A 40,837-nucleotide genomic window follows, 5' to 3' on the forward strand; every position below is an offset into this window, starting at 1 on the left:
CAGTTGCACTCGCGTCACGCATGAAGATTTACCTGATCAGACCCCGCCACGAAGCCGAATCCGGCAGATTGATCACAACCCGATACGCGCCCTAACGAGCTCGTAGTGGACAACCGCGGACGACTCCTCGCGTTCCACGACCCCAAGACGCTGCAGGAACAATGCAACAGCAACCGCTGGGAGCTCATCTGGGGGGAGGAAGACGCTCTCGACCTGGGCGCCGTACGGCGGTGGGTCGAGCACCCTCACCATGACTCAGCGTCGGCAGGGCTGCTGCTGGAAGCGTGGAACTTCTTCGAAGACCTCTCACACAGCCTGAAGGCCAGCCCACCCCTCCCCACGCAAGGAGCGATCCACGACAACGCCTACGAAAAGATCTTCGGCGGCAACGCTCTCGCAGCCGACGGCGGCGAGGAGACCTGGACGGACGAAGAGACGGCAGCTGCATGCGAACTCCTCCGCGCGGGACTGGACCTATGGGAACAGGCCACTTCTAGATCCGATCCCAGCTGACGAAACCCACAACTCTTCCACACACGTCCGCAACGGCAGACCGACGAGGGCCACCAGCCCGCCCACAGCCCACACGAATTCTTCGGAATCCACCGCCCCGGTTACACACGCGGGGCCGCGACCGCGCTTGGCCGATGGCTGCGAGACACAGACAGCTCAGAACACTTCGTCAAAGCCCTCGCCGGCCTGACTGCCGAACTCGGAGCAGACGAGCACTTGTCGTTTATCAGAGACGGCGAGCACGCATGCGCAACTAGCTGCTGAAAGACCCGGATTGGGAAGCAATCGCACGCTGCCTGCCACTACCCGGTCGCGGCGGCGGAACCTACATCGCCTGGGAACAGCCAGCCGCCTCGACGTTCGTCCGTTGCCGCGTGACCCAAGGAGAGCGGAAGTTCTCGCCCTGGAGCATTCAGGGCGGACAGCAAGACCAGATCCTTCCGATTCTCCAGAACTTCCGCTACGTCAAACCGCACCGGCTGCATCGCCCTCTGTTGGACATCCTCACGGCGCTGGCGAAATCGCCTCGCCAACGCAGTCGACGGGGACAAGTTCAAGTCCAGCAGCCTGAACATCCAGGACCTTCCGTCCCTCGGAGGCGGCCGACAAACCTACGCACATCTCGCCGCCGGGGACCTGCGGGCTCCTCAGACCGATTCGCCGGGCCTCAGATATCGGTAGCCGTTGTCGGTCTCCTCGGCGAGCCAGCCGTTAACGCTGCTGAGGCCGCGATCGTTGATCTGGGCGTCGTGAATCGCGAACGCCCGCTGCGGTTTGATCGCCTTGACGAAGTCGATCGCCTCCGCTGTCTTCATCCACGATCCTTGGGCCGGAACCAGGAGCGTCTCGATCGGCTGATCGGGCACGTGAAGCGAGTCACCGGGATGATAGATCGCCTCGTCGAGGATGTAGCCGAGGTTCGCACACTCCGGTTGGCCGCCGTAGATGATCGCATGACGCCCGCCAACCGCCCGTACCCGGAAGTCAGCGACGGTGAACTCCGCGCCGCAGGACACCCCGAGGAACTCCAGCCGTGGAATGTTCGCGTCGGCAGGGGCGTATACCGGCACGCCGAGCCCGGCCAGGCGAAGGACATCGATGTGATCGGCGTGTTCGTGAGTCACCAGTACAGCGTCCGCACCGGTCAAGGCAGCCGGCTCGCTCCACACACCGGGATCGATGACCAGCACCCGGCCCTCGTGTTCCAGCCGTACACAAGCGTGGGTGTATTTCGTGATCCGCATGGCGTCCAAACGTACTGCGGCTGCGCCACTCAGCGCCCGCTGATCCCAGGCTGCACACATACGGCGCCGCCGACCGCAGCGGGCGCACCGAGACTGCGCCGCCCCGGCCCGGTACCTGCAAGCCCTGGAACTCGATGTGTGAGAACTCGCCCCGGACGATCACGAGCCAACCGCCGAGAATGCCCCTCAGCTCGGGGGTTCTTCGCTCGTACGGGGAGTGCTCCGGCCGGGCGCGGCGTCGGCCTCGGGGGCGTCCTCGCCGCGTACGTCCCGGAGCCAGGCGCGTTCCGCGCGGCTGGTGGCACGGGCGGTGAGCATCATGCCCTGCCGGTAGCGCCGCGCGCGACGCGCGGCAGGCCTCTGCATCCTGGGTACAGGGATGGCGGCCCACCTTCGTTTTGAAGGTCGCGATGCCATAGGTGTCCTGGATCTTTTCCGCTTCCGCGACCATCTGGGCGGCGGGGGCGAAGCCGACCATGTGGCTGACGCGCATCCGGTCCGACCAGCCGCCGAGCAGTTCAAGGACCGCCATCCCGGCCGCTTGCCCGATCACGTCCCACACGGCCATGCCGATGGCGGCCTTGGCGGTGGGGTTGTGAACAGTCCGTTCCGGACGCGCATGAATGACTTCGCGTTCCAGCGCGGACAGCCCGGTGATCTGCGGGGCGAAATCTTGTCGATCACGGCGCCGGCCGACTCCTGCCTCTCGCTGTAGGTGCAGGGGCGCGGCGGCGCCTCGGCAGTCGCGACCGAGCACTCGTCGGTGTGCCCACGTACCAGCACGTGATCGGCCACGTGAACCTCTCCGCTGGCGAACCTCAGAAGCCGTTGTCATTCCGATCACGGCCGTTGAGTTTCCACTGGTGAGGAGTGAAGTGCCCTTCGGCAAGGGAGTGCTGGGGCGTCGTGTCGCTCCTTGATCGGGTGGAGGTGGCGGGTGCCGTCGGCGCCGGGTCTGCTGGAGGCGAAGGAGTCGGCCGCGAGGGAAGCGGTCGTGCGGGTGTGGGAGGAAGCGGCCCGGATCGCGGCCGTGCTCGACGAGGCCGAGCGGGCCCTTGAGCGGCTGGTCATCGCCCGTGAAGCGGTGGTGCAGGTGCTGGCCGAACCGTCCGTTCAGACCGTGGACGTGGCGAAGGACAGGGCCGGAACCGCCATGGTGACTGCTGCGGTGGCGGGGTCGCCGGTTCCCCGCGGCAGTGAGCACCTGACCAGTGGGGTCCTCGCGGCGGACTACCAGCGGATCATGTCGGCCCTGGAAGCCGGAGCAGTGGCGGGCAGGGGCGGAATGCGCGCCAAGGAGCCGGCAGCGGCCCTGGGCCTGGAGCAGGTGCCGGCGAAGATCGAAGGGGTGCGCTCGCGGGCGAGACGCCTGTCCGACCGAGGGTGGATCACCCGGCACCATTCCGGGGAGTTCAGCGCTCTGCCAGCGTGCGGCGGGGCTTTTAGGCAAGCCGTGCGGCGAGCTGCGGGAGGAGGGGAAGCGCGTTGTCGGCCTCGATGAGGCGGTGGACGCTGTCGGTGATGCCCGGATAGCCACGCAGACCGCGGGCGTTGGCGGTGATGAGGGGTTCGGGACTGAAGGGGTAGTCGGTGCCGAACAGCAGGTGACTGGGGTCGGCGGTTTCCAGCAGAGTGGAAAGGGAGTGCGGGTTTGCTCCGAGGGCGAGGTCGTAGTAGAGGCCGCGCAGCTGCGCCGAAACGGTGGCGGGGGCGAGATCCGCGCCGGGGGTGAGGGCGGGTTGTGCGGCGAAGGCGGAGATGCGCCAGGCGAGGGCCGGTACGGCTCCCCCGGCGTGCGGAAGGATGATCTTCAGATGGGGGTAACGGGTCAGCGTGCCGGTGTAGATGAGGTGGGTGACCGTACGGGCGACGTCGAAGACGAACTCGATGAGTGGTGCGGGACGCCCCAGACCGGTCTGCGCGAAGCAGACGGGGGCGGTGGGGTGGAGTAGCACGGTGGCGTGGCGTCGGTCGAGCTCCGCCAGGATCGGATCGAGAGCGGGCTCGCCGGGATAGCTGCCGCCGTAGTTGGTTGCCAGGATGACACCGTCGAGCGCCAGCACGTCCAGGGCGTGGGCGATCTCTGCCAGGGCCGCGTCCACGTCGGGCAGCGGCAGGTGCGCCAGAGCTCCGAAGCGGCTCGGGTGCTGCTCGATGACCTGGGCGGCCGCGTCATTGAGACGACGGGCCAGGGCCGGTGCTCCGGCGGTTCCGGCGAGGCGGTGGGCGGTGGGTGAAGGGACCGAGAGCACCTGCGCGGTGACGCCCTGACGGTCCATGAACTCCATTGCTGCGTCCGGGCTCCAGGGCGGGATGGGAATGCCGCCGTCGAAGCTGGTCAGTCCGGCGTCCGCGGCGGCCCTGAGGTAGGCATCGGGCAGGAAGTGGGCGTGCACGTCGATGCGGGTGGTGGCGGTCATGGTGGTCTGCTCCACTCTTCTGCAACATCTTCTGCCCGTAGGGCTGCTTCTTCTCCTCGGTAGGGTCGCTGCTCCGCCGAGGTCCGGCGGAGCAGCGGGTGTCCCGATGCCCGCGTCAATTCACTGGGCCCACGGCGGGGGGAACGTCGAGTCGCCGACCGTGGCCTTCATCCCGGCCGAGGTCACCGCGGTGAGTGTCGCGGGGTTTTCGGCGCAGGTGTTGCGGATCTGCAGCTCCGTGCCGGCGGGGACGATGATCGCGTCGCCGTCCCCCGCGTTGACCTCCAGTCCTGCAACGGTGGCCGAGACCTTGCCGCTGACGACGACGAAGACCTCTTCGCGGTCCATCGCGTGCGCCTCACTGGCCGCCCCCGGGGCGATCTCCAGCGCCCAGATCGCGAGTTCCACGCTCCCACGGGAAGGCACGGCCAGCGGGCGGAAAGTGAAGCCATCGCGGTCGAACACCTTGGCATCGGCAATGGTCGACAAAGGCATGAATTCCTCCAGAAGTGGTCAACTTGACTGACCAGTTTGACGATAGGCCAGGCTCCGAAAAAGGTCAATCAAACTGACTATGATGGTCGAGTACTCATCACCCGCCCAGGAGGGACGCCATGCAGACACACCCTGCCCCGGCCGTCGGCAGTGCGGACCGCAGACCCGGCGAAGTGCCGCTGATGCTCGCGATGGCCTTCCGCGCCATGAGCGACCATCTGCACGCCCGGCTGGCCGAGTTGGGGCGCGAGCCCCTTCGCCCCGCGCACGGCTATGCCTTCCGCTACCTCGCCGACCACCCGGGGGCCACGACGGTCGACCTGGCGTCCCACCTCGGCGTGACCAAACAGTCCGCATCCAAGACCGTCACCGAACTCGCCGACTGGGGCTACCTCCAACGCCACCCCCACCCCACCGACCGACGCGCGCAGGTCCTGCGACTGACCGACCGAGGGCAGGAATACCTGCGGCTCGCCGACCAGTTGTGGAGCGAGACCGAGCAGCAGTGGGCCGAACTCATCGGCGTCGACCGCCTCGACGCCATCCACCACGACCTGCGCACCTACCTGGACCAGCTGCCTGGCGGTCACCCGGCCAGCCTCCGGCCGGTCTGGTGAACCACCCGCCGGGGGCGGCCGTTCACCGTCACGGCCGCTCGGGAGCTACGCTGCCCGGTCCGCGAAGCACTGACCGAGCCCGGCCGGATCAGGTCCCATAGGAGGCAGGAGACACGGAATACCGCTCCTGGCTTGAGATCAAGGGTCAGTCAGGCCCCAGCTCGGACAATGATCATTTCTCCTGGTGGGAAATCCTTGGCCACCTTCCTCTATCGGCTCGGCCGACTGGCGTTCCGGCGACGACGCCTCGTCCTGCTGTCGTGAATTGCCGTGCGGGCCGCCGCCGGTATCGGCGCCATGAGTTCGTCCGGCAAGACCCCGGACAGCTTCACCCTGCCCGGCACCCAGTCCCATCGCCATCGGCGGCGTGTTCCGGCTGTGTGATGGTCGGCGGCTGACTGGTGGCCGCGTCGAGCATTTCGGGTTCGTTCAGGGTGCGCAGGAGAAACCAGCCGAGGGCAGGCAGCGCGATCAACGGTACGAGAGCGGTCTGCAGCGAGGCGGCGTCCGCGATGGCGCCGATGAACGGACTGGCGATGCCGCCGATACTGACGGCCAGGCCCAAGGTGACGCCGCTGGCGGTGCCCACCCTCTGGGGCAGGTAGTCCTGGCCCAGGGTGATGTGCAGGGAGAAAGGCACATACAGACCGGCCGAGGTGAGGGCGACGAATACATAGAGCAGCGGCCCAGGAACGAAGACCACGCCGGCCACGGCGGGGACGGTCAGGACATAGGACCACTGAACGACCGGGATACGGCCATGGCGGGTGGCGAGCTTTCCCCCGGTCACGGTGCCCACCGCGCCACCGAGGTAGAGCACGAACAGCGCCGCCGTACCCGAGACGGCCCCGCCGCCGGTGCGCTGGCGCACGTACAGCGAGATGAACGCACCGAGGCCGACGAAGACGATCGAACGGCACACGATGGCCCCCGACAACTTCAGGAAGGATGCCCAGTCGTCCCCACCGACGGCCCGGTCGGCACGAGCGCCGGCTGTCCCTGCTGCGGGGGACTTGATCCGCCGCAGCGCAGCCACGCACAACACCACGCCGGCGAGGGCGGGGACAACCAGCAGCGGTGAGGCGCGCAGGCCGCCCGCGGCAATGACGGCGGAGACCAGCAAGGGTGCGGCGGCGAAGCCGACGCTGCCGCCGAGGGAGAACCAGCCCATCGCGGTGTGGTTGCCGCTGCTGGCGTTGCGTGCCATGCGTGCGGCTTCCGGGTGATAGGCAGCGACACCGATCCCGGACACGGCGACGAGCGCCAGAGTGAGGGGGTAGGAGACGCTGACCCCGACGAGAGCGACTCCGGCGCCGCCCACCAGCGTGCTCGCCGGCAGCAGCCACAGCAGGGGCCGGTGAGCGCACCCTCAGCCGCCTCTTCCACCGCGAACTGGGCATGACCTTCCCCCAGTGGCGCACCCAGCTGCGGCTCTACCACGCCCTGCGCATGCTCGCCGACGACGTGCCGGTGACCAGGGTCGCCCACCACTGTGGCTGGTCCTCCGCCAGCGCCTTCATCGACGTCTTCCGCCGCGCCTTCGGCTATACGCCCGGCACCCACGGCCGCCGTCGCTGACCTGCTCCGCACCCATCGCGGGTGACCCCGGGCAAGAGACGAAGGGGCGATACGAGGACCTTGCCCCACGCACGACTGCCTTCCGGCGGCGAGCACCCCGTGACGGCTACGCCCGTCAGCGGATCTGAGCTATGCCGATGCGGAGCGGCTTACCATGTCCGTCCAAGGCATCTCAATCGCGAGGGCGACATGACACCGGGTGGCCAAGAGGCGGAGCTGCGGATTACGGCCGATCCCGATACGGCGTCGCCTGCGGACCTGATCCGGTGCATGAAGCACATCGCACTGGCTCAAGGCGTCGACTTGGGCGAGGTACGGACTGCTTCCGGATGGGACGCCGGTGCCGAGGTAGGCACCGAACGGGGAAGGATCATGCCTCTATAGTGGCGGCGGAGTCGACTTGAGATCGGCGATGCAGTCGAGCAGGTGGTCGGTGTGTCGTAGCTGTCAGGCTTCACCGGTGGTGAGATCGAGGAGGTTCCGGGCGGTCCCGACGGGGTCGACGATCTGGTGCAGATGCGCGCCGGGCAGGTGTGCGGTCCGCCAGCCGCGTTCGCGGGCGTCGGTGGACATGCCGTCGTATGGGGGGCCGAACAACAGGTAGGAACAGGGGTGGTCGTCCCAGTCATCGGGGACTGGGACGCGCTGCTCGTAGTAGGCGAGCGGAAGCGTGGGCTGCTCGACAATGACCTTCTGCCGCGTCGTCGGGTCGGAGAACATGGGCGCGATGTCAGCCTCGTCCCACCAGTCGGTCCAGCGCGGCAGCATGCCGTTCACCGCCATAGGACGGAGGAACTCCAGGAGTTCGGGTGGAGCAACGGGGGTCGGTCCGGTGCGGGCCGGTAGCGCGGCGTCGACGAAGACCGAGCCGGTCACCGGATGGTCGAGCCCCGAGCGGATAGACGGGAGGAACAGACCCGCGTTGCTGTGTGCCACCAGTATGACGGGGTGATCCGTCGGGATCTCCCCGAGGTCGTCTCGGACGGCTTTGGCGATCCGGGGCCAGAACGGTGGTTCGCCGGCGCCCACGTGCAGCAAGGACGGCACGCGCACCCGGTATCCCGCGGCAGTCAGCTGTTCGGCCACCGGGTTCCAAGTGGAGGGACCCACCGACGGACTGTGTACGAGAACGAAGATCGGTTGCATGTGAGCATCCTGTCGCTGCACCACCGCCGGTCGCGACCGTCTCGGCTGACGGCGAACACCACGCGGATGAAGCTCACGCGCCACCACCCCCAGAAGTGGATCAAGGCTGTGGGGTGATCACGGTCCGTGGGGCGAGGAGATTTGACAGGTTCAATGGGCCGTTTTGGAGATGCTCCTGCCTCGGGGCCGGAAGCCCGGTCGACCGCCGCAGCACTCCAAGCGCAAGCTGATCAACGGCATACGATTCCGCACGCGAACCGGCGTGCCCCGGCGGGATGTGCCCGAGCGGTATGGCCCGTGGGAGACGGTCTACGGACTGTTCCGCCGCCAGCAACGGAACGGGACATGGCAGCACATCCTCACCCAGCTCCAGACGCGGGCCGACGCCGATGGACTGATCACCTAATCCATTGTTAGGACTGTGTCCTATGTGGTGAGTCGGAGGAGTCGTTTGTAGCAGCAGAGGGTGGCGGCGAGGCCGGGGAATGCCAAGTAGTTGCGGGGGTGGCGTTCGTAGCGGTGGTTGAGTCTGCGGTAGCCGGTCAGCCACGACATGGTGCGTTCGATGACCCATCTTCGGCGGCCGAGCCGTTCGCTGGATTCGATGCCTTTGCGGGCGATGCGGACGCCGATACGTTTCCCGTGGAGCCATTTCCGCAGGTCAGGTATGTCATAAGCCTTGTCGGCGTGTAGCTTGCCGGGTTTATAGTTCCAGCCGCGGTGGGGGTCGTGTCTCGTTTGGAGGCCGGCCACCATGGGCTCATGCCTTGGCTGTCGTGGGTGTTGGCGGCGGAGACGCCGACGACCAGGGGCAGTCCGGCCGCGTCCGACGGGACGTACATTTTGGAACCGGGCCTGCCCCGGTCCACGGGGCTCGGGCCTGTGAGTTCGCCCCTTTTTTAGCCCTCACGTGGGCGGAGTCGAGGACCACGCGGGACAGGTCGAGCAGTCCGCACTCGTCGATACGGTCGAGCACCGCCTCGTGCAGCCGGCCCCAGACACCGGCTCTGGACCAGATGACGAAGCGCCGGTGGGCGGTGGACTTCGAGATCCCGAAGCACGGTGGCAGAGCCCGCCAGGCACACCCGCTCACCAGCACGTGGATGACGGCCGCGAACAGTGTCACATCAGGCGTGTCCTGCGTCCCGCCGCCCTGTGGACGCACCTTCGACGGCGGGATCAGCGGCTTCGCGATCTCCCACAGCCCGTCCGGAACAATCCAACTCCACGTATCCCGCCCCATGAACAGCCCAATGAGCGATCACCACATAGGACACGGTCTTAGGCTGGCCACCGACACGCACCCCGATCGTCCCGTGCCTCCGATCGGGGGATCAGCCTCTATCCCAGGAGTTTCGCTCTCCCCTGCTCAGACATCTCAGTGAGAATCACCCCGGCAACGAAGTGAGAGTCAGCAGCAGCTCGGCGTCCAGCCGCTGCCCGCCCCCAAAGAAACACCGGCGAGGGCCCGCAAGGGCGGCTCTGGGCCCTTCGAGCGGGGCTTGGCAGCCCTGCGACCCATACGGGCTCCCTGACCGTCCCCAGAGGGAACGTAGAAAACCCTCCCGGACGGGACCGAGGTCAAGCTCGGAGTGTTTCTGTCGAACACGAAGTCGAGGCGCGCCAAGTTCACCGCCGACAAGCTCAACAACTCGCCGACCCCGGACTCGACTGGGCGGCGTAGCTGGGCGGGCACCGTCACGTGCCCCGGCACCGGTCCCGATCCGGTCGGCGCCCCGCGGAACCACGTCATGCACGAGCCGCTCCTCATCCTGTCGGCCGCCGTGCGGCAGGATGAGGCCATGAGCGTAGTCAAAATCAACGTACTGACCGTCCCCGCCGAGCAGCGGGAGACACTGGAGAAGCGCTTCGCCTCCCGTGCCCATGCCGTGGAAAACTCCGACGGGTTCGAGTGGTTCGAACTCCTCCGCCCCGTTGAAGGCACCGACAACTACCTCGTCTACACGCGGTGGCGTGACGAAGAGTCCTTCCAAGCCTGGATGGAGGGCCCCATGAAGACAGCCCACCAGAGCGATGACACGGAAGGCAGCGACCGCCCCAAGCCGGCGGCGAGCGGGTCCACACTGTGGTCCTTCGAGGTCGTGCAGCAAGCGGCGCCGACATGCGCGTAGACAAGACGTCGCGCGAACAGTTTCGGCAGCGCCTTCGGATCGCGGTACCAGCGGATGGAGGACTTGAGCGACCTGGTCCGGTGTCGGGCCTGTCGTCGGTGAGGCATCGCGGCCCGCAGTACCCCTACCAACTGGACCAGCCGGGTAGGGATCCGGTCCAGCACAAACGACGAAAAGGCCCATAGGGTTTTAGAGCCACACTCGGCGCCCCTGGGTGGGTGAACCATACTTCGACCCCTGCGAGCCGCGCGCTGCTGCGGGAGCAGCACGCGCCGGCCGAGGGTTTGATCGTTGTCTCCTACTTCCTCTGCCACCGTGACGCCTACTGCTTCGTGCTGACCTCCGATGGCAAGCCGCTGCGGATGCATCGCGTCTCGCCGTCACACCGGCGAATACGCCACGACCACATCCGTGTCCGGCCCACTTCGCTGTACCGCGTGCTGCGGTCCGGAGCGGCGGAGCGCTTTCGAGCCCGGGGGCGGGGCCACGGATCAGCGGGGCAGGACGGGGGCGAGCAGGCGCAGGTCCTCCAATTGCCGGTCGAGTGTCTGCGCGATGGGCTGCACGGCGACGTGGTCGGCACCGGCCCGGTAGTGCGCCCCAATGTGCTCAGCCAGCGTCTCCGGGTCGCCCCACGGGACGACCGCGTCGATGAGCGCATCGCTGCCTCCGTCTTCGAAGTCGGAGTCGGAGAAGCCCAGCTCGCGCAGGTTGTTCAGATAGTTGGGCAGCGACAGGTACACGGCTGCGTACCCGCGGGCGGCGGCTCGCGCCCGCTCGGGGTCGGTGTCGACCACCACTGCTTGCTCGGGGGCGAGGAGGGGATCGGGGCCGAGGGTCTCCCGAGCCCTGCGGGTGTGTTCGGGCGTGACAAAGTAGGAGTGGGCCCCCTGGCCCCGCGTCGCGGCGAGCTCCAGCATCTTCGGGCGCAGCGCGGCGAGCACGCGCGGCACCGGCTCGGGCAACGGCGCGTCGACGGGCGTCGCGTCCATGGCATCGAGGTACGCCCGCATGGTGGACACCGGTTTGCTGTAGTCGTGCCCTCGGCCGCTCACCATCGGCAGGTGGCTGACGCCTAGGCCCAGCACGAAACGGCTTTGCCACGCTTCGGAGAGCGTCCTGGCGCCGTTGGCCGCGGCGGTCGCGTCGCGTCGTAGATGTTGGCGATGCCGGTCGCGATCATCAGGCGCCGGCTTGCGGACAACAGGACGGCAGCATGGGTCAATGCTTCCTTTCCAGTGGGGCCCTCGGCGAACCACAGCGTCCCGTAACCAAGTTCTTCGATGACGGCGACGGCACGCCGCTCCTCGTCCGCCGCCACCGCGGACAACGACGAGAGCCACACGCCCGTGCGGCCCAGGCGCTGTTTGAAGGCGGGCAGGTCCACGGGAGTGGGAGGGTTTTCTTCAGTCATGCGTGTGCTCCTAGCTGTCCTTAGAGGTGCTCACGAAATGGGAGTCCGATCAGCTCGCCGTCTGGTGCGTGCGATCGCAAGGCGCCGGAAGGCCCTCGCAGGGGAACTACGAGCGGTATTTCGGCAACCCGGCGCGCAGGCACCCCCAGCGCTAGCGGGGGAAGTGTGTAACAGACGTTGCGAGCCGGGCGTCCATTGTGTGAGCACCTCTTACTGATCGTTTCAGAATGAGGTTCGGAGTCGTCTCAAGCAGATGATGCTGCAGGAGAGTTGGGGTAGGGCGAGGTGGAGTTCTGTGCGTGTCTCGTAGCGGATGCGGAGTCGTTTGAACTGGTGGAGCCAGGCGAAGGTGTGCTCGACGACCCACCGTGTCTTGCCCAGGCCGGAGCCGTGCGGTGTGCCGTGGTGGGCGATCTTGGGTGTGATCCCACGGGCCCGGATCAGACGGCGGTACTTGTCGAAGTCGTAGCCGCGGTCGGCGAACAGCCGCCGAGGGCGGCGGCGTGGCCGGCCACGCAGGCTGCGGATACGGGGCAGGGCGTCCAGCAGCAGCATGAGCTGAGTGACTTCGTGACGGTTTCCGCCGGTCAGAGAGACAACGGGCGGAGTGCCGTGCCGGTCGACGATCAAGTCGTGCTGGCTGCCGGGCCGGGCCCGGTCGACCGGCGAAGGTCCGGTGTGAGCCCCCCTTTGAGTACCCTGACGTGTGAGGCGTCGATCGCCGCGTCGTCCATCTCCAGCAGGCCTTTTCTGCGTAGTTCCGCCAGAAGTACCTCGTACAGACGGGGCCATACCCCGGCCTCGGTCCAGTCCCGCAGACGCCGCCAGGCCGTCACCCCACTGCAACCCACCCGCTCTGCGGGAACATCCCGCCAGCTCACGCTCGTGCACAGCACGTAAACAATGCCCCGCAGAGCGGCCCGGTCATCCACCGGCAACCGACCGGGATACCGACGCCGCCTGGGCGGCCGGTCCGGCAGCAGCGGGGCTATACGCTCCCACAGGTCATCAGGCACAAGATCAGCAGACACCCGGCAGATCATGCCGACACAACACCCAACTGCCAAGCCAACACACCGAACTCATTCTGAAACGATCAGTAAGTCTGTCCTGGCGGTCTTGGTGCTGTCATGCGAAGTGGGCCCTGTGGTTCTGGCGTCTCATTGCGCGGCGCGCCCTTACCTGTGCGTGCGTCGGCGACGTGCCGACGCCGAGCTGGTGACGCCGGTGGCTGCTTCGCGTCCTGCACCCGGTGGATTGCCGCGGCGCAGGGGGCAGCGCCGCCGAGGCAGAGGCGTGAACGCGTGGCGGCCAAGGGGCGAAGACGTCGGGCGCCGGAGTGGACAGTGCGTCGAGACCTGCGGCGGCTGGCGGATCTCATGGGCGCCCGAACCCCCGGTCCGGCAGCGGCAGGCCTCCGTCTCCTCGAACATTTCGCGCCGTTCTCGCCGTCCGAATCCCCGGTCAGGTCCGCAACCACTCCCTGTGCGGCGGCCCCGGCAACCGGTCCTCGCGGCGCATCGGCGTGCTGCGCGTACCGGCAGCCGAGGCGGCTCGGCGTACGTGCACGGCAAGCTGCACACCGGCACTCCGGTGCGGGTCCGGGGGCCGCGCAACACGGGGCTTCCGCCTTGACCGTGAACACCGGTTGTCATGCGGCGATGGTCAGCGTAGTTGATCTCTGTTCGAAGGTGACGGGCGCGAGGCAGCCGATCGTGGAGTGCTTGCGCTTGTGGTTGTAGAAGCCGAGCCGACGGAAGGCGGTGAGCCGGGCGGCCCGCTCGCTGGGCCAACCGCATCGTCCGGGCAGGATCTCCCGCTTCAGCGAGGCGAAGAACGACTCGGCGGCGGCATTGTCGGCTGAGGTGCCGACCGCCCCATGGACCGGTGGATCCGGCTTTGCGACAGACGTCGGCGAACGCCTTCGAGCCGTATTGGACGCCGTGATCGCCGTGGCAAGGCCGCGATCTCTGCGTCCTTCCCCGAGTCCCCAACGGCCTCGGGCCGCACGGCCCTGTCCGCGGCCTTCACCCACTGCCGCAGCGTCTCGTGGTTCACCCCGAGCTCGTCAGCGATGCGCGAGACAGGACGGCCCGACGAACGCACCAACGCCACCGCGTCGGCCCGGAACTCCTCCGGGCACTTGTAGGTCCCCACCTGGGCCTCCTCTCCCTAAACTCAAGATTCAGTGTCGAGGTGTCCACGATCAAGGTGGAGGGCCCCTCCCGGCCCCGGACAAGGCACTGGCCGCCGAGCTCCGACGCCAGCTGCAGGATCTCGACCTCGTCGCGAACCACGCCAAGGAACTGCGCCACTCGAACTTGGGGGGTCCGATCGGCACCTCGGTCCGGCTCCGTGTGGAGTTACGCACTCCCCTCTCCAGCCGCGACTGACCGGCCGGGGCATGGCACCTGCCAGCGCGTGCGCCGTTCGGCATCGGCGGCCCGGAACCGGTAGGACTCCTTTCCCGTCTGGATGAGCGTGCAGCGGAAGGTGATGCGGTCCGCGATGACGCGCAGCGCGTGGGGTCGCCGAACGTGTCGTCCCACTCAGCGAACGGGGAATCGGTGGCCACCACGGTCGCCTTGCACACCTCCCACTCGGTGAAGATCTGGAACAGCAGCTTGGCGCCCTTCTTGTCCAGGTTCAGGTAGCCGTCCGCACCCCCGCCACGCCCTACTCGCGCACCGCCCCCGAGAGCATCCCGCGGATGAACTCGCGCTGGAAGAAGAGGTAGAGCAGCAACACGGGCAGTGCGATCAGTACGGCGGCCTCGGCCAGGAGGTTGGCCTGGACCCCATAGCGGGTGGAGAACACACCCGGGCCGAGGGGCAGCGGCTGGTGAGCGGGGTCGGAGACCAGGATCAGGGAGAGGAAGTAGTCGTTCCAGGTCCACATGACGCGTAGGAGCACGAAGGTGATCACGGCCGGGCGGATCATCGGGAGGTGGACGCGCCACAGTTGGGCCCAGGGGCCCGCGCCGTCCAGCTCCGCCGCCTCGGCGACCGCCGACGGCACCGTACGGAACGCCGCGCGCATCCAGAAGACGCCGAAGCTGACGCCGCGTCCGACGTGGGCGAGCACGATGCCGCGGTATTTGTCGGTGAGCCCGTTGGCCAGGAAGTCGTAGTAGAGGGGCACGATGACGGTCTCCGTCGGGACCATCAGACCGAGCAGCAGCAACGGGAACAGCCACCGTTCGCCCACTACCCGCAGCACGCCAGAGGCGTAACCGCTGCCGACGGCGAGCAGGGTCGACAGCACAACGGCACTGCCGGTGGTGATCACGCTGTTGAGCAGGTACCGGCCCAGACCTGCCTGTCGCCAGGCGGTGGCGAAGTTCCCCAGCCCAGCTGTCCGAGATCGATCGTGCCACTGGAATGTGGACTGGGCTGGCACGGCCCGTACGAGCCGATCGTGCAGGGATATTCGGGGACAGCATCGCCGTACTGGGCGAGCAAGGGGTTCGTCGGACTGCTGCTGCCGCCGGACCACCCGGAGTGGACGCAGCCGGAACGGCCGGCCCCGTACGAGACCGCCGATGCCGTCACTACCCTGCCCGGGCCCGGCTGGCTGGTGCAGTCCACGGCTGCCGACGGTCTCGTACGGCTGCACAGCCACGGCAGTCATGGTCAGGCCCTGCCGCCCGACCAGGCCGATCCGCTCTACGCACGCCTCGCCCACTCCAGGGGCACCGGTCCGACCACGCCCGGCGCCGAGCCCGACAACCACTTCGGACCGCTGGTCCAAGTTGCCGAGGAATAGGGGCAGTTGACGCGGCGCGGCCCCCACAGTCCCCTCGGCTCAGGCCCCGGCTGGGCGGCCTCCGTTCACCGGCCGCTCCTCGGCAACACGGAGCTGCCCGGTGTCCGCGTGACCTCGGTGACGCTCGCCCGCGGCGCCATCGAGGTCCGGATCCACCGTGTCGTCGGGGCCCCGCCCGGACAGCGCCGTACGGCAGTCCGGCTGGGCCACGGACTCGCACCTGGTCTCCGAACTCCATCCCCTGCACTGCTTTGACGGGGAAGTGACGTCCGTTGCCTCGGGCAGCACGGCGTACACCGAGAGGAGCTGGATGCCCGTCGTCACGGGCACGGTCGATGCCGGGGAGGGCGACGGGGTCTTCGTATGCCTCGCCCGCCTGTCGGGCGAGGCGACGGCGCAACCCCTAGATGCCGACGTGCTGGTGATGTGTGGGGCAAGGATCCGGATCGCATGGCCCGAGGGCGATGTGCAGCACGTCGTCCTCGGCAAGGACAACGTCACGGTCACGGGCACCGCCACCACGGAGGCGGGGACTGGCCGCTGACCGCCATGGCCGTCCCCGACCCTGCGCCCCTACTGCACACTCCCGTCGAAGAGCACCGAGTTGCGCAGGGTGTCGGAGATCGCGCCGATATCCGTGCCCGGCATCCATCCGAGGTCCGCGACCTGGTGGTCGTTGAGCGAATGGTCGTACAGGGCGACGTCATCACCACCGAGAAGCGGGAGCGCGGTGCCGGCGGCGAAGATGCCAACGCCGCAGTAGAGGACAACGGGCGACTCATCGTCCTTGAGGACCGTGCCGACACGCTCAGAGAGTTCAGTGCGCGCAGGAATCAGTCGGCGGCGTCTAGCCTCGCCGTTTCGGTTGGGCTGAGGCGGCTGCGTTGATCATCAACTGTTGGGTGGTCGAGGCGATTGTGTTGCCTGGGCGTGGTGGAGTCCCGGCGCAATGGTCGGGTTCTCCAAGTCCTTCGGATCGTGGGTGGGCGGGGGGCCGCAGGTCAGTCAACCGGTCGGGACAGTGCGGCAAGGCGGTGGAAAGCCGTGGTCAGTTCGTGTCTCCAGGGCCAGGTCGCCGAGATCCGCAGGCGGAGGCGGCGTCCACCGCGGGTGAGGCGGGCGGCAGCGTGTAGCAGCCGGTAGCGAAGTCTCTTGGGTTCGGCGGCGGCGAGTTCGCCATCCAGCAGGAGGACGCGGGCCCAGGCGAGGAGATCGATCGCCGTGAGGCTGAGTTCGAGCCAGGTGGCGTTGACGTCGAAATGGCGGGAGGGGAAGCGGCCGAAGCCAGTGTTCTTGCCGCACCGGATGTGGTCCTCGACGGTGGCGTGTCCTCGGTGGCGGACCTCAAGGAACTGTGCGGAGCTGCCGCCGGAGTAAGGGGTATCGGTAAGGAATACCTGGTGCCGCAGGCCCTCGTCGTGGTCGAACAGGGACAGTTGGGCGCCGGGGTGCGGTCGTTCGCGCCGCACGGTGATGCGGGTGCCGACCGGGTAACCGGCGAGGTCGACCATGCCGGTCAGTTCGGCGACCTCGGCGCCGTCTCGCAGTGTCCCGTTCTGGTGCAAGGAGGGATGCCAGAGAGCTTCGGGCAGTGAGCGGGTCTGCTGCAGGGTTGGGTGACAGGTTTGGTCACGCGGCCAGGAGGGCCGGTGTGGTCATGACGGTTTCGTATTCGACGGGGGTCAGCCGACCGAGTGAGGCCTGTCTGCGGCGTCGGTGGTAGGTCCGCTCGATCCAGGTCACGATCGCGATCCGTAGTTCCTGGCGGTTGGCCCACTTCCGTCGGTCGAGGACATTCTTTCACCGCCGTCGGCGAGCATCACCGCGAGATCGGTGGCGGTCCGACCTGGATCGTGCCCGGCGCCACGCGGTCGCAGCGGCCTGAGCGCAGTGGAGTAGGCGGTGGTCGGACCGGCGGCATCGGCAAGATCCGCCAGCAAACGTGCGCCCGCGTGCCCGACCGCCCCCGAACCGTCAGTGGAGACGTGGAGCTTGGGACGAGAACCGATACCCTGCGCGCAGAAAGTGCCTTCCGCTTGGACCGACAGAACCCCTCGACAACGTTCATCGTCCCAGCTCAGAAGGCACTGTCGTATTTCCTCCCCGCTTCCGGCCTCATCTCAACCGAAAACGGCGAGGCTAGTCGCCGAGGACCCGCTCCCACAGCAGCCCGTCCCGCCAGCTCCCGTCGAGAAAGATCGAGGAGTGCGCGACGCCGTACGGGCTGAACCCGTTGCGGCGCAGCACCCGCTGCGACGGCAGATTCTCCAGATTGGTGGACGCCTCGGCGCGGTGCAACCCGAGTTCGTCCGTCATCACCCGTAGTACAAGCCCGACGGCGTGCCCGGCGTGCCCTTGATTCTGGGCGACGCTGGCGATCCAGTATCCGACGGAGCCGCGGCGCAGGTGCGGCTGCGGCAGGATGCCTCCGACGGTGACCTGCCCGATCACCTGGTCGTCGGCGAGCACCACGCCCGGCCAGACCGCACCGGCCCGGTATCCGGCCAGCAGGCTGTCTATCCGCTCCGCCTGGCCGTCCGGGGTGAAGAAGTCGGCCGGCTGGGCCGGTTCCCACGGCCGGAAAGCCTCGAAGTCCCGCACCCGATGCGCGGCGATCGAGGCGGCGTCGGTGGGCTCGATCAGGCGGATCCTGGTGCTGCTGCGCATGGGTTGACCCTCGTCGCGGTGCGTCGGATGAGACGGCCAGCCTATGCGAGGGTGCCCGCGCCGCCGCGACCCTGCGCCCGCCGGAGGATCGAGTCGATCGCGCAGCTCGTGTTCTCGATACCCTGCACGCAGAAAGTGCCCTCCGCTTGGACCGACAGAACCCCTCGACAACGTTCATCGTCCCAGCTCAGAAGGCACTGTCGTATTTCCTCCCCGCTTCCGGCCTCATCTCAACCGAAAACGGCGAGGCTAGGAGACCACGTCCTGCCGAACCTTCCGCACCAGGAACGGCGATGACCTACGGTCGGCCGGAGCGCGAAGTCAGGAGGTGGTGACCGGTGCGGGGGTGGGCTGTTCGGCCTCCAACTTGCGTACGAGCGGCAGCACGCGCTTGCCGAAATGCTCCACTCCTTCCAGGTAGCCCGTGGCACGACCCGGACGGAATCGAGATCCTCCCCGGCTTCAGCGCCCTCATCGGCTCGACCGAAGCCGAAGCGCGGGCCCTGCAGGACGAGTTCAACGATCCGACCCAGCCCGCGTACTCGCTTCATCTTCGCCGTAGCCTCAGCTGCGTGGAGCTTTCCACGGAGGACCTCGACAAGGAGTCCCCACCGCCCTCCTCCCCACCGGGGGCGAACGGGTCGAGAGCAGCCGCTATCAGGTGGTGGCGGACATCGTCCCCCGTGAGCGTCCCACGGTGCGTCGGCTCCTGCACCGCCTGGCCGGGGCACGCAGCCACAAGGTCGCCGCCGGAACGCCCGAGCAGGTCGCGAACCACACTCAGAAATGGTTCGAGAGCGGGGTGGCCGACGGCTTGGGCATCATGCCGCCCCACCTCCCCCAGTGGCTTCGAGATCTTCGCCGATCACGTCGTCCCGATCCTCCATAAACGCGGTCTCTTCCGCACCGAGTGCACCGCGACCACCTTGCGCGAGCACCATGGCCTCGCCCGGCAGGGGTGCGGATTCGGCACCGTGGCCGTCGCTGCCGAACAGTCCGACGCCACTCCTCCCCCGGACGACGTGTCACATCCGCCCCGCCTGGCAGAGCCGCTTGGCCCGGCCTCGGGATGACCGCGCCAAACCGCTTCCTCGGTGGAGCTGGGAACGAGGCGGCCGGCCGTGGGATCGGACGCTCCCGGAGGGGGCCGAGCATGCTGAGCATCAAGATGCGCCCCGTCGGGCGCACCCACGCAATCGCCGGCAAGACGTGAGCTGTCCTGTCGCCTCGGCGGTCGTGGGGGCGCCGCTTCAGGGGCCGTCAATTTGGCGAACATCACACGTCGATGAAATTCCCATATCGGACATTTCACCCCCAATATTCGAAATACCCGTCTCCGGGCCACGTATGGTCGCCGTTGGCATATGAATTCCTGGGATCCGATCCGGTACGGCTGAGCCCCGATTCCCATTCATCGATTCTCCGCCGCCCGAACAGATGCCAGGGCGGCAACCTGCTGCAGCCCACTTCTCTGAGCGGTTGTAAGCACTCACAGCGGGAGCCGACTCCCAGCCGGCCACACGAGGTCCGGCAGAGACCTCCGACACACAGCGGGACAGGACGCAGCCTTCATGTATGGATCACGCATATTGACCTGCTCGCGGCGCGGTCTGGCCACTGCCCTGGCCGCAAGCTCATTGCTCACCGTATTGACCATGGCTGCCCCAGCATCGGCCGGCACCGCCAGTGCCACGGCGGGTGGTTCGAAGGTCGTCTGCACCTCAAATAAGCCGGGCCTGGCCTCCGAGCTGTCCCACGACATAGCCGGTGCTCTCAACGGACGACAGGGCACATCGTCTCTGGCCCTGTACGACCGGATCACCAAAACCACCTGCGAACTCAAGGCCGACACGCATTTCGACTCCGCCAGCGTGGTAAAGGTTTCGGTGCTCGGAGCACTGCTGCGGCAGGCCGAGGAGGCCCACCGGAAGCTGACTCCGCGGGAGGTGAAACTGACCACCGCCATGATCACCAAGTCGGACAACGACTCGACCTCCTCCCTCTGGCACCAGATCGGTGCCGCCGGCTTCAAGAAGTTCCTCGCTCTGGCACAGATGCGGCACACCGTTCCCGGTCCCGGTGGAAGCTGGGGCCTCACCCAGATCACCGCTGGAGACCAGCTTCGGCTGATGCAGCTGCTGACGGCGCAGAATGCGGTGCTTACCCCCGCCTCGCGCAGCTACGCTCTCGATCTGATGAATCACGTCACGCCCGACCAGAGGTGGGGGGTGCCCGCCGGATCGCCCGCTACGGCAACGGTGCACGTCAAGAATGGCTGGCTGCCGCGCACCACCAACGGATGGCGGGTGCACAGCGTGGGCGCCTTCACCGGCGGTGGTCACGACTACGGCATGGCTGTCCTCTCGACCGGCAACCGCACCATGGACTACGGCGTCGTCACAGTCGAAAGAGCGGCCCGCGTCGTCCATCGCGACCTGACCGCTGCGGGTTCGACGGCAAGCCGTTGACCGGAAAGCCCCGGGTCCAGCTGATGCTCCAGGCATCGACTACGACACCTTTCTGATGCATCGCGTCCACGGGGAGAGCGAGCGGCTCGGCCACGCCCGCGGCATCCTCGATCTCCAGGGCCCTCCCCCAGCGCGTAAATGACTGCGCTCTCGGGGGTAAAGCACGCCGTCGTCCTCAACGATGGCGAAACAGCGAGGGCTGCGATGTTCGTCTGCGGCAAAGCCCGGGCTGAGCACGAACCAGACCCACTTCCGAACCACTCCCGCCGTCGACGACGTCAAGGACGGACGCGTACAAGCAGCCCTCTCCGGCCGTTCCCTGATCGCCCCGCTCATCGCTCTCCGGGAAACCCGCCCGGCGCCCCGGGGCCGCTTCGCTCCGGCCGCCCGCACCCAGTCCCGCAGCTGGAGAAGCGGGATGAGCTGGATGACGTCGTTGCGGTTGCCGCCCGGTCAGCGACACCGCAAGCGGGATGCCCTGGCCGTCGGTGAGGACGTGGTGCTTGCTGCCGGCCGTGCGAGGTCGACCGGGCCGGGGCCGCTTTGGGGCCGCGCCGAGCGGCCCGGACGTGGGAGGAGTCGATCACCGCCCGAGACCAATCCAGCTGCTTGGCCGTACGCAGCTTCGTCAGCAGCACCGCATGCAGCCGGTCCCACACGCCGGCCTCGTTCCAGCCGGCCAGGCGCCGCCCGGTTTCGGACGCGACCGGCGGCAACTGTCCACGCGTCTACGGGAAGAACCGGCCCGCGCTCGGGTGGTCCTGGGCGCCGTCCACGCAGATGTTGGTGCCGTTGACCCCGCCGGCGCGGGCCGACAGGAGGAAGCACGCCACGTCCGCCACTTCCTGCAACTCGACCAACCGCCCACGGGGGAAGTCGTCGCGGGCGAAAGCCTCGTACTGCTCCGGTCGGTTGTCCCGGAACCAAGCCCAACCCCCGCCCTCGAACATCACCGAACCCGGACTGAGCGCATTCACCCGGATGTTGCGCGGGCCCAGCTCCTGGCCGAGTGTGGCGGCGAGGTGGATCTCCGCCGCCTTCGCCGAGGCGTACGACGACTTGGGGCCCGGCTTCCACCCCGTGATCGACGCCACTATGAGCGCGCTGCCGCCGCCGCGCCGCTCGAAGTGCGGCACCGCGGTGCGGATGGCGTGGGCGGCATGCAGCACGTTCAACTCGTACGTCCGCAGCCAGTCCTCGGGCGTGGAATCCAGCAGCCCACCCCCGTACGCACCGCCGGCATTGGCCACCAGCAGGTCGAGCCCGCCCATCTGCTCGGCCGCCTCGTCGACGGCCCGGGCGAGCGCGTCCGGATCGGTGACGTCCGCCTGGATGCCGGGCAGTCCCGACTCCTTCAGCCTTTCCGGATCCCGTCCGCAGACGGTGACCGACGCCCCCTCTTCCTGCAGCACCCGGCCGATGGCCAGCCCGATGCCGCTGCTCCCCCCGGTGATGAAGGCTGTCTTCCCCGCAAGTCCTAGATCCATGGCGGCAGCCTGTCAGCAGACGCCGACACGATCAACCCACTTGATCCCGCGGCCAAATGCCCGCATCTCGTCCCCGACTCCGACCAGGAAGGCAGCGAGCGCCGCGACATCGCGGTGCCGGATCCCGCCCAGCGGGTCCTGCTAATAGGTCCTGACAAAGGCGTTGGACGTGGCGGTGAGTGGTGAGGCAGGTGGCGAGGCCGAGGAAGGTTTCGTGGATGTCGTCGCGTCGTTCCCATCGGATACGGAGTCGGCGGAAGCCGTGGAGCCGGGCGATGGTCCGCTCGACGACCCAGCGGTGGACTCCGAGTCCGGATCCGTGCGGGACGCCGCGGCGGGCGATCACCGGTTTGACACCCATGGCCCAGACCGGACGGCGGTACTTGTCGTGGTCGTAGCCGCGGTCGCCCAGCAGGGTGTCGGGCCTCTTCGCGGGCCCGTTGCGGATGGCGGACATCGGGCCGCAGGTGGCGCTGTCGCTGCGCGAGGACTTCGTGGCCTTGGCCGACTTCCGGCCGCAGGAGCTGCACGTGACGGAGGTGCACGGGCTGGTCGACGAGGATGCCGGTGCGGGCGGCAGGCGCTCGGCCCGCTGCGCGCAGGTCCACCAGCAGCCATGTGCGGGCGCTCTCAAGCCCGTTCCATAAAACTTGTGCCAGAACCCGAGAAATGTCGTCACTCGCCCGTCGGTCGAGTCAGGAGGTCGCGCTCACCGCCTTGGAAGATGCGGTCCAGGTGGTGGTCCAAGACGGCGGCGGCCGACTCGGGGCTGCGCTGGCCGACGAGGATGCCGGTGCCGAGTCCTGCGGACATGGCGAGCAGACCGGCCGCCTCAAGTCGCGGGTCCACGCCGGGCCGGAGCAGATCAGCCTCCTGTGCCTGCCGGAGGAGTTCGGTCACGGTGTCCTCGGCGACGTCGGGGTCCTTGATGAAGGGCTGGGCGGCGAGTGCGGGGTCGTTGACGGCCAGCATGGCGTATGAGGTGTACACGAAGTGGAAGGTGCGGCTCTGCTCGTCCGTGGGCAGGGCCGCCATCAACAGCGCCTCGATCGTGGCGCGCGGTCCGGGGCTGCCCCCAGCGTTCGCGATCCGGGTGGCGACCCGCTCCCCGAACCTCTCCGTCAGGTGCTGCAGCCCGAAGAGCAGCAGCTTCTCCTTGGTCTCGAAGTAGTACTGCACCAGCCGCAGTGACACGCCTGCCTCGGCCGCCACATCGCGCATTCCCAGGGCATGCAGCCCGTGCCGCCCGGCAACCCGGACGAGCGCCTCGGCGATCTCGGTACGGCGCTCCGCATGATCCACGCGCTTGGGCATCGGCCTTTTCTCCGCTCGTCGTTTCGCTGGTATGCCCCTGCCGGGACCCGTTGATGGTACAGCGGTACCACCATGGTGGTACGTTCGTATCGCAAAGGATCTGAACCCGGAGGTGCCTGTGCCCGAAACCGCTGCCCGTCCTCAGACTGACGTCGGCCGCTACGTGAGCAACGCCTGGCGTGACCGCTACTTCGCGGCCTGCAACGCGGTCTACGCCCTGGGGGCGCCGACACTCGCGGAACAGGACTTGGAGACCTCCTTCGGCACCACGCACGTCTACCGCTACGGCCCCGCGGACTCCACCGCCCGGTCCCGCACCCCCGTCGTCCTGGTGCATGGGGCGGGCTCCTGCTCCGCCATGTGGTATCCGAACACACCCGCCCTCAGCGCCGACCGCCCCGTCTACGCCATCGACACCCCGGGTGACCCCGGCCGCAGCGTGCAGCGCGAACCCATCCACCAGCCTGAACGGGCCGCGCAGTGGCTGGACGAGACGCTCGCCGGGCTCGGGCTCGACCGCGTACACCTCGTCGGCACCTCGTACGGCGGCTGGCTCGCCCTGAACCAAGCGCACCGCATACCCAGCCGCCTCGCCTCGGTCACCCTGCTCGACCCCGGCGGCCTGGAGAAGGTGGGACTGCGCTTCTTCGCCTGGATTTTCGCCAGTCTCTTCGCCACCTTCGCCCCCAAAGCGCTCCGTCCACGACTGGCGGCCTGGCTGGAGCAGCCGGTCCTCATCGTGCCGGAGCTGCGCACGATGATCAGGACAGCCGTCCGCGCCTACCGCGTACGCCGCCCGGCTCCTGCGCCCCTGGCCGACGACGAGCTGGCCACCATCCGCACGCCGCTCTACCTGGCGCTCGGCAAGCGCAGCCTGCTCGTGCACCCGCAGCGGCAAGTGGAGCGCGTGCCCCGCCTGATACCGGGAACCCGGGCAGAGATCGTCTCCGGCACAGGTCACGGGCCACAGATCGACCACGCGGACGAGGTCAACCGCCGGATGCTGGACTTCATGGACTCCGTCGACTGACAATCACCGCCGATGAGCCAGGGCGCCGGCCTCAGCCCCAGTTCAGGCTGGCCCCTACCGGTATCCGATGCGAGAGATCGTGAACGTGATCCTCTACCAGTCGAAGACCGGCTGCCGGTGGGACCGCCTCCCGCACGACCTGCCCCCGCAGAGCGCGGCGTACTGCTACTTCGCCACCTGGCGCGACGACGGCACCGACAAGACCATCCACGAGCTGCCGCGCTGCCAACTGCGGGAGAATTGGCGCCGATTAGAGGACCCGAGCCTGGTAGTGCTCGACACGCAGAGCGTGCACGCTGCGGCCCATGTGCCGGCGGCCACGACCGGGAAGGATGCGGCGAAAAGAGTGCCGGGCAGGAAGCGGGGCCTGGCCGTGTACGTTCTGGGCCTGGTCATCGCGGTGGTGGTGCTCGCCGCAAGCGCGCACGACAACGCCGCGGGCACCGCCCTTCTCGACCGGGTCACCGAGGCGACCGCGACCGGTTCAGTCACCAAGGCACTGGTGGACCAGGGCTTCAAGACTTCGGTCGTCGACCACGGGCGAAGACACGGCATCGACGTCGGGATCGTCGAACGCAACCCCGCCGGCCAGGGCAAAGGCTTCGTCCCGCAGGCCAAGCGGTGGGTCGTGGAACAGACCTACGGGATCTTGATGTTCCACCGGCTCCTGGTCCGCGACTACGAGATCCGCCCGGCCGGCTCCGAGTCACGCGTCTACTGGGCGATGACCGACGTGATGACCCGCCGCCTGACCGACACCCACACCTTGCCTGGCGCGATGCCGCATGAACCGAAGGAGCCGGAGCCCGTGACCGTCGTGCAGCAGCTTCTCGACATGATCGCCGGGAAGGAACGGGACGCCACCGCCCGGGCCGAGCAACTGCGCGAACAGATCGACCACCTCACTGCCCGGCTACGGGAAACCGAGAAGGAACTCGACGAACTGCGCATCACGCACAAGAACGTCCTCGCTCTCACCGACCACCTTGACGTCGCGGCCGAGACCGCTGCCACCGGGCCGGTCCTGCCGGACGACCTGCCCGACAATCCCGCCCACCCGCAGATCCTCGCCGTCTTCACCGACACCGGCCGCCCACTGCGGGCCCGGACGTCTGCGAGGCCCTCGACCTCGGCATCGAGCCGAAGAACATCGAGGCCACCCGGGCCAAACTCAAGCGACTGGTCAAGCACGTAGTCATCGCCGACATCAAGCCCGGTCAGTTCGCCCGGCCCCGGCAGTGAACCGACGTCAACCCCTCTGACTTCACGGCCTGACCCGAACCACATCACTCAACGGACCTCACTTCGCACTGCTGCTCGCTCGTGGGGAGGGCCTTGGCAGCATCAGGGCCCCTTTCACGTGGTGTCTGGTGAGGGTGCGGGGGTGTAGGTGACGGTGTCACCGCCGCAGCCGGCCGCGATGTCCAGCAGCCGGTTCGTCGACGGCCAGGGCCCAGCGCAGCTTGGTCGCGGTCCATTCCGAGGCGTAGGGGCACAGTGCTCCGGCGGCCGGGGGAGCCATTCGGTAGGGTCCTGGTCGGCTTTGGAGCGGTTCGACCGGGCGGTGACCGCGACCAGGCTGGATGCTTGGCCGAGGTCGTTGGCGCAGGCCTCGCGGCGGGCCGCGGTCCAGGCTGAGACGCCAGCTGGCGGGGAGCGTCATTCGTACTGTGCCGAATTCCTCGGAACCCAGAGGGGGCACCTGCTTGAGTGCGGTCCACGGTGCATACATCTCGCGAGCACCGATACCGGCTTGGGCTGGGGGACTTACCCGGGCCAGCTCGGTCCAGCGTGCGATCTCCTGCTCGTGCGATCCGGTCATCGTCGCGGCGACAACGGCGGCCGCTGCGTCGTCCATGCCGCCCCGCCGCGTCAGAAGGCGAGCGGCCAAACCGGTTCATGAGGCTCACCCCCGTCGAAGGGGTGCCAGTCCCAAGGACCGTTGAAGCGCCACTGATGGCGATTCTTGAAAACGACCACCCGTACTCCTCAGGTCACTTGATCCGGCTCTCAAGCGTGTGGGGAGATGCCGGTTGTGTTCGTTTCCGAGGGGCCCCGGGCTCAGCGGCGCAGGGCGGTCTCCCGCTGCATGTGCGACAGTTTCTCGGGATTGCGCACGGCGTAGAGCCCGGTGATGAGGCCGTCGTCGATGCGCACCGCCACGACGGTGTCGATCGCGCCGTTGAGCCGGAGAATCAGCGCCGGGTAGGCATTGACCTGTGCCGGCCGCAGCGATGCTGCGGTGATCCTGCCCAGCCCTGCGGCCAGCAGGCGGGCCACCTTGTCGGCCCCCACGACGGGCCGCAGGACGGCCTGCTTGACTCCGCCACCGTCCCCCAGGAAGACGACGTCCGGTGCGAGGATGTCGAGCAGGCTCTGCAGATCGCCTGTTTCGGCCGCCCGTCGGAACGCATCGAGCGCGTCTCGGGTCTCGGTCGGGGAAACGATCCCGCGCGGCCGGCGCGCCGCGACGTGTGCCCGTGCCCGGTGCGCGATCTGGCGGACCGCGGCCGGGCTCTTGTCGACGGCGTCGGCGATCTCGTCGTACCCGAGGTCGAACACCTCGCGCAGCACGAACACCGCCCGCTCGGTCGGCGTGAGCGTCTCCATCACCAGCAGCATCGCCATCGAGACGCTGTCGGCCAGCTCGACGTCCTCGGCCACGTCGGGCGCGGTGAGCAGTGGCTCGGGCAGCCAGGGGCCGACGTAGGACTCCCTACGGCGGCCGAGCGTACGCAGCCGGCTCAGCGCCTGGCGCGTGGTGATCCGGACCAGGTACGCACGCTGATCCCGCACCGTGCCGAGATCGACACCCGCCCACCGCAGCCAGGTCTCCTGCAGGACGTCCTCCGCGTCGGCGGCCGAGCCGAGCATCTCGTAGGCGACGGTGAACAGCAGGTTGCGATGGGCGACGAACGCCTCGGTGGCGGGGTCAGCGCGTCCGCCGCCCGCGAGCTGCCCGACCGTGTCCTCTGTGTGCTCGCTGTGCTCGCTCTTCACCGGCTGCTCCTGCCTGTTCGCTCTCGACGGTGCCACGCGCACAAGACGCCGGTCCCCGCAGCTTTGTGACACCCATGAGCGGTGGCGCACGTCACACGACCGCCCCGTCACAAGGAGCGGGTCGCCGGCATCTCGTGTTCATCCAGTGCAACACCACGAGTGAGGACGAAGTCATGGACGCCCGATTCAACCTGTTCGACAACGAGATCGCCGCCAAGTTCGCCAAACGGTTCGCCAACGCCAGCCTGGTGATCCACCAGTCGCCGCTGCCGAAGTCCACGCAGGAGCTGGTGTCGCTGCGCGCCAGCCAGATCAACGGCTGCGGTTGGTGCATCGACATGCACACCAAGGAGGCCGCAGCCGCCGGTGAAACCGCGGTCCGGCTCAACCTGGTCGCCGCCTGGCGCGAGTCCACTGTGTTCACCGAGGCCGAGCGGGCCGCTCTGGCGCTCGCCGAAGAGGGCACCCGGCTCGCCGACGCCCACCATGGCGTGTCCGACGAGACCTGGGCCCAGGTACGAAAGAACTACGACGACGACCAGATCGCCGCGCTGGTCTCCCTGGTCGCCCTGATCAACGCGGCCAACCGGCTCGCCGTGATCGTGCACCAGCAGGGAGGTTCCTACGAGCCCGGCATGTTCGCCGCCGCGTTGAACTGATCGGCAGACGAATCCGGCCCGGCCCAGGATCATTCGATCCAGGCCGGGCCCGCGCGTGTCCGGGCGCGGCTACGGCGACCCTGAACACATGGCTGAAACCGGCGACCTGGCTGGCCAAGCAATAACCCGCGTCAGGGCTTCAAGATCAATCCACGGCATCGCGGCCCCGCGGATCGGCATCGCACGAGCCGCCGCCGTCGTCCAGCCGCCCGGCGGCGGCACCCCCGCCATCGTCCTGCTCAACCCGCGGATCACCACCCGCTCCGAGGAGATGGACGAGCAGTACGAGGGCTGCCTGAGGTTCGTCGACGTCCGCGGCCTCGTACCCCGCCCGCTGAAGATCACGGTAGAGACCACAGCCCTGACCGGCAAGATCGTGACCACCGGGTACGAACGCGGCCTCGCCCGCCTCATCCACCACGAAATCGACCCCACCTCGACGGGCTGCTGTACACCGCCCGCTTGAGGACCCGGCGTCGACCCGATCCCGGTGGAGGAGTACCGGCAGACCGGCCGGGCCTGGCTGCACGAAGGCGCCAGACAGCCCTGTCGCCCGCTGCCGTGACCGACGAAATGTCCTCGAGCCGCCGCAGCAGCACTTTCCGGACGTCGGCGTCCCGCGCCACGGGTCCAGCTCGGCGACATGCGTAACGCCGTCGGAGCTTCACGCCCGCTTCATCAGTCGGTCCATGTGCCAGTCCCACTTGATCCGGGTCCGGGTAGTGTCGGCGTTGTCGTTCGGGTCCGGATCGGGGGTTCCGGAGGTGGCTTCGGCAGTCACGGTCGCCTTGTCCGACGACCAGGCCTTGACTCGTACCGTGAAGGTGCGTGACTCTCCGGCGGCCAGGGAGCCTGCCTGCCAGCGCAGTTGGGCACGGGTTGTGGCCTCGGGTGCGGGAACAGCATCCAGTACGCGCAGGCGCTTGAGCCCGTCGAGGGTGACGACCACGTCGGTGGCGGTGTCGGGGCCCTTGTTGGTCACGGTGAGGGTGTAGTCGTACGGCTGCTTCAGCCGTACGGTGGACGGGGCTTTGAGGCTGACGGCCACGTCAGCAAAGACCATCGGGGCAACGGCTTCGATCTTCCCGATCCGGTTGCCGCTGCGCTCGGTGAACCAGAGGCTGCCGTCCGGGCCCGCCGTAATGCCCTGCGGCTCGCTGCCCGGGTTGGGCAGTGGGTATTCGGTGACGGCCTCGGTTCCCGGGACGATCCTCCCGAGCCGGTTGCCGGAGTTCTCCGTGAACCAGAGGTTGCCGTCCGGTCCTGCGGCGATGCCGAGGGGACTGCTGCCCGCGCCGGGAAGAGGGTATTCGGTGACGGCCCCCGTGCCGGGGACGATCCTCCCGAGCCGGTCGTCGAAGTATTCGGTGAACCACACATTGCCGTCCGGGCCCGCCGTGATGCCGTACGGATAGCTTCCGAAGGCGGGGAGGGGGTACTCAGTGACGGCCCCCGTGCCGGGGACGATCCTCCCGATCCGGTCGCCGAAGCTCTCGGCGAACCAGAGGTTGCCGTCCGGGCCCGCAGCGATGCCGTACGGCTGGCTGCCCGGGGTCACGGGGTATTCGGTGACGGCCCCCGTGCCGGGGACGATCCTCCCGATCCGGTCGCCGAATGCCTCGGTGAACCAGAGATCGCCGTCCGGGCCCGTGGTGATGCCGAACGGGCTGCTGCCCGGGTTGGGCAGTGGGTATTCGGTGATGGCCCCCGTGCCGGGGACGATCTTCCCGAGCCGGTTGCCGTCGCGTTCGGTGAACCAGAGGTTGCCGTCCGGGCCCGCCGTGATGCCGGCGGGTGAGCTGCCCGGGTTGGGCAGTGGGTATTCGGTGACGGCCCCGGTTCCCAGGACGATGCTCCCGAGCCGGTTGCCGTCGTACTCGGTGAACCAGAGGTTGCCGTCCGGGCCCGCCGTGATGCCTTCCGGGGTGCTGTTCGCGTTCGGCAGGGGGTATTCGGTGATGTCCCCGACGTCGGCGATCGCCACATCGGCCGGACCGATCAGAATTCCTAGGAGGACAGCGGTCACAGCCGCAATCGCCGATGTCCTTTTGACGAACCACATGGGTTTCTCCAGCGCCCGAAGGGGAAGTAAAACATGTCTGGACGTAACGTCTAACGCATCGCCACAAGCCTTTGGGTAAGCCTCACTGGACCGGGCAGAAACTTCACCCATGATCTGCTGCCGGTGTAACTCACCCTGTCATCGCCACGCTCGGCCTGCTGCTCGGGCTGGGGGTGGCCATCATCGCCACTGTCGCGATGCGGCTGCTCGGTCGCCCGCCTCGGCATCGAGGCGGGAGGAGGGTTTCAGTCTGCAGGCCGACTCCAAGACCGTCGAGGGCAAGCAGCACCCGGACCGGGACGCCCAGTTCCGCTACATCAACGAGCAGGCCAAGGACCACATCGGCGCCGGGGACCCGGTAGTCAGCGTGGACAGCAAGAAGTAAGGAACTGGTCGGCCAGTACAAGAACGCGGGGCGTGAATGGCAGCCCACGGGTGATCCGGTACAGGTCAAGACGCATGACTTCCTGGACCGGGAGGGGCCCGGCAAGGCGATCCCGTACGGCATCTACGACATCGCCGCGAACGCCGGCTGGGTCAGTGTCGGCACCGACCACGACACCGCCGCTTTCGCGGTCGCCTCGATCCGCCGCCGGTGGCACGGGGCCGGACAGGGCGACCACCCCCGCGCCCGTCGGCTGCCGATCACCGCCGACGCCGGGGGCTCCAACGGCTACCGCACCCGGGCATGGAAGACCGAACTCGCCACTCCGGCCGCCGAGACAGGCCTTGAGATCACGGTGAGTCACCTACCGCCGGGCACATCGAAATGGAACCGGATTGAGCACCGGCTGTTCTCCCACATCTCCATGAACTGGCGCGGCAGGCCCCTGACCAGCCATGAAGTCATCGTGCAGTCCATCGCGGCGACCACCACCCGCACCGGACCGAGGGTCCGCGCCGAACTCGACACCGGCGCCTACCCCACCGGCGTGAAAGTCGACGACGCCCAGGGTCGACGCGCTGACGATGACCCGCCACCGCTTCCACGGCGACTGGAACTACACCCTCCACGCACACCATGCCCAGCGCGCGCCCACAGCCACCAGCACTCCACACGGCGCGGAACCACGGCGGTGGGACGCCCGGCAGCACACCCGCCTCACCGACCCGGAACTCACCGGTATCACCCGCTCACAACTGGACACCCTGATCAGCGAGTTGGCGGCCCTCCAGGGTGCCCGACGGGAGGACCAGCGCCGCCACCGACGCGGTCGCGAACGACAGCGAGCCCCCGGCACCGGCCCCCGACAGGCGTTCACCGACCCCGACCGGATCCTGGCCACGATCCTCTACCAGCGCGGCTGCTTCACCCACGCCCTCCTCGGCGAACTCTTCGGGACCAGCTCGCAGACCATCACCCGCACGATGCAGGACACCCAGCCCCTCCTGGACCAGCACGGCTGCACCGTCCCCCGCTCCACCGCACGATTCACCACCCCCACCGACCTGGCCGCCTACCTCGACGCCTACGGCACCGAGCCCCCGGACGACATCAAACACGCATGTTGATTTTCTGTGAGCCCTTAGCGGCTTTGTGCACAGTTAGAGCCGGTAGGCCGGGGGCTGTGATCGTGGATCATGGTTAGGTGGTGACGAATCGGACTCGCGCAGTGATCACCGGTAATCAGCGGATCACGGGGCCGACTCCCGTGGTCATCGCTGAACTCGTCGCTGAGATTGGCTGGTTGTGGCACGAGCGGCACCAGGAACGGCTTGCCTCCCGCCCTCGGAAGCGAGCCGTAGGAGCCGGAGCGAAGCACCAGCTGGTGTTCGTCGACCGGCTGTTGGCCACCCTCGTCCACCTCCGTCACGGCGCCACCCACGGCGTACTGGCCTGCTGGTTCAGCGTGGACCGCTCCACCATCACACGCACGATCGGTGAAGTACGGCCCCTCTTGGCGATGCGCGGCTGCACCGTCGCACCCGACGTCCGTCTCCGCACACTCGCCGAGGTCATCGACCATCTCGGTGCGAGCAGGCAGAGCGGGATCATCGACGGCACCGAAATCCGGGTGCGGCGCCCGGCCGCGGGACACACGGGCCGGGGAAAGTTCCTCTCTGGCAAGAACAAGCAGAACGCCGTCAAGTCCATGGTCGTCACGGACGCCGACGGCAGATTGCTGTTCTGCAGCCCAGCCGAACCCGCCAGCTGCGCGGACATCACTCATGCCCGAAAGTTAGGCCTGGTGTGGCTCCTTGCGGATGGGCCACGCGTGGAGCCTTGGCCGATGCCTGCTACCAGGGGCTGGGAGCCCAGACGGGCGGGCGGGTGGTGACACCACCGCACCGCAAGTCAAGAAGAACGTTCCCGACTGGTACGAGGAAGTGCACGAAAGCCGGCACAAGGCCCACTCCTCGCGCCGCATCCGCGTCGAGCACGGCATCGCCCACCTCAAGAACTGGCGAGCCCTCGCTCGCCACCACGGCCGCCGCGAGCACATGACCGACACCATCCAAGCCGTCGCCGGACTGCTCTCCCACCAGCAGTCCGCCACCCTGACGACCAATTGCCAATGTGAACACCGGACGGAACGAAGACCCTCGACGTCCCGCCGCCAACCGTTCACGAGGTCGTCAGTCGAGGCGGGAGACCTGGTAATGGCTGATGTACCAGCCCTCCTCCGTACGCTTCACCAGGACGCCGAGGTTGACGCTGAAGGTGGGGCGGTCGGTGAACGAGAAGTCAACGCCAAGGTAACCGAGTACGACGTCGTCGGCGGGGCGTCTGGTTTCGAGAATTCGGTACGTGACCGTCATCCCAATGGGCTGGGAGCCGTAGTAATCGGCAATGCCTGGCCTTCCGACACTGTAAGGGTGCAGTCCCTGGAAAATCGCGTCTTCGGTGAACTGGGAGGCAGCCTGCCGCGGTTCGTCGCTGTCGACGGCGGCCTTCCACCGGTCGAGGACACCGCGCAGGATCGCTTCGCTGTCTATCGTGCTGTTCATCAGGGTTCTCCTGCTGATGGAATCGGAGCTCAGAACTGCTGGGTCCGGTGAGTCACGGTGGGAGCGAGGCCAACTGCTCGATGTGTCCGGAAGTGATGTCGAGGGTCGTGCTGATGCCGCAGTCGGCTTGCTCCCTGCTGGTCAGCGAGACCTCCCAGTCTCGTGTCGCGAGCGGTGTCCTGCGCGTCAGCGGCCAGCACTCACGCCGCCGTCGACGTGGAGGATCTCACCGGTGACGAACGGAGCGTTCTCCAGGTAGATCACGGCGTCGGTGATGTCGCTCTGCTCGCCCATCCGGCCGACCGGCTGCAGGGCCGCGAGGGCGTCATAGGTCTCCTCGGGGTGCATAGAGGTCTTGATAGTGCCCGGTGAGACAGCGTTGACACGAATGCCGCGCGTGGCGTACTCGATGGCGAGGGACTTGGTGGCGGACTGCAGGCCGCCCTTGGTCAACGAGGCCAGCACGGAGGGGACTCGGGAGTCCGCGTTGTCGACCAGGCTGGTGGTGACGTTGACGATGTGGCCGCCGCCCTGGGCCAGCATCTGCGCGACGGCCAGCTGGGTGATGCGGAAGAAGCCGGTGAGGTTCACACCGGTCCCGGCGGCGTAGTCGTCCTGGGTGTAGTCGGTGAACGGCTTGGCGACGAAGACGCCCGCGTTGTTGACCAGGGTGTCGACACGGCCGAACCGCTCGACGCCAGCGGCGATGACACGTTCGGCGGTGGCGGGGTCGGCGATGTCGCCCTGGACGGTCAGGACGCCCGCGCCGTTGGACGGGGCGATGGTACGCGAGGTGGCGACGACGGCGTAGCCGAGCTTGCGATAGGCGTCGACGAGGCCGGCGCCGATGCCCTGCGAGGCACCGGTGATGACTGCGACCTTCTGGCCCTGAGTGCTCATGATGACCTTCCGAGATGGGGTGGGCGCGATCTCTCGCGCCCATGACAGTAGGTTCACCTGCTCGGTAATGCCTTTATGACAGTCGCCCCGAGCCGGATCTCTCACTCCATGTCAGCAACACGGCCACCATGACCAGCTCAGCGACCAGGTCAAACAGCCCGAGACTGGCTGGCCTCACCGCTGATATCACCGCCACTGACACGGAACCGAGAGAGCCCAGACAGGATCCGGGCCCGTGGCATGTCCGGATGGGTCAGGACAGACCGGTGGTGCCGACGGCGGCGCGGGACCGGTTGCGTGCCCACCTTTTGAGGTCGCCGAAGTAGAGGGAACAGCGTTCAGGGCGCACGGGTGCTCAGGCCCCGCCTCGGTGAGGTGGACGCCGAACTGATGCCGGTCCTGCCGCGGGCCGGGACTGCAAGCCCTATTCACCGTGCTCAGCCAACCCTGCGCCGTACGTCGGGCGGCCGAACTGCTACCACCACTGAGCCGGCTCCCTGGAGGCCGCCGCGGTTGGAGACTCCAGGCCCTCGGGGACGAGACTGCGGGCGACCCGCAACGGGATCGAGGCACTGGTGTTCGACCGTAGATCAACAGCCGCTAACATCCCCATATGTCCCAGACTGCCGCGCAGCGCCTCCTGCGGAACGACTCGCGCACCGCGAAGGTGGCGGCCCATACGTCCGTCGCGCTCCCGACCGGCGGGGCAGAGGCTCTGCTCCGTACCCTCCGAGCCGGGGAGACGGTGCTGGCTCTCTACCGCCAGGAGCTGGGGTACGCCGCGCTCACCGAGGACGCCCTCATCCTCCTGGGCGGGGGGTCTACGCCGCAGGCTACGCGGGTTCCGAGGCCCCTGACGATCCTGCGCCCCGCGGACGGCAGCCGGGGGCGCGCAGACGTGTCGGTAGAAGGGCGACGCATCCGCCTCCAGGGCACGCAGTTCGACCAGTCCGGCGAACTCATCCCGCAGACCGGGGAACCGGTGCCCGATCCTCCGGCCGACCCGCGCATCGCCACGGCCGCCGCCGGCGAGAGCATCTCCCTCTCCGACGGCGACAAGAAAGTGCTGCTGGAAGAGCTCGAGCCCGATGAAGCCGTCCGGTCCATGTACCACAACGGTTGGGGCTATGCCGTGCTCACCGGGAACGGCCTCGTCCTTATCCGGAATCTCCTGACACCCAAGGCAACCCGCGTGCCCAAGCCCCTGCAGATCCTCCGCCGCGGGTACGGCATCTTCGGCTCCGTCGAGATCCTCGTCGACGGGAAACCACACAAACTGCACGGCTCGAAACTCGACCCGAAGGGAGAACTCCTCGAAACTGTGGGGGAACTCCTGCCTCCCGGCTCCCCTTTGCGCCCCAGCCGCGGGACGCGGTTCTCGACATGGGTACGCCGACACCCCGTGTTCATGTCCACAGTCGCGGCCGGGGTGTTCTTCGCCGGCCTGAATTCGGGCTCCAGCCGGGAAGAGGCCGTGGCGCAGAATCGCGCAGACCAGACCTTGGCAGTCCCCGATTTCAACGGGACCTCTCTCACCACAGCCGCTGCGGAGGCTCGCCTCCATCCGTGGCAGGCGGTGTCGGCAGCCGACGCCTCCTCCGCCTACCGGCCGGTGAAAATCACCGAGCCCAACTGGCGGGTCTGCTTCCAACACCCGTCCCGCGACGAGACGGTCCGCCCTTCCGGCACGACGCTGACGCTGTACACGGTCCCGGTGCAGGAGGAGTGCCCGACACGGCTGCACGGCCCCCGCCTGGTCATGATGCCGGGCCTCGTCGGCGAGCGGCTCGACGACGCCTCACGCACCCTCGGCGACCTCGGCCTCGACCACGTAGACCACTTCCACGCGCATACCGGCAAGCATCTGGACGACGAGCCGCAGGACCTGGCCGACCGGCAGGTGTGCCGACAGCACCCTGAACCGGACGCCAAGGTCTCCACCGCGACGCAGGTCGACCTGTGGCTGATCGGTCCCAGCGCCCCCTGCGCCGAGCCCAGCCCGACCCCGGCCCCGACCCCGAAGCCGAAACCGAAGCCGAAGCCGCGCCCCCAGCCCTCGTACGGCAGCACCACGGGCGGCGGCGCCACAGGAGGCAGTACCAGTGGCGGCTCATCCAGCACCGCAGGCAATACCAGTGGCGGCTCATCCAGCACCGCAGGCTCCACCAGCGGCGGCTCCTCCGGCAGTTCGGGCGGCAGCCCCCGCAGCCGGACCGGCGCCCAGTTCGGGCAGTACTGCTCCCCCGTGGGCGCCACCGCGACGACCGCCGACGGGCGGCCCGCGAAGTGCTTCAAGGGCAAGGACGGCCGGGCTCGGTGGGGGTACAACTCCGGGTAGCGAAATCTGCCGGTGTCGTCGCGGAGGGGTGAGCAGATTCGTCTCACGGAGCCTGGGCCGCCACCTTCTGCACGTCCGGCGCGCCACCCTTGGCCAAGCGGCGGCTGTTACCGCCGCTTTGGCCGCTGTGATGCGGACTGCTCGTAACGCACCGGAGAGTCCGGCCGGAGGCGGCACCCTGAAGTGGAACGTGGGCATGGCGTGCAGCTCCTGCGTGACGTCGTCCACCAAGTGGGCGGACAACCAGAACAACACGTCTGTCGCGCACTGGATCACCTCGGAAGCGGACCCGTACAGCGAGCGCTGGGGCACCGTGCAGACGACCTGGTCCGGTACGGGCAAGGAGATCACCGATCTGGGCTGGTCGATCACCGAAGGCGCGGTGGTGGTGTCGGTGGACGAGAATTCGCAGATCCAGGCGCTGGACCGGTCTCAGCCGGTGCTGCCGATGATGCCGGGCATGCCCGAGCGCCGCACCCATGACTACATCCGCAATGGTCTGACCACCCTCTTCGCGGCCTTCGACGTCGCGACCGGCGAAGAAGTCGTCACCTCGTTGCATCGTCGGTACGGGCAGCGGAGTTCAAGAAGTTCCTCATTGAGATCGACAAGAAGTTCCTGGTCACCTCCGATTTCGGAAGGGTGCTCGGGCTGAACCCACCGACATGTGCGGGAAGTTGGCCCGTGTAAGCATGCCGGTCCAACGGGTGCGCGAGGCGTCTGCGGCGGCCGGGAGGGCGACGGCGGTCGTGTAGCGGAGGCTGGTCTTGGCGCGGCTGTGTCGGCCGGTGACCAGTAGGCTCGCCGATCATCATTGCTCGGTCGGGAGGCCAGGTGGATATGGAAGCGCTGGGAACGCTGCTGCGAGCGCGTTTGCCCGCGATGCACGGGCAGGTCCGATTGGAACTTGTCGAGCCAGGCCTTGACCTCGCGTCGGATGGGCGCCTCACCGTGAGGCTGTGCATGCACAACGACCGCACCGGCGAATACGGAGAGTAGACAGTCCAACTGGCCCCGGCAGCGCAGGACCCCGAGCGTGCCCACGCCTACGCCCGGGCGTGGGTGCAGTCGCTGCCGTCCCTGCTGGCATGTGTCGTCGACCGGATGGGCGAACGGTCTGTGGCCCCCAGCCTGCTGGAGTTTCCTCAAGTAGTACTCGAACAGAGCCAGGCGCAGACCACAGCGCAGTTCGTCGAACAGTTCACTGACCCCCGCACAGTGCGGGCATGGGCCGCAGCAGCGGATGCCGCCAACACCGCGGAGTGGGTACGGGATGTCTGCCAGGACCTGCGGCTGGGCAAGCACGCTGACGCGCTGGTCGCATTGTGCCGCACCGGGTTCGACCTGACCCCCCGCTCCGACGGCATGGCCGCTGGGCGCACCCGCCTAGGCGGGTGTCCCGACCTGCCGTCCGGTGCGGCGTGGCCGCACCGCCGAGATCGCGCGATGACCTTCCTGGCGCAGATCGATCTGGCCGAGATGAGCCGGTGCGGCGATGACCGATTGCTGCCCTCGGCCGGATTGCTGCAGATCTTCGCCGATCTCACCAGCGGCACTGCGTGGGACGACACGGCACACGGACCAGGGGTGCTGGTCATGACCCAACCACCCGACACCCGCGAATTCGTCGCCACGGCGGCTCCTGCGGGAGCCGAGACGTTCCCGCAGCGCGCGGTGATCCCCTCGGTGAACCTGACGCTGCCCCCGCTGGACAGCCCCTTTTGCCGCGACTTCACCGACTTGGACCTCACTAACCGTGACCCTGCCTACCCAGGTGAGGAGTTCGCGGCGTTCATCGAGTTCCTCAACGAGTTCCATCCCCCGTTGGATGACGATAACCGACCTCAGCACCGCCTGCTCGGCTACGCCGATCCCCTGCAGAACGACCCCTGGGAGCAATGCGCGACCGCTGAACCGGACGTGCCGCCCACGCAATGGCAACTGCTCGCCCAGATCGACTCCGAACCGGATGCTCTGCTTGGCGACAACGGCCTGATCTACGTCTTCATCCCACGCGATGCGCTGGCGGCGGGCGACTTCACCAGGGCCCGCGGCGTATGGCAAACGCATTGACCACATCGTCAGTTCTGCCACGACTTGGGACAAGGTGAGTGCGGCGGGGCCGGCCGGGCCCCCGGCAGCGGTTGTCTGTGTGGCCTGTTCACGGCGGGTGTGTTCGCAGTCTGGGCACAGGCCGCCCTCAGCGGGGCGGTACCCGTCCGGGCCCACGGTGTTGGGCGCGACATCCGACTGACAGCGCGGACACTCCCAGGCAGCTTCCCACCGGGTCCGCTACTCGCGCCGCCGCTGGTCCTCCACGGCCCGGGCCGCTTCCTGCTCCTGGCGGCGCCGGTCCTCGCGAGCGTCGTTGCTCCCCGGCCAAGATCCACAAGGCCGGCAACCGACGGCTGGTCACGTTGATACGGCCGAAGGCACCGCGGATGGCCGAGCGGCTGGTCGACGAGATCTTCACCGCCCTGGACGAGCAGACCGTCACCGGCACCGAAGCCGCGGCCCGGATCGTCCCCAGCCTGGCCGAATCCCTGACTGCCGTCCTTGACCAGCGCAAACTGCTGGCCGGGCGCATCGAGGAACTGCTGGAGGCCCACCCTCTTTCGAAGGTCCTGACCTCGATGCCCGGTGTCGGCGTCGGGACTGGAGCCAGGATCCTCATCGAGGTCGGCGACGGCAGCACCTTCACCACCGCCGGCCACCTCGCCGCCTACGCCGGCCCCGCCCGGCAACCCGCAACTCGGGTTCCTCGAACCGCGGCAAACAGCCCTCCCGGAAAGGAAACAAGCAGCTCAAACGGGCCTTCTTCCTTTCCACGTTCGCCGCCCTCGCCGACCCCGCATCCCCCGCCTACTACGACAAGAAGATCGCCCAGGGCAAGCACCACACCCAGGACCTGCTCTGCCTCGCCAGATGCCGGGCAGACGTCCTCTTCACGATGCTCCGCGACGGCACCTGCTATGAACCTCGACCGGCTCAAGCAGCGTGACCGGGCAGGACGTCAGAACCGCTCAAGAGCCCGCTGGCCTGCCGCTCTCTGCAACACCCGCAGGGGTGGAAGACCTCCGGAACTCGTCCAGCAGCCGAAAGAACGCATCCAGAGAGGGCTCCCCGGGCAAGTTCTCTGCGATCGCGCCGTCGGCAACCCGTCGCCATCGACCATCCGCGGGTCCAGCTGAGCCATGAGGCGAACCCACCGCTCGTCGGATGGAACTCGAATGTCTCATCAGCATCGTGGACCTGAAGGGCAAGGTGCTACCCGAACACCATCAGCGCGAGCTCCTTCAACGAGCCGTCACGCACCCATACCCCCGGCCGCTGCCGGACCGCATCCAACCGCTCGTAGACGTCCCGCCACTTTCCGACCGGCCGCAGCTTCAGCCGCCTGTCTGACGCTTCCGTCGCACCCCCGCATCGCCTGGCCAGTCACGCCAGAAAGCTAACCCGCCACCTTGACGAACCACATAGGGGCACCCCCGACGAGCCCGGCAAGCGTGGTGCGGCGGGTGGGGCCGGATACGCGATCACCCGATGCGCACGTCATGCCGACCCAACGTACGCGCCGCGCCTTTGGGCCTCTCTCCGCAACACCCGCCGTTCGGCGCTTCCCACCGTCGGATCGACATATAGCAATCGACGCGGTAAGCAGCGCCTCTGCGGTGAGGTCGCGCTGCTCAGGGGTGCATCCGCGCACCCTTGAGGACTTTGTCCACCGCGTTGCGCGGCCCGTAGATGGCCATCCCTACCAGATCGAGCTGGTCCTTTCCCACAGCCCGTACAGCGGCCCGATTGTCCCGGTCGTTGCCCGTGGTGAACAGATCCGAGGTGAACACGGCTCTCGGCAGCGAGCGGGACAGCGCACGAGCGTGCGCAGCGGTCAGCGTCTCCTTCGTCCCCTGGAAGATCAGCACGGGCTGGCGGAACATCGGCAGATACGTGGTGTCGTCGGCATCCGCGTACGGCTCGCCGATAACCTCCTGCGACGCCGTGCCGAGCCCGCTGACCACGAAGGCGGTCACATTCAGCCGCTGCCAGGGCTCCAGGTCGTCGCGCAGCAGTACGGCGATCTTCGTGTCGAAGCGGACAGGCACGTCCTCGTCGCCCGCACCGGTCTCGACCCGGATCCCAGCCTTGGTCTCATTCATGGTTCTCATGCTCTGAGACTGCAGGGTTCGCGTCTTCTCCGTCTTGTACGTTCTTTGCATGGTGCCCCGGCAGGAAGTCTCCGCTTGGCGCCCGCCGGTCGCGGGTGTCGTGGAGGTCTTCCACGCCCACTTCACCGAGCACGCGTACCCCATGCATGTCCACGACGCCTGGACCCTGCTGATTGTCGACGACGGGGCGGTCCGCTACGACCTGGACCGCCACGAGCGCGCCACCCCGAACGACACCGTGAGCCTGCTCCCGCCGCAGGTCCCGCACAACGGCTCACCTGCCACCCCTCACGGCTTCCGCAAGCGCGTGCTCTATCTCGACATGTCGCAGCTGGACGAGAGCTTCATCGGTCCGGCGGTGGACGGCCCCGACCTCATCGATTGCGTCCTGCGCAGACGCGTCGGGCAACTGCACACAGCCCTCGCCAACCGGGGCGACGAGTTCGAGGCGGAGAGCCGCCTGGCCCTCATCG

General features: G+C 67.9%; 34 protein-coding genes and 16 pseudogenes. 22 read left to right on the plus strand and 28 right to left on the minus strand.

Features of this window, described 5'->3' with window-relative positions:
* The first annotated feature begins 105 nt into the window (after positions 1 to 105).
* Positions 106 to 513 carry a hypothetical protein gene (locus ACGFU7_RS40860; RefSeq protein WP_393703135.1) on the plus strand — a complete coding sequence of 136 codons (408 nt, stop codon included), beginning with the start codon at positions 106 to 108 and terminating at the stop codon, positions 511 to 513.
* Between the two features lie 647 nt (positions 514 to 1,160).
* On the opposite strand, the gene ACGFU7_RS40865 is transcribed toward ACGFU7_RS40860, so the two are convergent.
* The 3 genes and pseudogenes from ACGFU7_RS40865 to ACGFU7_RS40875 all read right to left on the minus strand — a co-directional run.
* Entirely contained in the window at positions 1,161 to 1,757 is a 597-nt protein-coding gene (locus ACGFU7_RS40865) for an MBL fold metallo-hydrolase (RefSeq protein WP_393703137.1), read from the minus strand.
* Between the two features lie 186 nt (positions 1,758 to 1,943).
* The gene (locus ACGFU7_RS40870) at positions 1,944 to 2,123 is read right to left on the minus strand and encodes a hypothetical protein (RefSeq protein WP_393703139.1); all 180 of its coding nucleotides are present in this window, start codon (positions 2,121 to 2,123) and stop codon (positions 1,944 to 1,946) included.
* Between the two features lie 202 nt (positions 2,124 to 2,325).
* Positions 2,326 to 2,592 (minus strand): annotated as a pseudogene (locus tag ACGFU7_RS40875) (hypothetical protein); the annotation flags it as partial.
* Between the two features lie 102 nt (positions 2,593 to 2,694).
* Here ACGFU7_RS40875 and ACGFU7_RS40880 point away from each other — a divergent pair.
* Complete coding sequence (locus tag ACGFU7_RS40880) at positions 2,695 to 3,258, plus strand: hypothetical protein (RefSeq protein WP_393703140.1); 564 nt, start codon at positions 2,695 to 2,697, stop codon at positions 3,256 to 3,258.
* Here the strand turns inward: ACGFU7_RS40880 and ACGFU7_RS40885 are convergent.
* Together ACGFU7_RS40885 and ACGFU7_RS40890 are read right to left on the minus strand one after the other, a co-directional pair.
* A complete protein-coding gene (locus ACGFU7_RS40885; RefSeq protein WP_393703141.1) occupies positions 3,200 to 4,177 on the minus strand; it encodes an amidohydrolase family protein in 978 nt (325 codons plus the stop codon). The genes ACGFU7_RS40880 and ACGFU7_RS40885 overlap by 59 nt on opposite strands.
* A 120-nt stretch (positions 4,178 to 4,297) precedes the next feature.
* Entirely contained in the window at positions 4,298 to 4,672 is a 375-nt protein-coding gene (locus tag ACGFU7_RS40890; RefSeq protein WP_393703143.1) for a cupin domain-containing protein, read from the minus strand.
* Positions 4,673 to 4,791: 119 nt separating this feature from the next.
* Between ACGFU7_RS40890 and ACGFU7_RS40895 the strand changes: the two genes are divergently transcribed.
* Positions 4,792 to 5,289: a MarR family winged helix-turn-helix transcriptional regulator gene (locus tag ACGFU7_RS40895; RefSeq protein ID WP_393703144.1), complete on the plus strand. Its 498-nt coding sequence runs from the start codon at positions 4,792 to 4,794 to the stop codon at positions 5,287 to 5,289.
* A gap of 328 nt (positions 5,290 to 5,617) precedes the next feature.
* Here ACGFU7_RS40895 and ACGFU7_RS40900 read toward each other — a convergent pair.
* A pseudogene (locus ACGFU7_RS40900) lies at positions 5,618 to 6,643 on the minus strand (MFS transporter); the annotation flags it as partial.
* Here ACGFU7_RS40900 and ACGFU7_RS40905 point away from each other — a divergent pair.
* Positions 6,631 to 6,867, plus strand: a pseudogene (locus ACGFU7_RS40905) (helix-turn-helix transcriptional regulator); the annotation flags it as partial. The pseudogenes ACGFU7_RS40900 and ACGFU7_RS40905 overlap by 13 nt on opposite strands.
* Before the next feature lie 447 nt (positions 6,868 to 7,314).
* Here the strand turns inward: ACGFU7_RS40905 and ACGFU7_RS40910 are convergent.
* Positions 7,315 to 7,977 (minus strand): alpha/beta hydrolase, encoded by a 663-nt coding sequence (locus ACGFU7_RS40910; RefSeq protein WP_393703145.1) that lies wholly within the window; start codon positions 7,975 to 7,977, stop codon positions 7,315 to 7,317.
* 205 nt (positions 7,978 to 8,182) lie between these two features.
* Between ACGFU7_RS40910 and ACGFU7_RS40915 the strand changes: the two genes are divergently transcribed.
* Positions 8,183 to 8,419: a transposase gene (locus ACGFU7_RS40915; RefSeq protein ID WP_393703146.1), complete on the plus strand. Its 237-nt coding sequence runs from the start codon at positions 8,183 to 8,185 to the stop codon at positions 8,417 to 8,419.
* Between the two features lie 20 nt (positions 8,420 to 8,439).
* Here ACGFU7_RS40915 and ACGFU7_RS40920 read toward each other — a convergent pair.
* A pseudogene (locus ACGFU7_RS40920) lies at positions 8,440 to 9,256 on the minus strand (IS5 family transposase).
* A gap of 559 nt (positions 9,257 to 9,815) precedes the next feature.
* Here ACGFU7_RS40920 and ACGFU7_RS40925 point away from each other — a divergent pair.
* Complete coding sequence (locus ACGFU7_RS40925) at positions 9,816 to 10,145, plus strand: antibiotic biosynthesis monooxygenase family protein (RefSeq protein WP_393703148.1); 330 nt, start codon at positions 9,816 to 9,818, stop codon at positions 10,143 to 10,145.
* 491 nt (positions 10,146 to 10,636) lie between these two features.
* Here ACGFU7_RS40925 and ACGFU7_RS40930 read toward each other — a convergent pair.
* The 6 genes and pseudogenes from ACGFU7_RS40930 to ACGFU7_RS40955 form a co-directional block, all read right to left on the minus strand.
* Positions 10,637 to 11,559: pseudogene (locus ACGFU7_RS40930) on the minus strand (TIGR03620 family F420-dependent LLM class oxidoreductase).
* Between the two features lie 222 nt (positions 11,560 to 11,781).
* Positions 11,782 to 12,590 (minus strand): IS5 family transposase gene (locus ACGFU7_RS40935; protein WP_393703149.1). Its coding sequence is split into 2 segments (ribosomal slippage): positions 11,782 to 12,251 and positions 12,251 to 12,590, totalling 810 coding nucleotides; the frame shifts between segments, so codons are not numbered across the junction.
* A 620-nt stretch (positions 12,591 to 13,210) separates the two neighbouring features.
* Positions 13,211 to 13,594 carry an integrase core domain-containing protein gene (locus ACGFU7_RS40940; protein ID WP_393703151.1) on the minus strand — a complete coding sequence of 128 codons (384 nt, stop codon included), beginning with the start codon at positions 13,592 to 13,594 and terminating at the stop codon, positions 13,211 to 13,213.
* A 23-nt stretch (positions 13,595 to 13,617) separates the two neighbouring features.
* Positions 13,618 to 13,716, minus strand: a pseudogene (locus tag ACGFU7_RS40945) (hypothetical protein); the annotation flags it as partial.
* A gap of 49 nt (positions 13,717 to 13,765) precedes the next feature.
* Positions 13,766 to 14,209 (minus strand): hypothetical protein, encoded by a 444-nt coding sequence (locus ACGFU7_RS40950; RefSeq protein WP_393703193.1) that lies wholly within the window; start codon positions 14,207 to 14,209, stop codon positions 13,766 to 13,768.
* Between the two features lie 26 nt (positions 14,210 to 14,235).
* On the minus strand, positions 14,236 to 14,847 hold the full coding sequence (locus ACGFU7_RS40955) for a carbohydrate ABC transporter permease (protein ID WP_393703153.1): 612 nt from the start codon (positions 14,845 to 14,847) through the stop codon (positions 14,236 to 14,238).
* A gap of 81 nt (positions 14,848 to 14,928) precedes the next feature.
* On the opposite strand from ACGFU7_RS40955, the gene ACGFU7_RS40960 reads away from it, so the two are divergent.
* From ACGFU7_RS40960 to ACGFU7_RS40970, 3 genes are all read left to right on the plus strand, one after another.
* Complete coding sequence (locus ACGFU7_RS40960) at positions 14,929 to 15,324, plus strand: DUF2264 domain-containing protein (protein WP_393703155.1); 396 nt, start codon at positions 14,929 to 14,931, stop codon at positions 15,322 to 15,324.
* A 157-nt stretch (positions 15,325 to 15,481) separates the two neighbouring features.
* The gene (locus tag ACGFU7_RS40965) at positions 15,482 to 15,868 is read left to right on the plus strand and encodes a hypothetical protein (protein ID WP_393703157.1); all 387 of its coding nucleotides are present in this window, start codon (positions 15,482 to 15,484) and stop codon (positions 15,866 to 15,868) included.
* 5 nt (positions 15,869 to 15,873) lie between these two features.
* Positions 15,874 to 16,212: a hypothetical protein gene (locus ACGFU7_RS40970; RefSeq protein WP_393703159.1), complete on the plus strand. Its 339-nt coding sequence runs from the start codon at positions 15,874 to 15,876 to the stop codon at positions 16,210 to 16,212.
* 113 nt (positions 16,213 to 16,325) lie between these two features.
* Here the strand turns inward: ACGFU7_RS40970 and ACGFU7_RS40975 are convergent.
* The 4 genes and pseudogenes from ACGFU7_RS40975 to ACGFU7_RS40990 all read right to left on the minus strand — a co-directional run.
* Positions 16,326 to 16,880, minus strand: a pseudogene (locus ACGFU7_RS40975) (transposase); the annotation flags it as partial.
* Positions 16,881 to 16,953: 73 nt separating this feature from the next.
* Positions 16,954 to 17,124: pseudogene (locus ACGFU7_RS40980) on the minus strand (IS3 family transposase); the annotation flags it as partial.
* Positions 17,125 to 17,129: 5 nt separating this feature from the next.
* Positions 17,130 to 17,333: pseudogene (locus ACGFU7_RS40985) on the minus strand (IS1380 family transposase); the annotation flags it as partial.
* A gap of 130 nt (positions 17,334 to 17,463) precedes the next feature.
* On the minus strand, positions 17,464 to 17,991 hold the full coding sequence (locus ACGFU7_RS40990) for a GNAT family N-acetyltransferase (protein WP_393703161.1): 528 nt from the start codon (positions 17,989 to 17,991) through the stop codon (positions 17,464 to 17,466).
* A gap of 1,655 nt (positions 17,992 to 19,646) precedes the next feature.
* On the opposite strand from ACGFU7_RS40990, the gene ACGFU7_RS40995 reads away from it, so the two are divergent.
* Positions 19,647 to 20,459: a serine hydrolase gene (locus ACGFU7_RS40995; protein ID WP_393703163.1), complete on the plus strand. Its 813-nt coding sequence runs from the start codon at positions 19,647 to 19,649 to the stop codon at positions 20,457 to 20,459.
* A gap of 363 nt (positions 20,460 to 20,822) precedes the next feature.
* On the opposite strand, the pseudogene ACGFU7_RS41000 reads toward ACGFU7_RS40995, so the two are convergent.
* The 3 genes and pseudogenes from ACGFU7_RS41000 to ACGFU7_RS41010 all read right to left on the minus strand — a co-directional run.
* Positions 20,823 to 21,148 (minus strand): annotated as a pseudogene (locus ACGFU7_RS41000) (transposase); the annotation flags it as partial.
* Positions 21,149 to 21,187: 39 nt separating this feature from the next.
* Positions 21,188 to 21,946, minus strand: coding sequence for an SDR family NAD(P)-dependent oxidoreductase (locus tag ACGFU7_RS41005; protein ID WP_393703165.1), 759 nt, complete (start codon positions 21,944 to 21,946; stop codon positions 21,188 to 21,190).
* Positions 21,947 to 22,103: 157 nt separating this feature from the next.
* Positions 22,104 to 22,382: pseudogene (locus ACGFU7_RS41010) on the minus strand (transposase); the annotation flags it as partial.
* Between ACGFU7_RS41010 and ACGFU7_RS41015 the strand changes: the two are divergent.
* Complete coding sequence (locus ACGFU7_RS41015; protein WP_393703195.1) at positions 22,363 to 22,593, plus strand: hypothetical protein; 231 nt, start codon at positions 22,363 to 22,365, stop codon at positions 22,591 to 22,593. The pseudogene ACGFU7_RS41010 and the gene ACGFU7_RS41015 overlap by 20 nt on opposite strands.
* A gap of 28 nt (positions 22,594 to 22,621) precedes the next feature.
* Here ACGFU7_RS41015 and ACGFU7_RS41020 read toward each other — a convergent pair whose 3' ends face one another.
* Positions 22,622 to 23,260, minus strand: coding sequence for a TetR/AcrR family transcriptional regulator (locus ACGFU7_RS41020; protein ID WP_393703167.1), 639 nt, complete (start codon positions 23,258 to 23,260; stop codon positions 22,622 to 22,624).
* A gap of 112 nt (positions 23,261 to 23,372) precedes the next feature.
* On the opposite strand from ACGFU7_RS41020, the gene ACGFU7_RS41025 reads away from it, so the two are divergent.
* Together ACGFU7_RS41025 and ACGFU7_RS41030 are read left to right on the plus strand one after the other, a co-directional pair.
* Positions 23,373 to 24,290 (plus strand): alpha/beta fold hydrolase, encoded by a 918-nt coding sequence (locus ACGFU7_RS41025; protein WP_393703169.1) that lies wholly within the window; start codon positions 23,373 to 23,375, stop codon positions 24,288 to 24,290.
* Between the two features lie 61 nt (positions 24,291 to 24,351).
* A pseudogene (locus tag ACGFU7_RS41030) lies at positions 24,352 to 25,044 on the plus strand (IS5 family transposase); the annotation flags it as partial.
* A gap of 602 nt (positions 25,045 to 25,646) precedes the next feature.
* Here the strand turns inward: ACGFU7_RS41030 and ACGFU7_RS41035 are convergent.
* Together ACGFU7_RS41035 and ACGFU7_RS41040 are read right to left on the minus strand one after the other, a co-directional pair.
* Positions 25,647 to 25,937 (minus strand): annotated as a pseudogene (locus ACGFU7_RS41035) (HNH endonuclease); the annotation flags it as partial.
* Positions 25,938 to 26,351: 414 nt separating this feature from the next.
* Complete coding sequence (locus ACGFU7_RS41040) at positions 26,352 to 27,290, minus strand: RNA polymerase sigma-70 factor (protein WP_393703171.1); 939 nt, start codon at positions 27,288 to 27,290, stop codon at positions 26,352 to 26,354.
* A 173-nt stretch (positions 27,291 to 27,463) separates the two neighbouring features.
* Here ACGFU7_RS41040 and ACGFU7_RS41045 point away from each other — a divergent pair, with 173 nt between their 5' ends.
* Both ACGFU7_RS41045 and ACGFU7_RS41050 read left to right on the plus strand, forming a co-directional pair.
* Positions 27,464 to 27,949 carry a carboxymuconolactone decarboxylase family protein gene (locus ACGFU7_RS41045; protein WP_393703173.1) on the plus strand — a complete coding sequence of 162 codons (486 nt, stop codon included), beginning with the start codon at positions 27,464 to 27,466 and terminating at the stop codon, positions 27,947 to 27,949.
* A gap of 88 nt (positions 27,950 to 28,037) precedes the next feature.
* Positions 28,038 to 28,415 carry a peptide deformylase gene (locus ACGFU7_RS41050; protein WP_393703175.1) on the plus strand — a complete coding sequence of 126 codons (378 nt, stop codon included), beginning with the start codon at positions 28,038 to 28,040 and terminating at the stop codon, positions 28,413 to 28,415.
* 198 nt (positions 28,416 to 28,613) lie between these two features.
* Here the strand turns inward: ACGFU7_RS41050 and ACGFU7_RS41055 are convergent, their stop codons facing one another.
* Positions 28,614 to 29,975: a hypothetical protein gene (locus ACGFU7_RS41055; RefSeq protein WP_393703177.1), complete on the minus strand. Its 1,362-nt coding sequence runs from the start codon at positions 29,973 to 29,975 to the stop codon at positions 28,614 to 28,616.
* A 268-nt stretch (positions 29,976 to 30,243) separates the two neighbouring features.
* Between ACGFU7_RS41055 and ACGFU7_RS41060 the strand changes: the two are divergent.
* Both ACGFU7_RS41060 and ACGFU7_RS41065 read left to right on the plus strand, forming a co-directional pair.
* Positions 30,244 to 31,523, plus strand: a pseudogene (locus ACGFU7_RS41060) (ISAzo13 family transposase); the annotation flags it as partial.
* An 80-nt stretch (positions 31,524 to 31,603) separates the two neighbouring features.
* On the plus strand, positions 31,604 to 32,290 hold the full coding sequence (locus ACGFU7_RS41065) for a transposase family protein (protein WP_393703179.1): 687 nt from the start codon (positions 31,604 to 31,606) through the stop codon (positions 32,288 to 32,290).
* Positions 32,291 to 32,588: 298 nt separating this feature from the next.
* Here the strand turns inward: ACGFU7_RS41065 and ACGFU7_RS41070 are convergent, their stop codons facing one another.
* Together ACGFU7_RS41070 and ACGFU7_RS41075 are read right to left on the minus strand one after the other, a co-directional pair.
* Positions 32,589 to 32,960, minus strand: a complete 372-nt coding sequence (locus ACGFU7_RS41070; protein ID WP_393703181.1) for a YybH family protein — start codon at positions 32,958 to 32,960, stop codon at positions 32,589 to 32,591.
* 186 nt (positions 32,961 to 33,146) lie between these two features.
* Complete coding sequence (locus ACGFU7_RS41075) at positions 33,147 to 33,860, minus strand: SDR family NAD(P)-dependent oxidoreductase (protein ID WP_393703183.1); 714 nt, start codon at positions 33,858 to 33,860, stop codon at positions 33,147 to 33,149.
* A gap of 613 nt (positions 33,861 to 34,473) precedes the next feature.
* Here ACGFU7_RS41075 and ACGFU7_RS41080 point away from each other — a divergent pair.
* The 4 genes and pseudogenes from ACGFU7_RS41080 to ACGFU7_RS41095 all read left to right on the plus strand — a co-directional run.
* A complete protein-coding gene (locus ACGFU7_RS41080; RefSeq protein ID WP_393703185.1) occupies positions 34,474 to 36,198 on the plus strand; it encodes a PASTA domain-containing protein in 1,725 nt (574 codons plus the stop codon).
* Between the two features lie 373 nt (positions 36,199 to 36,571).
* Positions 36,572 to 36,807, plus strand: a pseudogene (locus tag ACGFU7_RS41085) (IS630 family transposase); the annotation flags it as partial.
* Positions 36,808 to 37,260: 453 nt separating this feature from the next.
* Positions 37,261 to 38,271: a YwqG family protein gene (locus ACGFU7_RS41090; RefSeq protein ID WP_393703187.1), complete on the plus strand. Its 1,011-nt coding sequence runs from the start codon at positions 37,261 to 37,263 to the stop codon at positions 38,269 to 38,271.
* A gap of 287 nt (positions 38,272 to 38,558) precedes the next feature.
* Positions 38,559 to 39,199, plus strand: a pseudogene (locus tag ACGFU7_RS41095) (transposase); the annotation flags it as partial.
* Between the two features lie 685 nt (positions 39,200 to 39,884).
* Here the strand turns inward: ACGFU7_RS41095 and ACGFU7_RS41100 are convergent.
* Entirely contained in the window at positions 39,885 to 40,355 is a 471-nt protein-coding gene (locus tag ACGFU7_RS41100) for a DUF2000 family protein (RefSeq protein ID WP_393703189.1), read from the minus strand.
* 58 nt (positions 40,356 to 40,413) lie between these two features.
* On the opposite strand from ACGFU7_RS41100, the gene ACGFU7_RS41105 reads away from it, so the two are divergent.
* On the plus strand, positions 40,414 to 40,837 hold a 424-nt coding region (locus tag ACGFU7_RS41105; protein WP_393703191.1), incomplete at its 3' end, for an AraC family ligand binding domain-containing protein.

The sequence above is a fragment of the Streptomyces sp. NPDC048473 genome (genome assembly GCF_043200155.1).
Taxonomy (GTDB): domain Bacteria; phylum Actinomycetota; class Actinomycetes; order Streptomycetales; family Streptomycetaceae; genus Streptomyces.

Coding starts and splice junctions, on each gene's coding strand:
- ACGFU7_RS40995 (WP_393703163.1), top strand. CDS start 19,647: ATGGCTGCCCCAGCATCGGCCGGCACCGCCAGTGCCACGGCGGGTGGT.
- ACGFU7_RS41080 (WP_393703185.1), top strand. CDS start 34,474: ATGTCCCAGACTGCCGCGCAGCGCCTCCTGCGGAACGACTCGCGCACC.
- ACGFU7_RS40970 (WP_393703159.1), top strand. CDS start 15,874: ATGGCCGTCCCCGACCCTGCGCCCCTACTGCACACTCCCGTCGAAGAG.
- ACGFU7_RS40865 (WP_393703137.1), bottom strand. CDS start 1,757: ATGCGGATCACGAAATACACCCACGCTTGTGTACGGCTGGAACACGAG.
- ACGFU7_RS40895 (WP_393703144.1), top strand. CDS start 4,792: ATGCAGACACACCCTGCCCCGGCCGTCGGCAGTGCGGACCGCAGACCC.
- ACGFU7_RS41045 (WP_393703173.1), top strand. CDS start 27,464: ATGGACGCCCGATTCAACCTGTTCGACAACGAGATCGCCGCCAAGTTC.
- ACGFU7_RS40890 (WP_393703143.1), bottom strand. CDS start 4,672: ATGCCTTTGTCGACCATTGCCGATGCCAAGGTGTTCGACCGCGATGGC.
- ACGFU7_RS41100 (WP_393703189.1), bottom strand. CDS start 40,355: ATGAATGAGACCAAGGCTGGGATCCGGGTCGAGACCGGTGCGGGCGAC.
- ACGFU7_RS40885 (WP_393703141.1), bottom strand. CDS start 4,177: ATGACCGCCACCACCCGCATCGACGTGCACGCCCACTTCCTGCCCGAT.
- ACGFU7_RS40870 (WP_393703139.1), bottom strand. CDS start 2,123: ATGCAGAGGCCTGCCGCGCGTCGCGCGCGGCGCTACCGGCAGGGCATG.
- ACGFU7_RS41050 (WP_393703175.1), top strand. CDS start 28,038: ATGGCTGAAACCGGCGACCTGGCTGGCCAAGCAATAACCCGCGTCAGG.
- ACGFU7_RS41020 (WP_393703167.1), bottom strand. CDS start 23,260: ATGCCCAAGCGCGTGGATCATGCGGAGCGCCGTACCGAGATCGCCGAG.
- ACGFU7_RS41005 (WP_393703165.1), bottom strand. CDS start 21,946: ATGGATCTAGGACTTGCGGGGAAGACAGCCTTCATCACCGGGGGGAGC.
- ACGFU7_RS40915 (WP_393703146.1), top strand. CDS start 8,183: ATGCTCCTGCCTCGGGGCCGGAAGCCCGGTCGACCGCCGCAGCACTCC.
- ACGFU7_RS40925 (WP_393703148.1), top strand. CDS start 9,816: ATGAGCGTAGTCAAAATCAACGTACTGACCGTCCCCGCCGAGCAGCGG.
- ACGFU7_RS41075 (WP_393703183.1), bottom strand. CDS start 33,860: ATGAGCACTCAGGGCCAGAAGGTCGCAGTCATCACCGGTGCCTCGCAG.
- ACGFU7_RS41070 (WP_393703181.1), bottom strand. CDS start 32,960: ATGAACAGCACGATAGACAGCGAAGCGATCCTGCGCGGTGTCCTCGAC.
- ACGFU7_RS40990 (WP_393703161.1), bottom strand. CDS start 17,991: ATGCGCAGCAGCACCAGGATCCGCCTGATCGAGCCCACCGACGCCGCC.